Origin of the sequence: Pseudomonas lini, assembly GCF_001042905.1 — a bacterium.
Classification (GTDB): domain Bacteria; phylum Pseudomonadota; class Gammaproteobacteria; order Pseudomonadales; family Pseudomonadaceae; genus Aquipseudomonas; species Aquipseudomonas lini.
Genome location: NZ_JYLB01000001.1, coordinates 916,388 through 974,058, shown reverse-complemented (window position 1 = coordinate 974,058; position 57,671 = coordinate 916,388). Strand labels below are relative to the sequence as shown.

Sequence of the window (57,671 nt, the reverse complement as noted above, 5' to 3'; positions counted from 1 at the left end):
CGGCAGTGAGGGAGACGCCAAAGCATAGCGTCTGAACCCTCACAGGCCTACCGCCAAGTGCCGAATCAGAATCTTCTGTCAGTTCTGATAACTGCACGCGTCAGAAAATTTTAGGTAGGTGATTTCCGCAGGCTTGCCCGAGACGCTATCGACGTATTTCATGTTGGCCGTGACCACTTTGCAGTCCAGCGTCGACGGCTCGGTCATGGAAATGACCTTGCCCACATGCAGCGGCATGCCGTAGTGATAAGGCACGGCCTGGGAGGACGTCTCGTTGGCCTGAGCGAAACCTGCGAACGCGGTGCAGGCGAGGGTGGTGGTTATCAGTAGTGTTCGCATGTTCATGATGGGGCTCCAGTGCAGGGGGAAATCCAGTTCGACTGAAGAACGTCGAACCTGCCGCACTGGGCGTCAGACGGGGCTGAGGGCGTGCGGTCCAGTAAAGCTTTGGACCGTGGGGTTAAGCGATGGTTAACCGGGTTGCATGCCGCCTGTCGTGAGGAGGTTTCTGACAGAGGTTTCATGTAGGTAAAAAAACTGAGGGAGCTTCGGCTCGATCCTACAAGCTTGGGCGCCTTGTCGTCTTTCGGCGCTTGGCTTGTAGCGATTACTGTTTGGCATCGCTGCAAAATCAGCGAACAGGTTTGGTCACCTGATAACGTCGCACATATTTGTGCCCTCATTCGCACTGCGGACTTCTACGTCTCGTCTTGCGTTGTAATGGCGGCTGTGTGCGGGACGCCTTCGGGCGAGCCGATTTGGCGTTATCGGTTGACCAAGCCTGTGCACAGCCGCCACCCATCGTTTGGTCACGGTGCTGGCGATTACTAATTATGCCGAGTAATTACTATGCCAACGATAAATCCACTCCCCGAACGCTACCGTTCAATCAAAAGCAGCATTACCGACTCAACCCCCTTGGTGATCGACACAGAAGCCAATCCCCAAGACATTCTCGAAGCCGCATTACAGCGCATCCGCGCTTCCAGCCAGTTGCTTGAAACGCTCCACTGTCAATGCTTCAAGCATGGCGATGTTCAGGACATTCCGCACATTACCCATGCACTTTATCTGCTGACTCAGGATGGTTGCGATCTGTTGACGGTTGCTCAGCAGCGGATGATGGGGTGGAAGGCGCCGGTCTGAGGTCGAGCTGTAAGGAAGGGAAGTAGCGTTACGGTTTTGAATTGACTGAAATGATCAACTCGTCCTGTTCTACTACTTTGCTGTCACCTGGTTGATGCAGGCTCAATCAGGTGACCTTTCAATAGGCTTTCCTCGCTTCATAGTTTATCTGGGAAATATGAGAGCGGCGGGTGTGTTGCTTTCCATTCTTTCGACATTTGCTTTGCTTGTTCGATTTGTTCAGGAGTTAGTTTTGCTGCAATTTCAGGCAATAATTCTTTGGCATATTTTAACAAGCCGCCACCACCATCAAGTTCAAGCAGGGTGGAAATCAAGGCGTATGATTTTACAGGCTCATAAGAAAATCCGAGTTCTGAAGGGTTCTTAGATAGATACGAACCATATCCGAAAACAGCACTTGCGTATCCAGATTTGGCAGCCTTTTCGTACCAGAATCTGAGTGTTTCAAGATCGTTTTTTTTCGCAAGTGTCTCTACATACGCCATCATACCTGGAGGGTAGCCACCTTCAGCAGATGCTTTCATTAGGCGCTGAACTACATCTGCTCTGCTTGATGGAAGCAGGAAAAATCCCTTTCCATCACGGTACCCAGTTGCCAGGTAATACTGGGCGAAGGCGTACCCCTTCTCGGCCGATTGCTCAAGCCATTTGTCGTCACCAGTTAGGCGAAACATCAGGTACATGGCCTCGGCGTTTCCTTTGGTCGCTTCTTTTCCAGCGGCATCTAAGGCCATTTTCCTCCATTCAGTTGGTTCTTTTCGACCTTCGGGACAGTTTTTCATAACAACGCAAAGATCGTTGTTATTTTCGGAAAGCCGGATCATTGAATATATATCGCCTTGAAGTGCAGAAGCTTCATAAGCGCTCTGTGCCTCAGGTGTAATATACCTTTTCTTTTTTCGCAGCGCTTCGCCCAGATAATACTGGGCTTCATGATCCCCTGCTTGGGCTGCTAATTCCAGGAATGGCACTGCCGAGGCAGCTTTGAATTGATTATAAAGTGTGATGCCTTGCGCTTTGGCTGAATTCAAGTCCGAAGTAAACTGAGCGTAAACCTCGGAAGATATTCCGATCGCAAAAAGGGCTACGAAAAAATACACTCTCATTTGTTAACTCATAGCTTGTCGGGGAAGAAGGATAGTGGTGGGTGAGATTCTTTCCACTCCTTAGAGAGTATTTTTGCTTTCTCTATTTGAGCGGGAGTCATCTTGGCGGAAATATCAGGAAGTACATAGTTCACATAGTCGGGCATTCCGCCGCCACCATCTAACTCAAGCAGAAGGTGAAGTAATGCATAGGACTTGATCGGGTCGTAGGTGTATCCAAACTCAGATGATTCTTTTCCTAAGTTTGATGCATATCCAAAAATTGCAGTCGCGTATCCAGTTTCTGCCGCTTTTTTGTTCCAGAGTCTAAACCCTTGCATGTCTTTCTTTTCCGCTAGGATTGCTCCGTATTCCAACATGCCTTGAGGGTAACCTCCTTCTGCGGAAGATTTCATTAAGCGTTCAACAACCTCTTCCCGATTCGATGGTAGTAGAAAAAAGCCCCGCCCTTCACGATAGCTTACCCCTAAAAAGTATTGCGCAAATGCGTACCCGTTTTCGGCGGATTTTTCCAGCCATTTATCATCGCCGGTAACTATAAACATTAGGTACATGGCTTCTGCGTTTCCTTTCGCAGCTTCTACGCTAGCAGCATCTAAAGCCATTTTTCCCCAATCGCCTGGCTCCTTTCGACCTTTTGGACAGTTGGTCATCTCTACGCAGAGATCATTCTTCTCTCCTGCAAGCCTTATCATCGAGTATATGTCGCCTTGGAGGGCCGATGCTTCATAAGCGCTCTGCGCTTCAGAGGTCATATATTTTTTGTTTTTTCGAATGGCTTCGCCTAGATAATATTGTGCTTCGTGATCATCTACCTGGGCTGCTAACTCAAGGAATGGCACTGCCGAAATCGTTTTGAATTGATTGTAAAGCGTAATGCCCTGTATTTTGGCAGATTGCGGGTTGAAAGAAACCATCGCTTCTACTGATTTGGGTTTTTCCGTCAGTAGCGGCTTTTGTGGTTTGATCGTCTGTTGCTGAATAGTAAGTTGCCCAGCGCCGACTTGTGAGAAAGTACCGATTGCAAGGCAAGCGACAAATAGAGAGATTTTCATGACATTATTTTTATAGTTTGTCAGGGAAGAACGACAGCGGAGGGCGGGTTGCTTTCCATTCGGTCAGAGTTTTTTTCGATTTCTCGATCTGCTCATCTGTCATTTTAGCAGCGATTTCAGGAAGTTCGTCTTTTGCAAACTCTTGCATGCCGCCTCCACAAAGTGTAATGCCTTGCCTTTTAGCTTGCTGCAGATCTGTGAAAGTCTGTGCATGTGCTCCCACTGAAATTATCAAAATAATAGCAATGGCTAATGTTCGTTTCATGGATTAGCGGCTTAGTTTGAAAGGGAAAAATGAAAGAGCGGGGTGAGTTTTTTTCCAGTTGGCCGCAAAAGTATCTGCCTCGTCTAATTGAGCTTTATTTATTTTTTCTCTGATTTTCGATATGACATATTCTGCATCTTCTTTAGCGCCGCCGCCGCCATCAAGTTCCAGAAAAAGCGAAAGCAAGGCATACGACTTCACAAAATCTACCGGGAATCCGAAATCGGAGTTTTTTCCTGATAAATAGTAGCCGTAGTTAAAAATGGCCTCCACATATCCTGTGGCAGCAGCCCGTTCGGTCCAGTTTCTGGCGCCTTCAAGGTCTTTTTTTTCGAATAGGGCTGTTGCCAGTCCAGTCATTCCCCTAGGGTAACCACCTTCCGCAGATGCTTTCATCCAGCGTTCAACTGCATCTGCCCGACTTGAAGGCAATAGAAAAAATCCTCCTCCTTCACGATAATCGGTTGCCAATAAATATTGCGATAGTGCGAAACCATTTTCCGCTGATTGTTCAAGCCACTTTTTATCACCGGTAATCTCGTACATCAAATACATCGACTCTGCGTTGCCCTGTGCAGCTTCTTCAGTTGCCAATGATTTTGCGCTTGTCAGCCATTCCACAGGGGTTTTTTGGCTTTTTGGGCAGTTATTCATAGTTGCACAAAGATCACCTCCCATTTGGCCAAGTCTAATCATTGAGTAAATATTACCTTGCTCAGCAGAAGCCTCGTAGGCTTCTTTGGCTGCTGCATCGATATATCGTTTGTTTTTTCGTATTGCTTCGCCTAGATAGTATTGAGCTTCGCTGTCGCCGGCTGTGGCGGCGATTTGTAGGTAGGGAAGTGCGGAAGCCCCCTTGAGCTGATTGTAAAGCTCAGTGCCTTGACTCTTAGCAGACTGCTGCTCGCTCGTAAGCTGCGCGCAAACTGGTAAGGATATTCCTGCTAAGAGAAAGGCTATAAAGCAAAATGTTCTTGCTGATCGCTGCTTCATAGTTTATCTGGGAAATATGAGAGCGGCGGGTGTGTTGCTTTCCATTCTTTCGACATTTGCTTTGCTTGTTCGATTTGTTCAGGAGTTAGTTTTGCTGCAATTTCAGGGAGTATGTCGTTTGCGTAATCTTGCATGCCGCCACCACCGTCAAGTTCAAGCAGCATAAAAATCAACGCATATGACTTTACCGGATCATAAGGGAATCCGAACTCTGATGGGTTTTTAGATAAATATGAACCATATCCGAATACAGCACTTGCGTATCCAGCTTTGGCTGCCTTTTCGTTCCAGAACCTGAGTTCTTCAAAATCTTTTTTGTGCGCAAGAGCCTCTACATATCCCATCATGCCTAAGGGGTAGCCGCCTTCAGCAGATGATTTCATTAAGCGCTCAACGACTTCTGCTCTGCTTGATGGAAGCAGGAAAAATCCCTTTCCATCACGGTACCCAGTTGCAAGGTAATATTGTGCGAAGGCGTACCCTTTCTCGGCCGATTGCTCTAGCCATTTGTCGTCACCAGTTAGGCGAAACATCAGGTACATGGCCTCGGCGTTTCCTTTGGCTGCTTCTTTTTCAGCAGCATCTAAGGCCATTTTTCTCCATTCAGTTGGTTCTTTTCGACCTTCGGGACAGTTCTTCATAACAACGCAAAGATCGTTCTTGTTTCCAGAAAGTCTGATCATTGAATATATATCGCCTTGAAGTGCAGATGCTTCATAAGCGCTCTGTGCCTCAGGCGTGATGTATCTTTTGACTTTTCGCAACGCTTCGCCAAGATAATATTGTGCCTCATGATCTCCCGCTTCTGCGGCGACTTTTAGATGAGGGATCGCAGACATGGTCTTGAACTGGTTGTAAAGAATAATTCCTTTTTCTTTTTCTTCGAGTTGCTGCTGTGAAGGTGCGGCTAGCGCATTAGAACTAATGAAGAATGAGAATAATATTGTGTATAAAAATGACTTTAAATAAATCATGCTTGGTTTCTCGAGATTTATGAGCCGATGTATTTTATGGTGCTAATGGGGGTGTAGCTATTTTCATGAAGGTCGAGTTTACATAGGTCATCTAGGCGTTGACCCAGTTTTTTGCTCTCTCTCATATAAATCGCTCGAATCTGGTCGCTATCTTGTCTAGAGTATTTCAATACGGGGTCTTGCATAAAGTTGTCTAGTTTATGTTTGTTTTCGCAGTACGCTTGCCCTGGGCTTTCTGAGAGCTCGCCAAATTTATTCATGCTTTTGCATGCATCTTCAAACTGTTGCTGGGCCTCGATTAATGTGCCAGAAGCATTAGAGTTTTTTCCTATCCAGTTCACTATCTTGCTTATTGCTTATTGCTTGTTGTTGTAGTAGATATGCCTCGTCTCTTTTGTATTCGTGCTTCTCATCACTTGGATCGCCTTCCCCCGCCTTGATCGAAGTTACGGCAAATGCTTTCGGCTCAGATGTCAACGTCATGAATATAGGACCTAAAGCTGCGGGCGTCGCTTGAACGAACCATTTTTCCAATTCCTCTGGGTTGTGATATTCAATAATTGTATGAGCAATAGGTCCTCCCTTTCCGCTACTGGTCATTGCTTCATAGAGGTTCATGATGACGTTAATCCCCATCATATAAACCATTGCAACATCCAACCCAACTGCGCCGAGTACGTTCAGCGCAGAAGCTTGCTCTGCGGCCTCCGGAGTAATCCAACTAATAGAAGCCCCCTTGGCCTTATACAACTCACGCCGATAAATATTGATGAGTTCTACAACCGCCTCGTAACCCACCTCAAACTTGAAACTACCATTCACACCCGGCCCAAGGACAACAGCTGCTTTAAGATTGAGGATGAATTTGCCTTTATCTACTGATATTTGAGCGTTGCCTTGCAATCCCGCGCCGTAGGCGGCACCTAACGACCCACTAAGGTTGGCAAGCGTTAGCCATTGGCTAGCGCTTGTAGCCTCCTTGCTGTTGTTGATTCCTGTTGCGGGTCCTGCACGCAACGCAGCCAATGCTTTAGGCGGAGCCCAATTCAAAGCCCCTGTCAGTTCGATTCCTGCTTGAACGCCGGCGAACAGATTGAAGTTGGCCATGCCATTTTCAATTTGTACGTTGGCGGCCTTGCCGGACATGACTTGGCCAGTTGATTTGGTGTCAACAGCCGTCAGAGCCTTGGATTTGTGTTCAAGGTCTGGGGTAGGGCTGGTATCACCATTGTCGGCTTTGGTTTTGATCGTTTCTTCGTGGGTCTTCCGCTCAGCCTTTGCTTCGGCATCTTCGCGCTGTGCCGGTTTGACAGGGCTGAGTGTCGCGCCATATTTGGCGTTGCCGTTTATAGGTGACAGCTCAATACTGCCGGCGAGCATGAGCGACGCACCGGCGTATCCCCACGCACGGGCACCGAAATGGAAGGACATACGGCCGAGGTTCAAGGTCTGAAGTTGAGGATTACCTTCGAGATAGTAATCGACCGTCACATCCTTGGCTTTTTCGCGAGTCGGCATGTCGATTTTAAGCAGTTCCACTTCACCTCGAGCCAAGTCAAAGCTCAGTGACGCACTGGCCGACGTCTTGAAGCCTTCAGCGGCAGAGAAGGAGGGACCTTCCAGCTTCACTTCGCCATGCAGTTTTTTCTGCGGCGGCGCAAGGCAGCGGACAAATTGCGCCTGCTGGCTCTTGTCGAAAAGCCTCACTTCACCACGAACACTCTTTTTGAATACGACCTGTTTAAGGTGCTCGCCCCATTCTTTTCGCGCACCGGCATCCTCAAGCTGAGTCACTTTATAGCCGTTGGTTTGCAAGAAGCTGTAAAACTTGTCGATATTGAACCAACCATTGGTATCAAACCAGTCACCGGCTTGATCTCCAATTTTTAGTGCGCCCTGGCTTGCCAGCCACTGGCCAAATACCTTCTGCGCGCTGTTTTTACTTGCACCACCGTTACCGTTCTTTGGGATGCCTTCAAGAATTTTTTTCGCGCTCTTGCCGACCTTTTTCAGGTCTTCCTCAAGAAGCTTTGGCGCACCCTTGAGGTTGAGCAAACTGAACCACTTCAACGGCGTGCCGCTAGCTGCCAGTGTGCTGACTTCCCTTAGCGGAAAGCCATCCTTGACAAGCCGATCAACCGGCTGAGGCTCAAACTGTTCAGGCTCCCATAACAAGTGACGTCGAATAGGGTCAGCGGCGACTTTTTGTTGAGCCTTTTCGTGTAAGCCCTGTTTTACAACTTGCAAACGGTCCCATTCGGCACGTTCGGCTTCGACCAGTCCGGCAGGGGCCTGGGCATTTTGACCCGTCGCTTCGATCCAGTTTTTGTACTTTTCGCGCAAGCGGTTATTGATTTCCGATTGCTGTTTTTCCGTATCGAGATATAACTTGAACTGCTCGATACCTGTAGTGATGTCATCGCCACTGATCAGTGCGTACTCAGGTAAGGCGATCCCGTATTCCGCTACTTTGATAATCGCGTCGGTGTATTCGTGATAGGCAAACGACTTGGCTTCGCCATGCTTCCACGCCAGGTAGGCGTATGTATCACCTTCGCAGGTGTATAAACACTTCTGCAGTTCATCACGCTTTTTCTTGTCTGTTTCAAGGAGCTTGGCGACATCTTCCTGAGCCTGTGGCTTGATGCCACCCTCACTGATCAGCGCCTTGCGTTTCTCCAGGTAATTTTGGACGCGAGCGCGAGCCTCGATTGCCCCGGCAGCGAACAACGTACCGTTCTCGTACGTATGACCCTTCTTTTCGGCGGCGGCAATAGCTATTTTTTTTAGCGCCAACCACTCGCTGCGTAACTTACGTAGCTCGCTGTAATCATCCTGGATACGGTTCTGAGTATCGATATCCGACTGAAGCTGATCTATACGTGAGCGCTGAGGATCGGTTTTCGGCGTTTCGGCCTTTGGTGCGTCCTTTTCTTTTGCGCGTTTTACTTCTTGTCGGCTGCGAAGGACCATTCCTGGGTCCATTTCGATATTCGGTTCCTGAGCTTCAATTTCCTCCATTCTCTGGCGCTGTTCGCCTTCGAGAAAATTACTCAGTTTTGGCTCAAGGAAGTAATTCAGTAATCCGCTGTCATCTAATCCCTTGAGGCGCTCATCACGGGATTTACTCGGGGCAATTTGATTCTCCAGAGCGTGCATCGCCTCCTTCATCGAGGAGGCGGCGCGCTCGGGCAGTAACCAAAACTCTTCTTCATCGGTTGCATAGATTGCGGTGCCGTACGTGTTCGAACAAGGCTTGGGCTGATCCTTGAAGCTGGGGGCGCACGTTTCTGTAAAGTCTTTTTTCGGCCCCAAGTCAATGGGCTTAGGGCCAGGCGCACTTGCACTTTCGGCCGCTGGAGCAGGTTGGGAAGCTGCCGTTGAAGGGGCAGCTGGTTTTGCAACCGCTTCAGCCTGAGCACTCTTGGGAACACTAAGATTCCAACCCGGCTTGATGGCATTCGGGTCAGTAATAAAGGGATTCATCTGGCGCAGTTGCGCAACATCGGTATTGTAGCGAGTGGCAATCTGGCCGAGCGTTTCACCAGGATTGACTGAATGATTGGTAATTTCCATGGTGCTTCCGTTCTGTTGTTGCGTCGGGTTCATTGGGGGGTGGCGGATGCTGTTTGCATCAGCTGTTCAACCTTGATGAACGACTCTTCCCTGGATTGCAGGATGGCCATGGCTTCTGGCCGGGTTTCAAACAGCGGTCCATCGACGATAGAGGCGAGCTTGAGTAAATGATCACCTTCGTAGATGTTGTTTTTGAGCAAAAGGTCCAGGTTCTCGGTAATTTCATTGATGCGATCGTCGCCCGGTTCACCGAACGCTACATATTGCTCATCGACCCAATACAACCATCCCAGTCGCGCTTGAATCTTTGCTGTGTTGTCGGGAAGGTTGTAAGCCGGGCCATCGCCACGCCACTTCAGTTCCGATGTAGCCGTCCATGACAGCCACGCACCGCGCTCTTTTCCGAAGTGGCTGGGGGCAGGGCTGTACACCGCTTGCCAAGGACCGAACAATTGAATGGCCGCGTCACCAGCGGTGTAGGCCAGCGCAGCCCAGAGGCTGGGTTTGTGGTAGCTCAACAGACTTTGGCCACCGGAACCGTCATTGGCTCGCAGTAACCAGCGCGCGTGCGCGAGGGCCTGATTGGCATCTTCTGCGACCAGCGCAATACCCGAGTAGTTTTCTTCGCACAGACGCGTGGCTTCGCTTGCCAATCGGCTACCCCAAGGCGTCGTGAGCCAGAGCGGACCTTCGTCAGCGATTTCGGCAAAGTCAGTACTGCTGAACAAGGCCTGAGCATTCATCGGTTCGCCGATGCGATAGAGACGAGACATCGCCTCGGGCTGGCGTCCGCGATCGATGATGAAACACAGGACCTGACTGGACTGTTCCCTGGGTAGCGACTCGAATCCATAACGAGGTGCGGCCAGCAGGGAATTCATGGTGTTTACATGCATGTGCAATCCTTACGGCTGCAAGCGCCGTTGCTCTGTTTGCCGCACAACGGCGTGATACCCGACTCGTTGAGACGGCTGGGGAGAGGGGCCTTGCCTGCTGTATCCGCATCCGCCACCTTCATCGGCCCCGGTAACAACGGCGCAGCAGGCGTACCCGCACCCGGCCCACCCCCGGAATTCACCTTCACCTCAGCCCCACTAATCGTCACGCCACCCGCATCAATCTTCACAAAACTCCCGCCAGCCTTGGCCGTGAGCTCCATGCCTCCCTCAACCACCACCTTCTCTCCAGCGTGGTAGTGAATCTCTTGCCCGGCCTCGACAAACTGCGCCGTGCCGATCTTCACATGCTGAGTCACGCCGACGGTGAGGTGATCGTCCGCCCGCGCTTCGGTCTTGCGATCCAGATGGGTAACGCGGTGCTCTTCGACCTTGAACTCGCTGAACACGTTGGCTTCGACCGTGTCATGCCGTTCATTGCCGACGCGAATTTTCTGGTCGTGCTCGATGTTTTCATCCCAGTCGCGCTGGGCGTGCAGGTAGATCTGTTCCGCGCCTTTTTTGTCTTCGATGCGAAACTCGTTGTAGCCCTTGCCGCCCGGGGAACTGAGGGTTTTGAAGGTGCTGCGGGTTTTGTTCGCCGGCAGGTCGTAGGGGACGACGTTTTCCTTGTGGTAAAGGCAGCCGGTGATCAGCGGTTGGTCGGGGTCGCCTTCGAGGAAGGTGACGAGCACTTCCATGCCGACTCGCGGGATGGCGATGCCGCCGTAGGCGTTGCCGGCCCAGCCGGTGGCGACGCGCAGCCAGCAGCTGGTTTTGTCATCGGACTGACCGTCGCGGTCCCAGAAAAACTGCACCTTGACCCGGCCATATTCGTCGCAGTGGATTTCTTCGCCCGGCGGGCCGGTGACGATGGCGGTCTGGCTGCCCAGCACTTTCGGTTTCGGGTGTTCCAGGGCAGGGCGGTAATGCGCGGCCCACGGGGTGGCGAGGAAACGGTTGCGGTAGCCCTGGTGGAAGTCGTCTTTGTTATGGGTGACGTCGCTGGTGATGTTTTCGCCGAGCACTTGTGGCTGTTTGCCTTCGTGGACGATTTCCAGCAGCAGCCAGAGGTCGTTCCATTCGGCGCGCGGGTGTTCGCTGAGGGCCATGAAGTGGCCGCTGACCAGGGTCGGTTCGTCGCCTTTGCCTTCGGCCAGTTGGTAGTCGCTGCGATGACGCTCGAGGGCGCGGGTCGCCAGTTGCTTGCCGCGCGCGCGGTCGGTGAAACGGCCAGGATAGTCGTAGTCTTCGAGGTCCGGGGCGAACTCGGTCTTGGCCGCACTTTCAGGCAGCAGTCGCGGTTTCTCGAAGTCGTAGTCGCGGCGGCTGACGCGGGTAGTGCGGGTTTCCAGACGCAGGTTGAAGCGCTTGATCACCGGTTTCTTGGCGGCCATGCCGGAGTCTTGCTGGTAGCTCACCGGCGCGAGTTTGCGGAACACCGTCTGGTCATCGCCGAACACCAGTTTGTGGCCGCTGGTCGAGTGCTGGAAGTGGAAGTGAATGCCTTCCTCTTCGCACAGGCGCTGGATGAAGTGCAGGTCGGATTCGTCGTACTGCACGCAGTACACGCGCTCGGGGTAGATCGCGCCGAGCTGGAAGCTGTAGGCGTCGGCCAGAATGCCCCGCGCTTCGAGCACCTGGGCGATGATCTTCGGCACGCTTAACTGCTGGAAAATCTGCTGGTCATGGTTGTGCCGCAGGTAGGCGAGTTGCGGCACCAGGCTGATGCTGTAGCGGGTCAGGCTTTTGCCGGAATCGCCTTGCTCGATGCGGTACACCAGACCATGGATCTTGCCTTGGCCGGTGGCGCCGAAGGTCAGGCAACCGGGCTTGTGCAGCAACTCTTCGAGTTTCAGGTCGGGGCGGGCGCTGACCAGTTCGATGTCGAAACAGAAAGGCTGGTTGAGGGCTTCGCGGCCGACGAAGCTGAGGACCTGCAGGTCGACGGAAACGCCTTCGAGCGAGAGGGATATATGGGTTGCGTTTGCGTCCAGCATGCCTTGAGTTCCGTCCTTTGAAAAAGCAGGCGCGGATGGTGCAGCATTAAAGTGCCATGTTCAAGGCGCAAATGCCGTAGGTGCAGGGGGGCGAAGTATAGGGAAAACCCCTAGTTACAGGGTTTCGGCCAATGAATATGGGCTTGTGCAACTGACTGCACCCTCATTGAAAGCCGCAGGCTCTTGTAGGAGCTGCCGCAGGCTGCGATCTTTGGCGACGGTGAGTCCGACGAAAATCAAGATCAAAAGATCGCAGCCTGCGGCAGCTCCTACGGGTGCCGTGTCAGGTCGGGACTGTCAGGTGAGTTGATGCCGATACGGCAAATCCGGCCCGGTCTTGCTGCAGGTCAGGGCAGCGGCGCTGACGGCGAACCTGAGCATGGCATCGATCTGCTCCTTCCTCAGCTGTTGCAGACCCTCGACCGAATCCAGTTGCTGCTCGGTCAGCCAGGTAATCAACGCTGCCTGAAACGTATCGCCAGCCCCCACGGTGTCGGCGATTTTCACCGAACTGGCCGGTACCGACCACGAACCGTGGGCACGGCTGAACACCGTCGCGCCTTCGCCGCCTCGGGTCAGGAACACCAACTGACAGCGATGCTCCAGCCAGCCTTCGATGACGCGCTGAGGGTCCTGCTCGGGGTACAACAGGCTCAAGTCTTCGTCGCTGACCTTGATCAGGTCGGCAAGCTCCACCAGCGTGGCAATCCGCGAACGCCACAACTCGATGTTCGGCTCGGGATTCAGGCGCACGTTCGGGTCGAGGCTGATCAGGCGCTTGCCGCTTTCCCGTTGCACCAATGCCAGCAAGGTATCGGCAATCGGTTGCACCACCAGCGAGAACGAGCCGACGTGCAAACCACGCACTTCAGGCCCCAACTCTGGCAGATGCGCCAGGCTTAACTGGCGATCAGCGCAGCCTTCGCCACGGAAGCTGTAGTGAGGTGAGCCATTGGCACCGACCGCGACCATCGCCAACGTGGTCGGCGCGGTAAAGTCTACGAGGTAGTCCGGGCGAACACCTTCATCCTGCAGCACTTGCTGCAAACGTCGGCCGAGGTAATCGGTCGACAGCCCGCCAAACAGCGCGGCGTCCACGCCCAAGCGGCGTAAACCCACCGCCACGTTGAACGGCGAGCCGCCGGCAATCGCCTTGAAATTCACTTTGGATGCCAGACCGCTGGCATCGTCTTCGCTGAAGAAATCGAACAGCGCTTCGCCACACACCAAATACATAATTGTTCACTCTTTAAAGGGTTGCGACATGCTGTTGATAGCGTTCGTAGGCCTGCTGACAGGCCGCCACATTTGCTGCAATCGGTAAGGTTTCACTGGCCAGATCGAGCTTCACACAGCGCTCACAAAGGACCGCCAGGCTGTCTTCGTGACCGTTTGCCCATGACTTGCACCATGCCGCCTGAATCGCTGCGCCGAGGGCCGCGGCTTCACTTTGTTCGGTACAAATCACTGGCGTATTCATGATGTCAGCGACTATCTGTCGCCACACCGGGCTTTTCGAGCCGCCGCCGATCAGGCAGATGCTGCGGCTTTGTAAGCCATTCTGGCGCAGCAAGTCCAGCCCATAACGCAAACCGAAGGTGGTGCCTTCCACCACGGCGCGGCACAGGTTGGCCCGGGTCAGGTTGGTCATGGTCAGCCCCAGCAGGCTGCCGCTGGCATGGGGCAGGGCGGGGACGCGTTCGCCATTGAGGAACGGCAGCATGCACATGCCGTCGGCACCGATCGGTGCTTGCGCGACCAAGGCGTTGAACGCCTCGATATCCAATTCGAACAACTCGCGAATCGCGCCGGTCGCGTTGGTCAGATTCATGGTGCAGATCAACGGCAACCAGCCGCCGCTGGAGGAGCAGAACGTCGCGACCGAGGCATCGGGGCTGACGTTCGCTTGTTCGGCGTAGGCGTAAACCGTTCCCGAGGAACCGAGGCTCATGGTGATCGCGCCGGGCTTTATATTACCGGTGCCGATCGCGCCCATCATGTTGTCGCCGCCGCCGCTGGAGACCAGCGCCTTGGGGTTGATGCCGAGGTGTTCGGCGATACCCGGCAGGATTGTGCCAACCGGTTGGTGGGCATCGATCAGCTCCGGGAGTGCGGCTTGCAGGCGCCCGGTGGGGTCGATGTCGCGCAGCAGTTGCAAGTCCCACTGGCGGGTTCGCACGTTGAAATAACCGGTGCCCGAGGCATCGCCGTACTCGCTGCAACTACGGCCGGTGAGCCAGTAGTTGAGGTAGTCATGGGGCAGCAAAATGCGCGCGATCCGGGCGAATACCTCCGGGTGCTGTTCTTTGGTCCAGAGTAGTTTGGACACGGTGTAACCCGGCGCGATGACGATGCCGAGGCGTTCCAGGGAGCCTTTTTCGCCACCCAGATGGGCGAGCAAGCGGTCGTTCTCCGGCGTGGACTCGGTGTCGCACCAGAGCTTGGCCGGGCGCAGCACCTGGCCGCGATCGTCGAGCAGCACCAGGCCATGTTGCTGGCCGGAAACACCGATGCCGAGGATCGTCCGACCGTCTACATTCGCTGCGAGCAAGGCGCGGTGGGTGGCCAGGGTAAATGCTTCCAGCCATTGGGCAGTGTCTTGTTCGCGACGGCCGTTGGCACCGCTGATCAGGCTATGGGCGGCGGCGCCCTGACCGAGGACCTGGCCGCTGCGCGCATCGAGGATGACGGCTTTGGTGCCTTGGGTGCCGCAGTCGATGCCGAGGAATAATTGTTGGTTTGCCATGGAAACACCCTACCGAAGATCGTTCCCACGCTCTGCGTGGGAATGCCTCAATGGACGCTCTGCGTCCGCTTCTGAATGGGACGCGGAGCGTCCCGGGCTGCATTCCCACGCAGAGCGTGGGAACGATCAGGCGGCGAGCACTCTTTCGAGGGTTCGGGTCACCCCAACCTCCCGCAAGCTGTTACAGCACCACTCGAACGCTGCCACAAACTCGGCTGAACGCGGAATCGCCGTCCCGAAAATCTCCTCAGCTTCCAACAATCGTTGAGTGATCAACACATCATCGGCCACCAGCGCCTGACAGAACGCCGCCCGCGGATCAGGAATTGCATAGGTCTGGCCATTCTCATCCACGCCTTTGAGGTACAGCGCCCACGCCGCCACCACCAGCGCCGCACGCTTGGTCTCCTGCCCATCAGCAATCAAGCGGTTGATGGTCGGCACGGTGAACTTCGGAAACTTTGACGAGCCATCCGAACACACCCGCTCCAGCTGATCGGCAATCGCCTGGTTGGAGAAGCGCGCCACCAGGGTGTTTTTGTACTCGGTCAGGTCGATCCCGGGCACCGGCGCCAGTTGCGGCGTCACGTCCAGGTCCATGTAGGTGCGCATGTAGCGCACGAACAGCGGGTCGTTCATGGTTTCGTGAACGAAGCGGTAACCCTTCAAAAAGCCCAGATAGGTCAGGGCCAGATGGCTGCCATTGAGCAGTTTGATCTTCATCTCTTCGTAAGGCGTGACGTCGTCGGTGAACTGCACGCCGACCTTTTCCCAGGCCGGGCGACCGTTGACGAATTTGTCTTCCAGCACCCACTGCACAAACGGTTCGCAGACCACCGGCCAAGCGTCGTCGATGCTGTGTTTATCGTGCAGTTGCAGACGATGCTCGGTGCTGGTCATCGGCGTGATGCGGTCGACCATCGCGTTAGGGAAGCTGACATGGCGCTCGATCCAGTCGCGCAGATCGGCATCGCGCAGGGCGGCGAATGCCAGCAGGGCTTTACGGGTCACGGCGCCGTTGTGCGGCAGGTTATCGCAAGACATCAGCGTGAACGCGGGCGTACCGGCTGCACGACGTTTGGCCAAAGCGGCGCAGAGGAAACCGAACACGGTTTTCGGTGCGTTCGGGTGAGCCAGGTCATGCTGGATCTGCGGCAGGTGCGCCATGAACTCGCCGTTGCTGTCATCGATGCAATAGCCGCCTTCGGTGATGGTCAGCGAGACGATGCGGATGTCTGGATCGGCGAGTTTGTCGATCAGCACTTCGGCGCTGTCTTCGGCCAGCAGCATGTCGCGGATGGCCCCGATGACCCGCACTTCGGCGTCATCGGCGTCGCCCAGTTCGAACAGGGTAAACAGATAATCCTGCTCTTTGAGATCGTCCCGGGCGCGGCGGTCTTCGGCGCGCAGGCCGACCCCGCAAATGGCCCAGTCCAGTGCTTCGCCGGTATTCATCAAGGCATCGGTGTAATACGCCTGATGCGCGCGGTGGAAACCGCCGACGCCAATGTGCGCGATGCCTTGGCGGGTATCGCTCAGGCTGTAGGCGGGCAGGGCCACCTCGGGGGCGAGGCGGTTGAGGTTTTGTTTATTCAGTTTCATTGCATGCTCTCGGATCAGGCTGCGGCGCGCAGTGGGCGGGTCAGCGCCACGCCGTCGGCATCGAATAAATGGCAGTGTTCAGCGTCCAGGTGCAGGCTCAGGGTTTCACCGTAACGGCTGGCCAGATCGCCGCGAACGCGCATGGTCAGCGCTTCGCCGGAAGACGTCAGGACGTGGCAGAAGGTGTCGCTGCCCAAGCGTTCGCTGACATCGGCAGTGACTTGCAGGGTGCAGTCGCCGGGTTGCGCCAGTTCAAGATGTTCCGGACGAATCCCTAAGGTCACCGCACCGCCGACACTCAGATTCGCCCCGCTCAGGGGCAAGGTGATGCGGGTGCCGGCGTCCAGCAGTACTTCACAGCTTTGGCCGTTGACGCGGGTGACTTTGCCCTTGAGGAAGCCCATTTTCGGCGTGCCGAGGAAGCCTGCGACAAACAGGTTGGCCGGCTGGTGATACAGGTCCAGTGGCGAACCGACTTGCTCGATCTTGCCGCCATTGAGTACGACGACTTTGTCGGCCATGGTCATCGCTTCGACCTGATCGTGGGTCACGTAGATCATCGTGGCTTGCAGTTCTTTGTGCAGGCGCAACAGTTCCAGGCGCATCTGCACCCGCAGGGCGGCGTCGAGGTTGGACAGCGGTTCGTCGAACAGGAAGATTTTCGGGTTGCGCACGATCGCCCGGCCGATCGCCACGCGTTGACGCTGACCGCCAGACAGTTGCTTGGGCTTGCGCTCCAGCATCGGCCCGAGTTCAAGGATGCGCGCCGCTTCGCCGACTTTCTTCTCGACTTCGGCTTTCGCTACACCGGCCAGGTCGAGAGCGAACGACATGTTTTTGCGCACGCTCATGTGCGGGTACAGGGCGTAGGTCTGGAACACCATCGCCAGGTCGCGCTTGGCCGGGCTGACTTCGGTAATGTCGCGGCCATCCAGTTCGATGGTGCCGCCACTGACTTCTTCCAGGCCGGCGATCAATCGTAGGAGGGTGGATTTGCCGCAGCCCGACGGGCCGACGAACACCACGAATTCCTTGTCATTCACTTCGAGGTCGATGCCTTTGATGATGGAAAAACCTTCGAAGCCTTTTTGCAGATTTTTGATTTTCAGGTTGGCCATGGGGGCCTCCGCTTGAGTTAATTCAATTGCGCCTGGTGAGCTTTTTGTGGGAGCGGGCTTGCCCGCGATGGCGATTTAGCAGCCGACATCCAGGTTGAATTTGCCGACGTCATCGCGGGCGAGCCCGCTCCCACAGGGTTTTGTGTCAGATCAGGGATCCGGGGACATTCATTTCACGGCACCGAACGACAGACCGCGGACCAATTGTTTCTGGCTGATCCAGCCGAAGATCAGAATCGGCGCACAGGCCAGGGTCGACACTGCCGACAACTTGGCCCAGAACAGACCTTCGGGGCTTGAGTACGAGGCGATCAACGCGGTCAGTGGCGCGGCTTGCGACGAGGTCAGATTCAGCGACCAGAACGCTTCGTTCCAGCACAGGATCAGCGACAGCAAAACCGTGGAAGCCAGGCCGCCCTTGGCGATCGGCAGCAGTACCCGGACCATTTCCTGCCACAGCGTTGCGCCGTCCAGGCGTGCGGCTTCGAGGATGTCTTTGGGGATGTCTTTGAAGTAGGTGTAAATCATCCAGACCACGATCGGCAGGTTGATCAGCGTGTAAATCACGATCAGCGCGATTCGCGTGTCCAGCAGACCGAAACTCTTGGCCAGCAGGTAGATCGGCATCAGCACGCCCACCGGCGGCAGCATTTTGGTGGAGAGCATCCACAGCAGCGTGCCTTTGGTGCGCTGGGTTTCGTAGAACGCCATCGAGTAGGCCGCCGGCACCGCGATCAGCAGGCACAGGGCCGTGGCGCTAAAGGAAATTACCACCGAGTTCCAGGCGAAGCTGAAGTAGTCGCTGCGCTCGTTGATGTGCAGGTAGTTCTCCAGCGTCGGCATGAAGATGAACTGCGGCGGCGTGGCGAACGCGTCGATTTCGGTTTTGAAACTGGTCAGCACCATCCAGAAGATCGGGAAGAAAATCAGGATCGCGATGGCCCAGGCCAGAGTGCCGAGCAGCAGACTTTGCAGACGGCGGGATTGTTGAAGAGTCATGGCGCAGGCCTCAGGCTTTATCTGTCAGGTTTTTGCCGATCATTCGCACCAGCACGATGGCCGCGACGTTGGCAATCAACACCGCGATCAAACCACCGGCGGACGCCATGCCGACGTCGAACTGCACCAGCGCCTGGTTGTAGATCAGGTAGGCGAGGTTGGTCGAGGCGTAACCGGGGCCACCGTTGGTGGTGGTGAAGATTTCGGCGAACACCGACAGCAGGAAGATGGTTTCAATCATCACCACCACCGCAATAGGCCGCGCCAGGTGCGGCAGGGTCAGGTGCCAGAAGATCGCGATGGGGCCGGCACCGTCCAGGCGTGCGGCTTCTTTCTGTTCCTGATCGAGGGACTGCATAGCGGTCATCAGGATCAGGATCGCGAAGGGCAGCCACTGCCACGAGACAATGATGATGATCGACAGCAGCGGGTAGTGCGCGAGCCAGTCCACCGGCTGCGCGCCGAACAGTTTCCAGATGTAGGCGAGAATCCCCGAGACCGGGTGAAAGATCAGGTTTTTCCAGATCAGCGCACCGACGGTGGGCATGATGAAGAACGGCGAGATCAACATCACCCGCACGATGCCGCGACCGAGAAACTCACTGGCCTCCAGCAACGCGCTGATCAACACGCCGAACACCACGCTGATCAGCAGCACGCTGCCCACCAGTAACAGGGTGTTGGTGGCGCCAGGCAGGAAGCCCGAGTCGCTCAGAAAGTAGCTGAAGTTCTCCAGCCCCACGAACTGGTTTTCACCGGGGTAGAGCAGGTTGTAGCGAATCATTGAAAAGTAAACGGTCATGCCCAACGGCACGATCATCCATAGCAACAGCAATGCTACCGAGGGGCTGACCAGAAACCAGCCGGGGTTGGTCAACCGGCTTTTGCGCACCGGTTGGGGGATGTCCATGTGAGCTTTGACAGTTGAAATATTCATGGCGATAGAACCGATTAGGAACAGGCGAATGAAGATCAAATGTGGGAACGGGCTTGTGTGGTGAGGGGGCTTGCCCCCGTTCGGCTGCGAAGCAGTCGCAAAGCCTTGGGGCCGCTTCGCGACCCAACGGGGGCAAGCCCCCTCGCCACACAAGCCCGCTCCCACATGGGTTGCGTGGTTATTTGGGATAACCGGCGCGCTTCATCTCTCGTTCGGTGGTTGACTGGGCGGCGGTCAGGGCCTGGTCGACCGTGGTCTGGCCGATCAGCGCTGCCGAAAACAGCTTGCCGACCTGGGTGCCCACGGCCTGGAATTCAGGAATGGTCACCAACTGGATGCCGATGTAGGGCACGGGCTTTGCGCTTGGCTTGCTCGGGTCCGCGGCCTTCAGCGATTCCAGCGTCACCTTGGCGAACGGCGCGGCATTCATGTAAGCATCGGTGTAGGTCGAGGCGCGAGTGCCTGGCGGCACGTTGGCAATGCCGTCTTTTTCCGCGACCAGAGCACCGTATTCCTTGGAGGTGGCCCAGGTGCTGAACGTTTTCGCCGCGTCCTTGGCTTTGGAACTGGTCGGGACGGCCAGTGCCCAGGAATACATCCAGGCCGAACCTTTGTCGGTGGTTTCATGCGGTGCGTAGGTGAAGCCGACGTGATCGCTGACCTTGCTTTGGGTCTTGTCGGTGACGAACGAGCCGGCCACGCTGGCATCGACCCAGATTGCGCATTTACCGCTGTTGAACAGCGCCAGGTTCTCGTTGAAACCGTTGCTCGACGCACCCGGCGGGCCGGATTTCTTCATGGTGTCGACGTAGAAATTCAGCGCGTTCTTCCACTCGGGGCCGATGAATTCCGGTTTCCACTGCTCATCGAACCAGCGTGCGCCGTAAGCATTGGCGACAGTGGTGATCAGCGCCATGTTCTCGCCCCAGCCAGCCTTGCCGCGCAGGCAGATACCGTACTGTTCTTTGTCTTTATGGGTGAGTTTGCCAGCAAATTCGCTGATCTGAGTCCAGGTCGGGCGTTCGGGCATGGTCAGCCCGGCATCCTTGAACAGGTCGGTGCGGTAATAGGTGATGGAGCTTTCAGCGTAGAACGGCAGGGCATAGAGCGTGCCCTTGACCGAAAGGCCTTCACGTACCGAAGGGAACACGTCGTCGAGGGCGTAGCTGGCCGGCAAGTCTTTCATCGGTTCCAGCCAACCCTTGGCACCCCAGAGCGCGGCTTCGTACATGCCGATGGTCAACACATCGAACTGCCCGCCCTGTGTGGCGATGTCGGTGGTCAGGCGTTGGCGCAGGACGTTTTCTTCAAGCACCACCCAATTGAGCTTGATGTCCGGATGCTCGGCCTCGAAGGTTTTCGAGAGCTTTTGCATGCGGATCATGTCGCTGTTGTTGACGGTGGCAATGGTCAGGGTCTGGGCGCCGAGGCTGACGCTACTGAGGGTCATGCAGGTGAGAGCAAGCAGAGCTTTTACAGAAGGTTGCATCGTGCACTCCTTTTCTGCACCCGGCGGGTTACAGAAGGACAGTTATTGTTTTTGTGTCTTCCGAGGCAGGAAGAATGTGCACTGATTACAGCCTTCAATCGATGGACTGACAAATCATCCATCGCACTGTGACCGATACTTTTTTGCACTGGGGTTCAATGCGGGAAGCGCAGAGGACGGTGTTTTAGCAGTTAATCCCGATTGAATCCGTACAGGTTTATACGGCCGAAATCAAAAGATCGCAGCCTTCGGCAGCTCCTACAGGGATCGCGTGATTCTGTAGGAGCTGCCGAAGGCTGCGATCTTTTGATCCTGCTTTTAACCGTGGTTTTGCTCAGTCAAACGTTGCACCGCCAACCGCCGGTAGTGCGACGGCGTCATGCCCTTGAGCTGTTGGAAACGTCGGTTGAAGTTGGAAATATTATTGAAGCCTGACTCGAAACACACATCGGTCACCGTTTTATCGCCATCGGCCAGCAGTTCGCAAGATTTGCTGATGCGCAGGCGATTGACGAACTCGATAAAGCAGCGCCCGGTGGCTTGTTTGAACACTCGGCTGAAGTAGGTTGGCGTCAGCCCCAAGTGCTCGGCGACTTCTTCCAGCGGCAGGTCCCGAGCGTAATGGGCAAAGATGTAATCCACCGCCCGGTTGGTACGGTCGATATTGTGTTCATCGGCCAGTTGCGGCGTCGTGGCACCGGACAGCAACTGATAGTCATCGGACGCCGCCAGCAACTCCAGCAGAATGAAAAAGTACCCGAGCCGGGTCATGCCTTGGGTGTCGGCAATGCGCTGCATCAAGGTCATGGCCTGGCGGATCGTGCGCTTGCAGCGAAACTCGATGCCGTACTGCGCGCGCTCCAGCAAGGGTGCAAGCGTCTTGAGCTCGGCGAAAACCTGATGGCCGCTTTCAAACAGTTCGTCAGTGAAATTGACCAGCATGTCGCGCTTGGGCACCACTTCGTCTTCGGCCACCTGGCTGATCCAGTTGTGGGGCAGGTTGGGGCCGGTCAGGAACAGCGTTTCCGGGTAGAAATTACCGATGTAGTCACCGATGAACACCTTGCCGGAGCTGGCGACGATCAGGTGCAGTTCGTATTCCTTGTGGAAATGCCAGCGCACCAAAGGGCAGGGGAAGCCGTGTTGACGATAGATGATGGACAACCCGTTATGGTCGTCCATCAATTCGTAGGAAGGATCGGTAACTCTGGCTGGTCGGCTCATGTCAGGACACTTTTATTGTTATCGCCCGTTGATCATGCCTCTTTCCAGGCTCACTGTGCCAGCCTGCGACGCTGATCGTTCAGGGCCGTTCATGCAACGAACGGCCATACACGGCTTTCATGCTGGAGGCGCTCCAGCAGTAACGGACAATCTCGCACTCGTCGAAAAAGTCGATGTTAATGATGCTGCAACGGGTTACCCAGTCGCGCGTTGTACTGAACCAGTCATTGATTTGGCTTTTTATGTGCTGCGGGCCGCCCAATAGCGAATAGGTGGTCGCCGACAGCGACCAGAGAAATGTTTCGTAAGGCGCATCTTCAAGGGTCGTAGCGATATGGCTACGCAGCTCGCTGGTATCAGTGAATGTCTGGTCGAGCCACTTGTGCGGTATGCGCGGCCAGAAGTATTGTCTGTCCAGCCCCGACGCACCTTGGGCTGCCATGACGATGCGGCGCAGTGAACTGGTGCGCTTGAGTTCACCCACGGTTTTCAACGCGTCGCTGTGCGGGATGATTCGCAGCCCAAGGCGACGCACCAGCACATCGTTGAATTTTCGATAGTCGAAGGGTTTCCCCGCTATTCCAAGTTGATGAAAGTCCAGAACGATGAATTCATCCGGATTTCGATCCAGGAAGTTCGATACCGCATCGATCAGTTCATCGAGGATCCGATGGGATTGAAACCCATTGTGATGAAAGTAAAACACCGGCTCTACGGGGCCGAATGTGTAACCAAGCCGTAGATCGAAAGCCCGCGCGCCATTGGCCAGTTGCCAGGCAAATGAATCGTTCTGGCAGATTGTCCAGTTGCCGACCACCACTTCATAGTTGGGCGCTTTTTTGTCCATGCCGGCATTGTGCGTACCGGGCCAGACAATGTCGGTCAGCTTCAATAGATCAATATCCAGAACATTGCCCATCCACCGCTGTTTATCAAGTGTTCCTATTGCACTGTGAGTCATGGTTCATCCTTGTGCGTTGACTTCGCCCCGTCCGTAGGGCGAAGTGGTTCGTGAACCAGAGGCGGCGAAGGGCCGCTTCTGGATTGTCAGGCTGTCATAAAGACAAGTTCATAAACCAGCATAGGAGTGCTTGGCAATATTGCCAGCGATAGAAATATCTCCTCAAATATAGCTAACTGATGGCGCGGTTGCGTGAGGGGTTATTTGATTCGATTGCTCGCTTTTTTAAGATTTACGGTTCGGCAATAAGAAACTATCTTCGTTTCTTCAAAGAAGTCGACGTTGATAATGTTGCACTTTTCCGCCCAGTCGGATTTTGCCGGATCAAACCATGAGTCAAGTTGAGCATGAATGTCTACGGGGCCGCCGAGAGCGCCGTAGCTGGTTGCGGAAAGCGACCACGGCGCCCATTTGCCTGGAGGGCTTTTCAGTACTTCGATGATGTGTTTTTCCAGTTCATCGACATTTGTATCACCGATGCCACTCCATTTGTGCTCGATTTTGCTGCAAAACCAGGTTCGATCAAGCGCCATGTCCCATGGGGCAGCGACCAATACTCTCTGATCACGACTGATTTTTTTGAGATCGCCAAGGGGCAGATGCATATTTCCAGCGGGAATAATCCTGTTGCCCAAATACCCTAGGAACAGGGTATTGAAGAGGCTGTAGTCAAACGGCTGCTTTCCGTTCTTAAGTTCGTGAAAGTCAAGAATCACAAACTCGTCGGGATTGTCTCGAAGGAAGAGATTTATATCGGCGATGAGAATTTGCAAATTGCGGGAAGAGCGGTAGCCGTTGTGCTGAAATCGGAACTTACCAAACGCTGTGGCCTCGAAGTCGAAATCCAGTCGAACATCGAGCGCACGTGCACCGTTGTTCAGTTGGGCATAAAACGAGTCATGCTGGCACGCCAGCCAATGGGCGCCGGGAATTATCGGGTAGGACGCTTTCCAGTCGCAGCCCGCGTTATGGGTGCCCGGCAGAGTCAGTTCACAGAGCGATAAAGTGTCAATGGTCGGTGTGGCGGTCATCCAGTTATTGAGTGCGTAGTTTTCTAAAGTGCTATTGCTCATTAAATGCATCCTTGCATCGATTGATAGAAAAACCGCCCTTTAATGTTGATGTATTTGAGGGGGCGGCTTGTTCGTATTTATAACGATGAAAGTGTAATTATCCAATCGCGGGATTAATGCAAGGTATGTGTTTTGACAGTGTTGGATTTCTGTTTGTTAGTTGCGGTAAAAGTTGGAGGCCTGGTTATTGATTTCGGTTCTTGGCCTCGATCCACTGCGCCATGTACTGAGTGCTTTTGTGATGGTGATGGCGCAACATGCTACCGGTAAAGTTATCCCGTCTAAGTTGTGCCAGGTGTTGCTGGCAATACAATAACTTCTCGATCAGTGCCGGGCCATGTATCGACGGCTGATAGCGATCGGCTAATAACATCTGCCCCTGGGATTGGGCGCTCATCCAGAGGTCTTTGTCTTTATAAAGACGAACCGCGCAATCGGCGAACTCACGCGCGGTTCGGGTCACGGCGCCCGGCCACGGCTGTTCGCGGTGCATCGCTTCTGCGCCAATCGGGGTGGTGACATTGGGTGTGCCGCACAGCATGGCGTCGACGATCTTGCCTTTGATACCCGCACCGAAGCGTAACGGCGCCAGGCACACCCGGGCCGCGGACATGACTTGCAAGGCATCTTCTGCCCAGTTCATCACATGAAACCCTTGGGCCGCATTGTGCAGGGCGGTGGCTTTGGGCGGCGTATAGGCGCCATAGATATGCAGTTTCGCCTCTGGCAACTGCGCACGGATCAGCGGCCAGATCGTGGTTTTCATCCAGAGCACGGCGTCCCAGTTGGGCGCGTGGCGGAAGTTACCGATACTGAGGAAATGCGCACGGTCTTCAAAGGCTGGCGGCGGCGCACTCGGCGGATCGACCATCAGCGGACACCAGTGCAGCAAATTGCGCGGCAGTTTGAACTGCTCGACCAGCAATTCAATCTCCACTTCGGAGATCATCAGATTCAAGTCGCAGCGATACAGCGCAGCGATCTCCCGTTTTGCCAGATCGGTATCGGCCATGAGCTCGAACTCTTCCTGCAATGCCGGGGCGAACAACTCACTGAAATCATCGGCGTCGTCGCTGGCCTTCAAGCGCTCCTTGAGTCGCTGATGCCGGGCATGTCGCAGGCTTTGCAGATCGGAGGTCTCCAGCACGCGCAAGGCGTCGGGGCAGTGTTTCTCTACTCGCCAGCCGAACTGTTCCTCAATCATGAACTGGTCGAACAGCACGATATCCGGTGCAAGTTCACTGACAAAGGTGTCGAAACTGCTGTTATTCAACTCGATCGGCACTTCGCGAATGCCCAACGCGGTCAGGTCCGCACGGTGTTCACCGGTGCCGGCCGGGCTGCTGAAGGTAATGTCCCAGCCCTGCTGCAGGAACGTATCGAGAATTTGCATGACATGCCCACTGGCCGCAGAAGAGCGGGGCTCGGGCCAGACGTAACCAATCACCAGGACTTTGGTTGCGCGGGGCTGACTCATTGACGGGTATTCCTTGAAGCGGGTAGAGAGTGGAGAGAATCGTGGCGCGAGAAAAGTCAGGCCTGGACGAGTATGTCTTTGACCTTGTCCCGCAACTGATCAATGGAAAACGGCTTGCCAATGAGATGCATGCCGTCAGGCACCTCGATACTTTCGGCATAGCCGCTGGCGAACAGAATGGGCAATTCTGGACGCAGCATGCGTGCCTGTTTGGCCAATTCCCGACCGTCCATTACCGGCAATCCCACATCCGTCATCAACAAATCGATGTCCTGGTCTTCATCGTTGATGAACTCCAGCGCCATTTCACAGCCATCCGCCGCAAGTACCCGGAATTCCAGTTCCTCCAGTACATCGACGATCAGCGTGCGCACGATGGCATCGTCTTCTACGACTAGAATGGTGGAGGTGTCAGCGGGCATAGTGGGGCTCTCAAAGGTTGAATTCGCGGTTGCCGGACGATCGAAACCGCCGGGTTCTTGCATGAGTCAGTGACGAATCACGGCAAGCTCCCGACGCGCTACAAAAACAATAGCCGCACAAGAGCCGCAGAGAATAACCGCTCCTTTGTCCCAGAGCAGCTAAATGCAGGTTTTTGCCGCAAAACATGTCAGAAAAATGGATGAGCCCGACCGTTTTGGGGCAGACTCGATGGTTTTCAACAGTACGACAAGGCTTCCCCATGACCTCTGCGTCCTCGGTTGATGAGCAACGATTCCGTAAACTCCTGAGCCGCAACGTCAGCCTGCCATTGGGGGTTGGCGTCATCAGCGCGGTGTTCTTCGTTTCGCTGATCACCTACTTGTTGTCGGTGATCCAGTGGGTCCAGCACACCGACCGGGTGATCAATAATGCCAATGAGGCGATAAAGCTGACCGTCGATCTGGAAACCGGCATGCGCGGGTTCCTGCTCAGCGGAGATGAACATTTCCTTGATCCCTACGAGACAGCCAAGCCGAGAATCGCCGTCGCTCTCACTACCTTGCTCGAATTGACAGCCGACAATCCGGTCCAGACTGATCGTCTGCGTCGGCTCCAGGCCTTGCAGACAGAATGGGCCCATTACGCGCAATCGATGATCGATTTGCAGCGCGCCAGCGGTGACTACCGTGGCGCCGTCAAGGCCGGACGCGGCAAGCGGCTGACCGATGAGATCCGCAAGCAATTCGAAGATGTGATCGATTTGGAACAGCAGTTGCGCGCCACTCGCAACGAGGAAGTGCGCCAAACCACGATTTGGAGCATCGCCCTTTATCTGCTGTTCGTGGCCGGTATCAGCGGGTTGCTGGCCTATATTGGCCGTCGGGACTTGCTCAAACTGTCGCAAAGTTACAGCGCCAATCTCGCCGGACAACAGGCCAGTGCCCGGCGCCTTGAACAGCAAGCCTGGTTACGCAATGGCCAGACCGAACTGGCCGAGCAAGTCTTGGGGCAGCTATCCCTCAATCTGTTGGGGCGCAACATTCTGCAGTTCTGCGCGCAATATCTGGGCACCGCCGTCGCGGCCATCTATGTCCGTGAGGACCATGGTGGCCTGAAGCGCATCGCGTCTTACGGTTTCTCCCGGGAGCAGGAAGCGCTTGAGCAGCAGATCTACAGTGGCGAAGGGATTGTCGGCCAGGTGGCGCAACAGGCGCGCTTGATCCGTCTCGACGACGTCCCGAGTGATTACTTCAAAATCAGCTCCGGTCTTGGCGAAGGCCTGCCGCATAGCGTGCTGGTGGTGCCGACCAGTGACGACGATCGGGTCAACGGCGTGATCGAACTGGGCTTCTTGCGCCCCTTGGCCGACCGCGACATCGAACTGCTCGAGCTGATTGCCGGCAACATCGGCACCTCTATCGAGGCCGCTCGTTATCGCCAGCGCTTGCAGGAAGTGCTGGCCGAAGCCCAGCAACTCAACGAAGAGCTGCAAGTTCAGCAAGAAGAACTCAAGACCGCCAACGAAGAGTTGGAAGAGCAGTCGCGGATTCTCAAGGAATCCCAGGGCCACCTGGAAACCCAGCAGGTAGCGCTGGAGCAAACCAACGAACAACTCGCCGAGCAGGGGCAGATCCTGGCCGCGCAACGCGATGCCATGGACCTGAAGAACACCGAACTGAATCTGGCTCAAGTTGAGCTCGAAGCGCGCGCCGAAGAATTGCAGCGCTCAAGCAAGTACAAGTCCGAGTTCCTCGCCAACATGTCCCACGAGCTGCGCACGCCGCTGAACAGTTCGTTGATTCTGGCCAAACTGCTGGCGGAAAACCCGCAGGAAAACCTCAGCGCCGAGCAGGTCAAGTTCGCCGACTCGATTTATTCCGCCGGCAATGACTTGCTTAACCTGATCAACGACATTCTCGATATTTCCAAGGTCGAGGCCGGCAAGCTTGAGGTGCGTCCGGAGAACACCAATGTTGCGCGTCTGGTGGAAGGCCTGCGAGGCATGTTCCAGCCGATGGCTGCGGACAAAAAACTGGATTTTCAGGTGCAGTTGCAGGCCGATGCACCGCTGATGCTGTTCACTGACCGTCAGCGACTGGAGCAAGTGATCAAGAACCTGCTGTCCAACGCGGTGAAGTTCACCGAAAAGGGCACGGTCAACCTGAGCGTCGCTGCTCAGCCAGACAATGGCATCGCCTTTATCGTCCGCGATTCCGGCATCGGTATTGCGCCGGACCAGCAGGAAAGCATTTTCGAAGCCTTCCGTCAGGCCGATGGCACCACCAATCGTCGTTACGGCGGCACCGGCCTGGGCTTGTCGATTTCTCGTGATCTGGCCACCTTGTTGGGCGGCTCGATCAGTGTGACCAGTACGCCTGGGCAAGGCAGTGTGTTCACCCTGGTGTTGCCGCAGCAGTACGTCGAACCGGGCGATGCGCCTGTCGAGACCATGAAAGCCACGCCGGTTGTCATGCCGAAAAGCGCCATGGTTGCTGCGCCAATGCCGCTGATTGCCGCCGTCGATATTCCGCGTTTCGACGATGATCGCAACAAGGCGCCATTCGCCACTCGCTGCATTCTGGTGGTGGAAGATGAGCCGAATTTTGCGCACATCCTCTACGACCTGGCCCATGAACTGGGTTATCAGTGCCTGGTAGCCCACGGCGCCGACGAAGGCTACGACCTGGCCAGGCAGTTCATCCCCGATGCGATTCTGTTGGACATGCGCCTGCCGGATCATTCCGGGCTGACGGTATTGCAGCGTTTGAAAGAGCATGCCGAAACCCGGCACATCCCGGTGCACGTGATTTCGGTCGAAGACCGCGTCGAAGCCGCCATGCACATGGGCGCCATCGGTTATGCGGTCAAGCCCACCACGCGTGAGGAACTCAAGGCCGTGTTTGCCCGCCTCGAAGCCAAACTGACGCAGAAGGTCAAACGTGTATTGCTGGTCGAAGACGACGATGTGCAACGCGACAGCATTGCCCGACTGATCGGCGACGAGGACATCGAAATCACCGCCGTCGGCTTGGCGCAGGACGCACTCGACTTGCTGCGCAGCACGATTTTCGACTGCATGATTATCGACCTGAAGCTGCCGGACATGCTCGGCAACGACTTGCTCAAGCGCATGTCCACCGAGGATATCTGCTCGTTCCCGCCGGTGATCGTCTATACCGGACGTAATCTGACTCGGGACGAAGAGGCCGAGCTGCGCAAGTATTCGCGCTCGATCATCATCAAGGGCGCACGCTCGCCCGAGCGGTTGCTGGACGAAGTGACGCTCTTTCTGCACAAAGTCGAATCCCGTTTGTCCCATGAGCGCCAGGCGATGCTCAAGACCGCCCGCAGCCGCGACAAGGTTTTCGAGGGCCGTAAAGTGCTGCTGGTGGACGACGATGTACGCAACATCTTCGCCCTCACCAGCGCGCTGGAGCAAAAAGGCGCAATCGTGGTCATTGGTCGCAACGGCCGTGAAGCGATCGGGAAATTGAATGAAGTCGAGGACATTGACCTGGTGCTGATGGACGTGATGATGCCGCAGATGGATGGTTTCGAAGCCACCCTCGAAATCCGCAAGGACCCGCGCTGGCGCAAGTTGCCGATCATTGCGGTGACGGCCAAGGCCATGAAGGACGATCAGGAGCGCTGCTTGCACGCCGGCGCCAACGACTACCTGGCCAAGCCCATCGACCTGGATCGCCTGTTTTCGTTGATCCGTGTGTGGCTACCCAAGATGGAACGCATTTAGTGGAACGCAATGCCGACGTCGAATTGCGCCTGTTGATTGAGGCGATCTACCTCAAGTACAGCTACGATTTTCGCGATTACTCGGTCGCGTCGATCAAGCGCCGGGTCAATCACGCGTTGAGTCAGTTCGAGTGCAGTACCATCTCGGCGCTGCAAGAGAAGGTTCTGCACGATCCGACCGCGTTCATGCAACTGCTGCAATTGCTGACGATTCCGGTCAGTGAAATGTTCCGCGATCCTTCGCATTTCCTGGCGCTACGTCGGGAAGTGGTGCCCCTGCTCAAGACTTATCCGTCGATCAAGGTCTGGATCGCTGGTTGCAGCACCGGCGAAGAGGTCTATTCGATGGCGATTCTGCTGCGCGAAGAAGGGCTGCTGGATCGCACCATTCTCTATGCCACCGACATCAACCCGCGCTCGCTGGATAAAGCCAGGCAGGGGATTTTTTCACTGGAGAATGTTCGGGCCTACACTCACAACTACCAGCAGGCTGGTGGTCAGCGTTCATTCGCCGACTACTACACGGCGGCCTATGGCTACGCCATTTTCGACAAGAGCCTGTGCGACAACGTGACTTTCGCCGATCACAGCCTGGCCACCGACAGCGTGTTCTCGGAAACTCAATTGATTTCGTGCCGTAATGTATTGATTTATTTCAATAAAAAACTACAGGGTCGTGCATTTGGCTTGTTTCACGAATCTCTGTGTCATCGGGGCTTTCTGGCACTGGGCAGTAAGGAAACCCTGGATTTTTCGGCCTATGGCAATCAGTTTGAAGCATTGGTCAAATCAGAACGGATATATCGCAAATCATGAATAGGGCAGTGCTGGATACTCATCGGCTGGATCTTCACGGCATCGGCCGCCTGCTTGTCGAGCTGCAAGGAGTCGCATGTTAAGTACCGTCCAGGCCAAACTGCTGATCGTCGACGATCTGCCGGAGAACCTTCTGGCGCTCGAAGCATTGATCAGGCGTGAAGATCGTATCGTCTACAAGGCCCTGTCCGCCGACGAAGCCCTGTCGCTGTTGTTGCAGCATGAATTCGCCTTGGCCATTCTCGATGTGCAGATGCCCGGCATGAACGGCTTCGAGCTGGCAGAGTTGATGCGCGGCACGGAAAAAACCAAAAACATCCCGATTGTGTTCGTCAGTGCCGCCGGCCGCGAGCTTAATTACGCGTTCAAGGGCTACGAAAGCGGTGCGGTAGACTTCCTGCACAAGCCGCTGGATGTTCACGCGGTCAAGAGCAAGGTCAATGTCTTCGTCGACCTGTATCGCCAGAGCAAAGCGATGAAGCATCAGGTCGAAGCCTTGGAGCAAAGTCGCCGGGAGCAAGAGGCGCTGCTCAAGCAGTTGCAGAACACCCAGAATGAGCTGGAGCAAGCGGTGCGCATGCGTGATGACTTCATGTCCATCGTGGCGCACGAAGTCCGTACGCCGCTCAACGGCCTGATTCTCGAAACCCAGTTGCGCAGAATGCACCTGGCTCGGGATAACGCCGCGGCCTTCACCCTGGACAAGATGCACGCCATGGTCGACCGCGATGAGCGGCAGATCAAAAGCCTGATTCGCCTGATCGAAGACATGCTCGATGTGTCGCGGATCCGTACTGGCAAGCTGTCGATTCGCCCCAGTCGGTTTGACCTGGTGCAACTGGTGAACAACCTTCTGCAAAACTTTGCACCACAGGTCGAGGCTGCGGAGTCGTCGGTTACCTTGACGGCCGAGCAGCCCGTGGTGGGCAATTGGGACGAGTTCCGTATTGAACAGGTGATTTCCAACCTGTTGACCAATGCGCTGCGTTATGGCGCCAAGAGCCAGATCGACGTACGCGTGTACAATCAGCACGGGCAAGCGTGGGTTGAGGTTCAGGATTGCGGTATCGGGATCAGTGAAGAGAATCAGCAGCGCATTTTTCAGCAGTTCGAACGGGTCAGCGCCAAGGCCGTCGTAGCGGGGCTGGGCCTGGGGCTGTTTATTTCGGAGCAGATTGTCGCCGCCCATGGTGGCTCCATCACCGTCGAGAGCCGGATTGGCGAAGGCGCCTTGTTTCGCGTTTGTCTGCCGCTGCAGGAAAACAGCCCGATAAACGCAACCTCTGAGTGACCGCACGGTCGTATCAGCAGCTATTGACCGAACAAAGGCTATCCATGAGTGAAGATGCACAAGATGTGGTACTGATCGTCGAGGATGACCCTTCGATCTTGATGGTGCTGTCTGCTTATTTGTCGGGCGAGGGTTACCGGGTGCTGCAAGCCGAAAACGGCGAACAGGCCTTTGAAATTCTGGCGAGCAAACCGCATCTGGACATGATGATCACCGACTTCCGCTTGCCGGGGGGAATCTCTGGCGTGCAGATCGCCGAACCCGCCGTGAAGTTGCGACCGGAGCTCAAGGTCATCTTCATCAGCGGCTATCCGCAGGAAATTCGCGAGACCGACAGCCCGATCACCCGCAAAGCACCGATCCTGGCCAAGCCGTTCGATCTGGATGTGTTGCAACAGATCATGCAGGACATGTTGTCCTGATCGTACCTCGGTGTCAGGGAACGATTTGATCAGCCGGATAGTAGGCGAACAGCGCCTCTTCGCTGGGAGAGGCGGGTAGTACCATTTGCACGATCGGAACCACCATCCCCCCACTTTTATTGTAGAAGTCCCTCTGGTCATGTTGTGCACCGGCCAACCCGCCCGGGGTGTAGAGATAGAAGAACGCCTGGATGGGCAATTCTCGAGGGATATTCTGCGACCAAGTCGCCAGGATCAGTTCGTTTTGCTGAGGGAACCAACTTGCGCCGAGCATGTTCCTCGTGCGTATGGATTGGTAAAAGGAGTCGGCCGCCAGGTGGTTCATGCTGTCGCGCACATCAAAACTGCATTGATAAGCCGGGGCATTCGACGGAGCAGGGGCGCGTTGCCAATGTGCCATCCATTGTTCGGCCGTCGAGATGCCCAAAGTTTGGCAACGCCGGCTTTCCAAAGGGTAGTAGGGGTGCCCCCCGCACCCCGGCTTGTCTCGAAGCTGACTCCAGCCGTCGATGGGGTAGCTGCATAGAACCTCGATCTGCCGAATGCCAGGCGGGGTAGCAAGAACCGGATAGAAAATAAACCCGTTGATCTGGCCGAACACCAGATCCCTGAATTTCGAATCCTTGCGCAGAAACGAGAACGACACACCGCCACTCTGTTGTGAATGCGGGCTGGGATTCCAGCTTGAGTATTGCGTGGATGGCACCGTCGAGCGCAGCACGATGCCTGAGCACAGAAACGCCGGCATCGTGGCCTGGCCGCAGTCGACACGGGTGTCTTGATAGCGTCTGGTCAGTTCACCCGCAACCATCGCGCCATTGGCCGTAGCGCCGCGGGTTGGCGAAGCGCCTCCTGTTCCTCTTTGTTCCTCGCGAACCTGACAGCCGGCCAAAACAACCATCAGCACCAGTGCGAAGATATTTCTCATTGGCTGCTCATCCCTTGAAGTTGACCTGCACACAATGTGTGGCGTTCTGATCATTATTTGACCTGGTCCGCCGCGCTGTAGATGAACTGCGCGTCTTCCGAAGCGGTACGTGGCAAGGTGATCTTGATAATGGGCATCACCCGACCTCCGGTCTTGTTGAAGAAGTCCCGCTGGTCGTGCTGCGCTCCGGCCAGGCCGCCGTCGAGGTAGAAGAACGCTTGGATGGGGAGTTCGTTGGGAATATTTTGTGGCCAAGTTTTCAAGATCAGCTCGATGTAGGCATGTTGTTGGGCAAAGAAATTGCCTAACCGATGTGCTCGAATGGTTTGGTAGAAAGAGTCCGCCCCCAAATGGTTCATTGAATCGCGAACGTCGAAGCTGCACATGTCCAAACTAGAGATGCGGTTTGTGAGCCATTGTTCGGCGGTCGTCACACCGATGGTCTGGCAGCGTCGGCTACGGTCGGGAGAATAGGGGTGCGCACCGCAGCCGGGCGCCAGCCTCAGTTGGGTTGCACCATCCACTGGGTATGAGCACAGCACTTCGATTTGCCGCGTACCCGCCGGTTTTGCCAGCACTGGGTAGAAGATGAAGCCGTTTTTTTGCCCGAACACCAGGCCAGTGAATTTGGCATCTTTGCTCAAATACGAAAAAGATACCCCTCCACTGGTTTGCGAGTGAGGGCTGGGGTTCCAACTGGAGTAGTCGTTCGACGCCACCGTAGACCTCATCGTCACGCCCCGGCAGAGGAAGGCCGGCATTGAGGGTTTGCCGCAATCGGGGCGAGTGTCGTTGTATTGCGTGGTCAGATTGGCTGCGACAGCTGCACCACTTATCGCCGTGCTGTTGGCTGTGCTGGCGATACCGGACTCAGCTTGCACCGCCATGGGTGCCTGTTCCGTTGGGGCCGGTTGTTGTTGTTGTTGTTGTTGTTGTTGTTGTTGTTGTTGTTCGCGAACCTGACAGCCCGTCAAAACAACCATCAACATTAATGCGATGACTTCCTTCATTGCCTGTCCATCCCTTGAATGTGATCTGCACACAATGCGTGGTGTTCTGATCTTTACTTGACCTGATCCGCCGCGCTGTAGATGAACTGCGCGTCTTCCGAAGCGTTACGTGGCAAGGTGATTCTGATGATGGGCATTACCCGACCACCGGTCTTGTTGAAGAAGTCTCGCTGGTCGTGCTGCGCTCCGGCCAGGCCGCCGTCGAGGTAGAAGAACGCTTGGATGGGGAGTTCGTTGGGAATGTTTTGTGGCCATGTTGCCAGGATCAATTCGATGTAGTCATGTTGTCCGGCAAAGAAATTGCCTAACTGATGCGCTCGAATGGTTTGGTAGAAAGAGTCTGCCCCCAAATGGTTCATTGAATCGCGAACGTCGAAGCTGCACATGTCCGAAATAGAGATGCGGTTTGTGAGCCATTGTTCGGCGGTCGTCACTCCGATGGTCTGGCAGCGTCGGCTACGGTCGGGAGAGTAGGGGTGCGCACCGCAGCCGGGCGCCAGTCTCAGTGTAGTTGCGCCATCCATCGGGTATGAACACAGCACTTCGATCTGCCGCGTACCCGTCGGTTTTGCCAGCACCGGGTAGAAGATGAAGCCGTTTTTTTGCCCGAACACCAGGCCAGTGAATTTGGCATCTTTGCTCAAATACGAAAAAGATACCCCTCCACTGGTTTGCGAGTGGGGGCTGGGGTTCCAGCTTGAGTAGGCGTTCGACGGCACCGTAGACCTCATCGTCACGCCCCGGCAGAGGAAGGCCGGCATTGAGGGTTTGCCGCAATCGGGGCGAGTGTCGTTGTATTGCGTGGTCAGATTGGCCGCGACCGTTGCGCCACTCTGCGTTGCGCTGTTGGTTGTGCTGGCGATACCGGACTCAGCTTGCACCGCCATGGGTGCCTGTTCCGTTGGGGCCGGTTGTTGTTGTTGTTGTTGTTGTTGTTGTTGTTGTTGTTGTTGTTGTTGTTGTTGTTGTTGTTGTTGTTGTTCGCGAACCTGACAGCCCGCCAGAACAACCAAAAACATCAGTGCGATGATTTCCTTCATTGCCTGTCCATCCCTTGATGTGACCTGCGCGTGGCAGGCGAGCGCAGAGCAACCCACCAGAGGTCGTGCTGCGGACTTCAGAGGAGAGTTAATCAAGGAGGAACGGCACTGAATAGCTATCAGAGTTGACAGCTGACAGGCTTCAAATCGGGGTCTAAGCTGAGCGGCTGTGCCGTGCGATCAAGGTGTGATTGTCCGGATAGCGTCTTAGACCCGAATCATCTCCCGCACCTTCGCCGTCAATAAATCGAAGGTGAACGGCTTGGTGATCATCTGCATGCCGGGATCAAGAAAGCCACCGCGCACGGCGGCGTGTTCAGCATACCCGGTGATGAACAACACTTTGAGATCAGGCCGGTACTGCCGACCGATTTCCGCCAGTTGCCGGCCGTTCATGCCCGGCAGTCCCACGTCGCTGATCAACAGGTCGATTCGCTGACCGGAGTCGAGAATCGGCACGGCGCTGTCGGCATCGCCCGCTTCAACTAAGGCGTAGCCCAATTCACTCAAAACGGCGCTGACCAGGACTCGCACGGCGGGATCGTCTTCGACGATCAGCACGGTTTCGCCGTCCCGGGCGTAAGGAGCGTGTTGGGCATCGACTTGGGTGTCCTGGAGCAGTTCGCCGCTGAAACGCGGCAAAAACAGACTGACCGTGGTGCCTTTTCCGACTTCACTTTGAATGCTGACGTGGCCGCCAGACTGTTTGCTGAAACCGTAAATCATCGACAAGCCCAGGCCCGTGCCCTGGCCGATGGGTTTGGTCGTGAAGAACGGATCAAAGGCCCGGTTGATGGTGCTTTGCGGCATGCCGCAACCGGTATCGGTGACACTCAGGACGATGTAATCGCCCGGTTGCAGATTGTTGTGTGCCTCGGTAAAGCCCGTATCCAGATGTTGATTGGAGGTTTTGACCAGCAGCTTTCCGCCGTCGGGCATGGCATCCCGGGCGTTGAGCACCAGGTTGAGCAGGGCGCTTTCGAGTTGGTTGGGGTCCGCCTCGGCCACCCACAGTTGCTCATCCAGCTGCATTTCCAGGTGAATGCTTTCGTTGATGCTGCGCTGTAACAGTTCATCCATGGACACCACCAGCGTGTTCATCTGCACGGGTTTTGAATCCAGCGACTGGCGTCGGGAGAATGCCAGCAAACGATGCGTCAGGCCCGCCGCGCGGTTGGCTGAGGTCACCCCAAGATCGATCAGACTGTCCAGATCCTCGGTGCGTCCCCGGGCCAGGCGTCGACGCAGCAGCTCCAGGCTGCCGATGATGCCGGTCAGCATGTTGTTGAAGTCGTGGGCAATACCGCCGGTGAGTTGGCCGACCGCTTCCATTTTCTGCGACTGCCTGAGCACCTCTTCATTGTGGCGCAGTTGCGCGGTGCGTTCCTCGACCTGTTGCTCGAGGGTTTCCAGGGTGTTTTGCAGACGCAGTTCGCTTTGGCTCAGATCAATCAACCGGTCCCTGGCTTCATACTGCCGTCGTCGCCCGCGCAATGCCGTGGTGACCAGGCTGATCAGCGTGACCGGATGAAACGGCCGCTCGAGAAAGGTCACGTTGCCCAACTGCGAACCGAGTCGCGACGCAGGGTTCTGCTCCGGGCCACCGTGGTGGGTCAGCAGTACGATCGGCAGATCCGACCACGCCGGTTGCTGCTCGATCAGACCCAGCAGTGGTTCAAGGTCAGCGCCCAATAAGGCCTCGGAAGCAATCACCAACAGGCCGGCACCCAGCGACAGTTCATTGCACAACGCGCCCAGATCCCGGGTGATGACCCCGTCGAACCCTGCCTCGTTGAGCATCATCAGTGCGATCTGACTGTCACGTCCCAACGGTGCAAGAATGATCGCACGCTCGGACATTGCCTCCATGGCCGTCACTGGGCATCTTCCTCAAGCAGCGGCTTGCTCGCGCCCAGGTAAGTGGGCACGCCACGCAATACACCCTGGAATGCATCCAGTGGTTCACCGATGGTCATGCCCTGGCTGCTGATGCGGTACTCGCGGATGGTCGATTCGTGGCTGCCGGTGCGTTTCTTGATGATCGAGATCGCCCGGCGAACCTTGCCCAGGGCTTCGAAGTAGCGCAATAGAATGACCGTGTCGGCCAGATAGGTAATGTCGACGGGGGCCTGCATGTCACCCACCAGCCCATGTTGAGCGACAGTCATGAACGTCGCGGCGCCTTGGCGATTGAGGTACAGCAGCAACTCATGCATGTGCAGCACCAGGGCATTTTCTTCGGGCATTGCCGCCTGATAGCCGTTGATACTGTCGATCACCACGGTTTTGATATTGCCCTCATCGACACAACGACGAACCCGGTAGGAAAATTCGCCGGGGGACAATTCGGCGGCGTCCACTTGCTCGATCATCAGGTTGCCGGTTTCTTCCAGGGCCTTCAGGTCGATGCCGATGTTTTTCATCCGCTCGAACAGCAGCCCCAGCTCTTCATCGAAGATGAACAATGCAGCCTTTTCGCCACGGGCCACCGCCGCAGCGGCGAAGACCATCGAGATTAGTGATTTGCCGGTACCCGCCGGGCCGAGGATCAGGGTGCTGGAGCCCGTCTCGATACCGCCACCGAGCAGCGCATCCATTTCCGGGATGCCACTGGTCAACTGCTGGCGGATATAACGCCCGCGATGTTCGGCCGCCACCAGGCGCGGGAAGACATGCACGCCGTCACCCATGAGGGTGAAGTCATGGAAACCGCCACGATACTTCTGACCGCGATACTTCACCACGCGGATGCGCCGGCGTTCGGCGCCGTAGTTGGGCGTCAATTCTTCGAGACGAATCACCCCGTGGGCTACACTGTGCACGGTTTTGTCGAGGGCTTCGGTGGTCAGGTCATCCAGCAGCAGCACCGTGGCTTCGTAGCGTACGAAGTAATGCTTGATGGCCAGAATCTGCCGGCGGTAGCGTAAAGAGCTTTGGGCCAACAGGCGGATTTCGGACAGGCTGTCGACCACGACGCGGGTCGGCTTGACCCGTTCGACCGCTTCGAAAATCTGTTTGGTGGCTTCGCCCAGCTCCAGGTCCGAGGAATACAGCAGGCTCTGTTGATGCTCGGCATTGAGCAGGCTTTCTGGTGGCGTCAGCTCGAAGATGTGGATGTTCTCATCCAGCTCCCAGCCGTGGGACAACGCCCCCTGACGCAGCTCGCGCTCGGTTTCAGACAAGGTGATGTACAACGAGCGCTCGCCGGCACGGGCGCCAGCCAACAGAAAATGCAAAGCGACGGTGGTTTTGCCGGTTCCGGGTTCACCCTCCAGCAAGAACACATGGCCGCGAGACAATCCACCGGCCAGGATGTCATCCAGACCTTCAATACCGGTGGCAGCTTTTGCACTGATCAACTCGTTAGATATAGACAAGAAATGCCCTCTCATGACTAGGGGAAACGAGGCAGCAGGCTGGAAGCGCCGAAATAGACTGCCTGATCACTTGACCTTTCGCCGAGACGGCGGTTCAACCTTTTGTGTTTGTGTGTGGTTCTTGTACAAAAAAGCAAAGATCGCAGCCTGTAGGAGCTGCCGAAGGCTGCGATCTTTTGATCTTGATTAAAGCCCTTGCTGCAACGCCGGATCGTCGGGATTGAGCTGCTCCAGCTGTGCCAACAGGATCTGCACGTTCTGCAACTGTCCGCTTTCCTTCCAGTAGTTGATCAGCAGCACGCGCGCCTTGCGATCGGCCGGGTGGCGCTGGACGATTTCCTGTAGCTGGTTCTGCGCAGCTTCCAATTCTTGCTCACTGTGCAGCGTGGTGGCCAGGTCGTAGCGGTAATCCTTGTTGTCCGGCTCAAGCTCCACGGCTTTGGACAGCCCGAGCAGGGCGAACTCACTTTGCCCGTGATGCAGCAACCAGAGCCCCAGCGCATGTTGCAGGTAGGCCGAGTCAGGCTGGGCCTTTAACTGTTTCGCCAACAATTGCCTGGCGGCATCGCTTTGGCCCTGTTTATCCAGCACTTCGATCTGCATCACCAGTGCCGGCAGGTTGCCGGGCGCCAGTTGCAACGTGCGCTCCAAGGCCTGCTGCGCATCCTTCAGCTCGGCATTGTGCAAGTGTAGGCGCGCCAGTTGGTACTGGGTGTCAGCGCTTTCCGGCTGACGCTTTAGGCGCTGCTCCCAGGCATCGATGGCTTGCTCCAAGGGGCCGAAGTACAACCCCAGTTCATCCGGCGTCAGACCCAATAAGGCATTGACCGCCGCAAACCGGACGCTTGGGTCGCTGTCATCGAGCAAAGGTCCCAGCAACAGACTGCGCTGCCCACTGGGTACCAGCCCGCTGATGCTTTTGATCGCTGCGATGCGCACATCCGCCGAGGGATGTTGCAGGTCCGCATCCGCCAGTTTCAGGGCTTGCGGGCTTGGGTAGTTGGGCAGTTCGGCATGCAGCCAGACACGGCGCTTGGCCGACAGGTCAGGGCGGCCCAATTGCTGATAAAGCACCCGCGCCGCGCCCGGTTGACCCGCGCGTGCCTGGGCCAGTGCTTCGCTGTAGCCATGCTTGATCGCCGCCGGCACCACAGGCGTCGTGCTACGCAGGAAAAACCAGGCGAGGGCGAGGGCAAGCAATACGCAGAGGCTGATGAGCAAGTAGCGGCGGGACTGAGGCATGCAGGAATCCGGGAGCTGGGCTTTTGCAAAGCCACCAGCTTCGGTCAGGCCGGGCCGTGAGTCAAACCCAAGCTTGATTCAGCAGGTAGTCGTCGGCGAATTTGCCTACAGGTTTTGTCGACACCGAAACCTGCCGAGGCACTGAAGCAATGACTACGCTTGCTGGAGATGACTCAATGAGCGCTCCCATGCAACCACTGCTTCAATATTTCAAGGCGATACTCAACCCCGGACGAGAGGTACTGCTGTTCGCCCTGAGGACCATTGTGGCCGGGCTGCTGACATTGTATCTGGCCTTCCTGTTCGACCTTGAACAGCCCAAGTGGTCGATCATGGCGGTGGTCATCGTCAGCCAGCCATTGGGCGGCATGGCCCTGGCCCGAAGTTTCGGCCAGGTCATCGGCACCACGTTCGGAGCAGTCGTGGCGGTGTTGATCATGGCGATCTTTCCCCAGGCGCCCCTGCCTTTCATCCTCACCCTGGCCTTGTGGTTGGCATTCTGTACCGCCGGCGGCACGTTGTTGCGCTACACCAGTTCCCAGGCATTTGTTCTGAGCGGGTATACGGCGGTGGTCGTGGCGCTGCTGGCGGTGCCCGATCAGGAAGGCACGTTCCTGCTGGCCGTCACTCGTGTGACCGAGACGCTTTTGGCCGTGGCTTGCGTGTGCGTGGTCAGCCTTCTCACGGCGCGGCCGGAAGCTGTGGCGCGGGATTACTTCGCCAAGATCGATCAGGTCATCAAGCTGCTCGCGACCCACGCTGCTTCCGTTATCCGAACCGAAGAAAGCGAGGCCGATTTCCATCGGCGGCAAATGCAACTGCTCGGCGCAATCAGTGCTCTGGAGGGGGTACGTCGGCATTTATATTACGATGCGCCACGGTTGCGCAGCGCCAATAGTCTGGTGCAGTTGCTTGGCAATCAGCTGGTGCTGCTGACTTCGCGGTTGACGGCCCTGCGTCACCAGCGACTACTGCTCACCGAACGGTGGGAAGGAGCATTGCCGGAAGAGATACAGCGTTTGCGCGCCGAAGAACTGGCGTTTCTCGATGAACTGGCCCTGCAAGGTCGTTCACTGTCGACCGAGGAGCGGCACCATTTCGCCGCGCTGCAACAGCGTTTCGAGGACCAGGCCTACAAGGCCGAACAACTCACCGAGACGATGCCTGCCACGCTGCGTTCATTGGCCTGGGCACTGCGCTGGGAGCAGGCACGGATGCTGGAGCAACTGGGGCAGATTCTGGAACTGAGCGACGCGATTCAGGAAGGGCGTGAAGCCAGTTGCGTGTTCCGTGGCCAGGAAAATCCGCTGCATCTGGACTTCACCTTGGCGGCAATGAATGCAATCCGGGCTTTTACCGCGCTGGTTGTGGCCGGCCTGATCTGGATCGAGACCGCTTGGGACGGAGCCCGTGGCGGGATGATTGTGGTGGGGATTCTCTGTTCGCTGATGGCGACTTTTCCGCGGCCGTTGCTAGCCGCGCAAAGCTTTGCCAGGGGGCAGGGGCTGGCTTTGGTGGTGTCGGCGCTCTATCTGTTCATGCTGATACCGATGATCAGTGACTTCGAGTTACTCGCCTTGTTGCTTGCCCCATTGCTGTATGCCGTCGCGGTGGGGCTGGCCAGTCCGTCAACCACTGGTACAGGCATTGGTCTTGGACTGACGACCATTCTGCTGCTGGGTCCGCAAAACACAGAAATCGGCCAAAACAGTGCCGTTCAGTGGTTCGAGTTTGCCGGTGCATACATCAGCGCCTCCGCGCTGGCGCTCAGTGTCTACGCCTTGATCTTCCCGTTCAGACCCGTTTTGCGGATACGCCGGTTGTTCAATGAAAACTGCGAGCAGGTCTACGCTTTGCTGAAGACGCCGGCCACCGATGAACAACAATTTGCGTTTGAAAGCCGTATGGTCGATCGCCTGACCATGATGTTGGGATTATTGCCGGCTACCAACGACAAGCACTCCAGCGAGCTGTTCGAAGTCAGCCTTGGGTGCATGGCGCTGGGTGTGGCCTTGAACCAGCTCAGGCAACAGGGGCAAAGCAACACGTTGCTGAGTACAGACCAGCAAAACCGTTTGCTGGCTGCCGTGCGTGAGACAGGCCGATTGATCGCCGGGCGGCCCGGAATTGACCTTGAGCAGCTGCTCGGAAACTTGCGTGTCTTGGGCGATGAAATGGACGACTTGCATTTAGACGTTCATGAACACCTGTGGTCGGTGTTCAGAATGCGCGTGGCGTTGTTGATCGTGGTGTCGTTTCTGGAGCGACATCGCCAATACTTTCAACCCGTCCAAACGGAAGGAGAGCCAGCCCTTGCCCATTGATTTTGAATTGGGTGGTGTCTACTTGCCGCCGATTGCCCAGGCGTTACTGCTGGCCCTGCCGATTTTCCTGCTGCTGGACTGGATCTTGCGCCGCTTTGGCGTGCTGCGTTTTGTCTGGCATGAGGCCTTGTTCGAAGGCGCGCTGTATGCCTGCGTTTGCGCGGCGCTGATTCTGGTGATGGGAGCTTGATGCCTTGAAGAAGATCCTTGCCCGACTCGTGACTGTGGCGGTGGTATTGCTGGCCTTCGTGCTTGGCTGGTTCGCCTGGGAACATTACACCCGCGCGCCCTGGACTCGGGACGCGCGGGTTCGCGCCGATGTGGTGACGTTGTCCGCCGATGTCTCGGGGCGCATCGTCAGCCTGAGTGTTCAAGACAACCAGCATGTTACGAAAGGCCAGTTGCTGCTGGAGATCGACCCGGCTCGTTATACGCTGGCAGTGGAGCATGCCAAGCGCGCGGTGGAAGTCGCAAAAGCCACACTGGGCCAATCTGAAGCGACGATTGTCTCCAGTGAAGCGCTGCTCAGGCAGCGCCAGAGCGAAGAGCGTCGCCGTCGAACCCTCAAACAGGGTTTCGCGATCTCCGGCGAAGAATGGGAGAAATCCAGTACCGAAGTGGCTGTGGCGCAGGCGGAACTGTTGCGCAATCAGGCCAATCTGGGCCTGGCCCAAGCCAACGTGCAACTGGCGATCGCGGCATTGACCCAAGCCGAACTGGACTTGCAGCGCACGCGGGTCGCAGCGCCAGTCAGCGGTTACGTGACCAACCTGCTGACTCGTCAGGGCGATTACGCCACTGCCGGAGGGGCGTTGCTGGCGCTGGTGGACAGCGACTCGTTTTATGTCAGCGGCTACTTTGAAGAAACAAAGCTGCCACGAATCGAGGAGGGCGACCGGGTCAGGGTCGAGTTGATGAGTGGCGAGACCTTCGGCGGCACCGTGCAAAGCATCGCTTTTGCTATCGCCGATCGCGAGAACTCCCCCGGCAGTCGCCTGCTGGCCAACATCAACCCCAGTTACACCTGGGTGAAGCTGGCGCAACGGGTGCCTGTGCGGATTCAGATCGATGCTGACTATGTCGCTAAAAACCGCCTGCGTGCCGGGACCACGGCTACCGTGACCATCATGGAAAACGGCGATAGCAAAGCAACCCACTAACCCCCTGTGGGAGCGGGCTTGCTCGCGAATGCGGTGTGTCAGCCGCAGAATATCTATTGGATGTACCGGCCTCTTCGCGAGCAAGCCCGCTCCCACAGGTTCTGCGAATGCCTCCAGCACGGTGTGCAGCCAAAAAAAAGCCCCGCGACCGAATGAGGCGCGGGGCAAAAGAATTGGTTGGTTGCGGCCAACCAAAGGAGCTCTTTAAAACGTTACTTGCTAGCGACCGTCTCTGGTTGCCAACCGCCGCCAAGGGCTTTGTAGATTGCGACAATGCCGCGATACAAATCGACTTCGGCCTGGGCCTGGGTGTCTTCCGCCGCCAGGCGCTCACGCTGAGCATCGAGCAACACGAGGAAGTCCTCGGTACCTTCGCGGTAGCGAATCTCGGCCAGGTCCGCGGCGGCGCGGCTGGATTCGCTTTGACGAATCAGCGAGATCAGGCGCTGCTGACGTTTGCCGTAATCGCTGAAGGCGTTTTCCGACTCTTCCAACGCCAGCAGTACTTGCTGCTCGTAGGTCGCCAGGGCGCCTTCGGCTTCAGCATCGGCACCGCGCAAACGGGCGCGCACGCTGCCCAGGTCGAACGCCGCCCAGGTAATGCTTGGGCCCAGTGCCCAGGCGTTGGCTGCCGAGGAGCCGATCTGCGAACCGCGCCCGGCGGTGAAGCCGAGGAAGCCGCTGAGGCTGACCCGTGGGAACAAGTCAGCCTTGGCTACGCCGATACGAGCGGTGGCGGCCGCCAGTTGGCGTTCGGCGCTGCGGATGTCCGGGCGCCGTTGCAGCAGTTCGCCCGGATCACCGATCGGCAGGGCCTTGGCGATTGCCGGCAAGTCTTTTGGACTCAGGTCGACAGTCAGCTTGTCCGGACGCTCACCCAGCAGGGTGGCGATGCGGTTGCGCTGACGCACCTGTTCGGCCTGCAGTTGCGGCACGCTGGCTTCGACAGACGCCAGGCGAGCATCGGCGCGAACCACGTCCAGCTGATCGCCGACACCGGCATCACGCAGGCTTTCGGTGATCTTGCGCGATTCCTGCTGGTTGTTCAGGTTCGCCAGAGCGATCTTTTCCCGCAGTTGCGCGCCGCGCAGTTGGCCATAGGCGTCCACCAGTTCGGCAATCATAGTGACTTGCAGTTGGTAAAGATCGGCTTCGGCCGCCTGCTGTTCAGCGTCGCTGGATTCCAGGTTGCGCTGGATGCGACCGAACAAGTCCAGTTCCCAAGCCATGTCCAGGCCCAGGTCATAGCGTTCACTGCTGACGCGTTTAGTGGTCTGGCCGGGAATCTGTCCTTTGGCCAGATCACTGCTCGCGCGGCTGGTGATGGTCGGCATGGCGTCATTGCTGGCGTCGTCGCGAATTGCCCGGGCCGCTTTCCAGCGAGCGAAGGCCACGCGCAAATCACGGTTGCCTTGCAAGGATTGCGTCACCAACTGGTTGAGGGTTGGATCGTCGAACTGCTGCCACCAGATGCCTTCGAAACGTGCACGGTCGAAATTCTTCTGACCGGCGCTGCCATCGGTGGCGGCCGTGATGTTGGCCGCCTCCGTAGCTGGGGTTTTGTAGTCCGGGCCGACGGCGCAGGCACTCAGGGCCAGTACCAGAAGGCTCGGCAGGAAGGCTTTCAGGCTCATTGTTGCGCCTCCAGTTGCTTTTCCAATTTCAGCGCCTTGGCGGCTTTGCGCGCTTCACCGCGCTCCACAAAGTTGCGAATCAGTACGTAGAACACCGGCGTCAGCAACAGGCCGAAGAAGGTCACCCCGAGCATCCCGGAGAACACCGCCACACCCATGGCATGACGCATTTCGGCACCGGCACCGCTGGAGAAAACCAGAGGCACAACACCCATGATGAATGCGAAGGAGGTCATCAGGATCGGCCGCAGACGCAGACGGCAAGCTTCCAGCACTGCTGCCAGCGGGCCGAGGCCTTCTTCCTGTTTATCCTTGGCAAACTCGACGATCAGAATCGCGTTCTTACACGCAAGTCCCACCAGTACGATCAAGCCGATCTGGGTGAAGATGTTGTTATCGCCACCCGAGGCAATCACACCAGTAATGGCCGACAGTAGGGTCATCGGAACGATCAGGATCACCGCCAGTGGCAGGCTCCAGCTTTCGTACTGAGCCGCGAGTACCAGGAACGCCAGCAGTACGCAGAGCGGGAACACGAACAGCGCCGTGTTGCCGGACAGAATCTGCTGGTAGGTCAGGTCGGTCCACTCGTAGGTCATGCCGTTGGGCAATTCGTCCTTGAGCAGTTTCTCGATGGCTTTCTCGGCCTGGCCGGAGCTGTAGCCGGGGGCTGCCGCACCGTTGATTTCAGCGGTGATGAAGCCGTTGTAGTGCATCACACGGTCCGGCCCCGAGGTGTCGCTGACCTTGATGAAGGTCGCCAACGGGATCATCTCGCCACGGTTGTTACGCACTTTCAGCTGACCGATCTGGTCCGATTCGAGGCGGAACTGCTGCTCAGCCTGAACGTTGACCTGATAGGTGCGACCGAAGCGGTTGAAGTCGTTGGCATACAGCGAGCCCAGATAAATCTGCAGGGTGTCGAAGATGTCGCTGACGGCCACGCCGTGGGTCTTGGCTTTTTCCCGGTCGATGGCGGCATCGACCTGCGGCACGTTCACGGTGTAACTGGTGAACAGGCCAGCCAGTTCCGGCACGCTGTGGCTTTTGGTGATGATGTTCATGGTTTCTTTGTACAGCTCGTCATAGCCCAGGTTGCCCCGGTCTTCGATCTGCAGACGGAAACCACCAATGGTCCCCAGGCCTTGTACCGGCGGCGGCGGGAAGATCGCCATGTAGGCTTCCTGAATCCCGGCGTACTGACCGTTCAATGCACCGGCAATCGCACCGGCGGACATGCTCGGATCCTTGCGCTCGTCGAAAGGCTTCAGGGTGACGAACACGATGCCGGCGTTCGGGCTGTTGGTGAAACCGTTGATCGACAGACCCGGGAAGGCCACGGCACTTTCCACGCCAGGCTGTTTCAGGGCCAGGTCGGACATGCGCTTGATCACGTCTTCGGTACGGTCCAGGCTCGCGGCGTCCGGCAGTTGCGCGAAGGCCACCAGGTATTGCTTGTCCTGGCCGGGTACGAAACCGGTCGGGGTATTGGAGAACCCGAAGAAGGTCAGCACCATCAAGCCGGCGTACACCAGCAGGGCGATACCGCTGCTGCGGATAACCCGGCCCACGGTGCCAACATAACCATGGCTGGCCTTGTCAAAGAAGCGGTTGAACGGACGGAACAACCAGCCACCGAAGATCTTGTCCAGAACCTTGGAGAAACGGTCTTTCGGTGCGTCATGGCTCTTGAGCAATACGGCGGCCAGCGCCGGCGACAAGGTCAGCGAGTTGAAGGCCGAGATCACGGTCGAAATCGCAATCGTCAGGGCGAACTGTTTATAGAACTGCCCGGTCAACCCGGAGATAAACGCAGCCGGGATAAACACCGCACACAGCACCAGCGCCGTCGCAATGATCGGGCCGGTCACTTCGCGCATCGCACGTTTGGTGGCTTCTATAGGGGTTAATCCGAGCCCGATGTTTCGCTCGACGTTTTCCACCACCACAATCGCATCGTCGACCACGATACCGATGGCCAGTACCAGCCCGAACAGCGACAGGGCGTTCAATGAGAAGCCAAACAGGTGCATCACGGCAAACGTACCGATCAGCGAAACCGGCACCGCCACCAACGGGATGATCGATGCGCGCCAGGTTTGCAGGAACAGGATCACCACCAGCACAACCAGGATCAGTGCTTCGAAGAGGGTGTGAACCACCGCCTCGATGGAGCCGCGCACGAAGATCGTCGGGTCATAGACGATGCTGAAGTCCATGCCTTCCGGGAAGTTCTTCTTCAGCTCGGCCATTTTCTCCCGAACGTCGTTGGAGATCTGGATCGCGTTGGAACCAGGGCGCTGGAAGATCGGGATCGCCACCGCCGGCTGGTTGTTCAGCAAGGAACGCAGGGCGTACTGGCTGGAGCCGAGTTCGACGCGAGCGATGTCTTTGAGGCGAGTGATTTCACCGTTCTCGCCGGAGCGAATGATGATGTTCTCGAACTCTTCCTCGGAAACCAGACGGCCTTGGGTGTTGACCGACAACTGGAACGCGGTGGCATTCGGCGCAGGCGGAGCGCCCAGGGCACCGGCCGCCACTTGACGGTTTTGTTCACGAATCGCGGTGACCACATCGGTGGCGGTCAGGTTGCGCGAAGCGGTCTTGTTCGGATCGAGCCACACCCGCAGCGAGTAATCGCCCATACCGAACAGCTGCACATCACCGACACCGCCCAGACGCGCCAGCTCATCCTTGATGTTGAGCAAGGCGTAGTTGGACAGGTAGAGCATGTCGTAGCGTTTGTCCGGCGAGGTCAAGTGCACAACCATGGTCAGGTCGGGCGAAGCCTTGTCCACGGTGATACCGATGCGCGTCACTTCCTCGGGAAGTTTGGGTTCGGTCCGGGTCACGCGGTTCTGAACCTGTACCTGCGCGTTGTCCAGGTCAGTGCCCAAAGCGAAGGTGATGGTCAGGGTGATCTTGCCGTCGGCGGTGGACTGCGAAGACATGTACAGCATGTTCTCGACGCCGGTGATGGCTTGCTCCAACGGAGCGGCCACGGTTTCACCGATGACTTTAGGGTTGGCACCCGGGAAGTTGGCACGCACCACAACGGTCGGTGGCACGACTTCCGGGTATTCGCTGATCGGCAACTGGAACAGCGAGATGGCGCCGGCGATCAGGATCAGCAGCGACAGTACCGCTGCGAAGATCGGCCGTGAAATGAAGAATTGGGAAAAATTCATCGGAGTAATTGTCCCTTAACCGCGTGGAGTCGCAGCAGCCACTTTCACAACCGCACCCGGCGCGACCTTGGCAGGTGCGATTTGGGGCAGGTTGCTGGCTTCCAGCGCTTTTCGTTGTTGTGCGAGAGCCGCGAGAGTTTGTTCGCTGGCCATCGGGATCACCTCAGGGGTGACCGGTGAGCCAGGGCGAACCCGCTGCAAGCCCTTGACGATGATGGTGTCGTCCTTGTTCAGGCCGCTGCGCACGATGCGCAGACCTTCGATCTTCGGACCCAGCTCGACAGGGCGGTAAGCGGTTTTGTTGTCGGCATCCATCACCAGCACGAACTTTTTACCCAGGTCGGTACCGACTGCTTCGTCGTTGATCAACACCGCGGAGTAAGTGCCGCTACCCACCAGTTTCAGGCGTGCATAAAGCCCCGGGGTGTAGGTGCCGTCGCTATTGTCGAACACCGCACGACCGCGGATGGTGCCTGTCTTCGGGTTGACCTGGTTGTCGACGAAGTTCATCTGGCCCTGGTGCGGGTTGCCGTCTTCATTGGACAGGCCGAGGTAAACCGGCGTGGTTGCACCGCGTTGGCCTTGGCGGGCGAGCTGGGTGTATTTAAGGAAGACACGCTCGTCGGCGTCAAAGTAGGCGTAGACCTTGTCGGTGGACACCACGCTGGTCAGCGCGGTGGTATCGGCGGTCACCAGGTTGCCAGCGGTGATTTCCGCACGGCTTACGCGGCCGCTGATGGGCGCCGTGACGCGGGTGAAACTCAGGTTCAGTTTGGCCAGGTCCAGTTGGGCCTGGAGGGCACCGACGGCGGCGCGAGCTTCTTGAGCCGCGCTGGTGCGCGAGTCGGCGAGTTCAGCGGAAATCGCGTTGCTGGTGCGCAGGCGTTCGCCGCGCTGGGATTCGTTTTCGCTGCGGGTGGCGGTGGCGCGAGCCTGGGCAACCAGGGCTTCGAGGCGGCGGACCTCAGCCTGGAAGGGGCGCGGGTCGATCTGGAACAACAAATCGCCTTTCTTGACCAGCGCGCCTTCGGTGAAGGCCACATCATCGATCTGGCCGGAAACCCGTGGACGAATCTCTACCGTTTCCGGCGCTTCAAGGCGCCCGGTGAATTCGTCCCACTCGTTGACCGGTTGTTCCAGCACCTTGGCCACGCTGACTTTGGCCGCGGGCATGGTGGCGGCAGCGTCCGGAGTCTTGCCGCAAGCGCTCATCACCAGCACGGCCAACAGGGCCAAGGGGAAGCGCAAATGTTTGAGTGAATGTTCCATGGATTCATCCGCCAATGTATTGAGATGGACGGATGATGCTTGGCGGGGTTGTATGGCACGAATCGAATGAACCGAAGGTAACTATCATTCGGAATGATATAAGCTCAAAGCGAGCCCTCTAGCATGCACCTTCCGTTAGTGGGCTATCAAATGAAATGATGACAATTCAGTGTTGCAGGGAGTGTAAGGGATTGGCTTGAAACCGTGTCGCGGCTCAAAAATCAAACCAGCGTAGTCAATGATGCAATTGGCCTTCGTCCCTTGTTTTTCTGCCATGGACCTGTCCCATTTCCTGAATGTTCAGGACTAAAGTTCGCGCACTTTACCCACAAAAGACCTGATGGCAGCAGAACCGACTATCCTTTCGGATAGTGAACGCTGCACTCTTGGCAAAAAGGGACGCCATGCCAGACTATGATCGCGCCATCGGCTCCAGACCCGGCATCACATGCGGTGATCGAACCTGTCTGATCAGGCTCTGGTTATTCAGGCCCTGGCTACTCTGGATGGCTTCAATTACGGTTTTCTGTCTTCTCACGGCAGCTCCCGGATACGCTGTCGAAAACGCCACGGTTACGGTGATTCAAGCGCAGGAAATCGTTTCCAGGGCCACCCTCGAAGCCGTTCGCTGGAGCGGCCCTGAATCCGGCCCGCAAGCCCCGCGGGGCAAGAGCATCGCCCTTGTCGCAGAAGATTTGCGTAACGGAGGAATTGTCGGTGTCGCGCAGGGCGCTCGCGAGGCAGCCAAGGCGATGGGCTGGACGCTGAAGATATTCGATGGCGCTGGATCATCGGCCGGGCGCGCAAAGGCCTTTTCCGATGCCCTGGCAGCGAAACCCGACGGCCTCATTCTGTGCGGCTCCGATGCCCTTGAGAACAATGCGGCGCTGATCCTCTTCGCCAACAGGGAGGTGCCGGTGGTTGGCTGGCACGCCGGGGCACGCCCCGGTCCGATTGACGGCACGCCGGTGGCCATGAACGTCACGACCGACCCGCTCGAAGTGGCTCGCCTCACGGCCATGGCGGCAGTGGCACAGTCAAACGGACGCGCCGGCGTGGTCATCCTGACCGACTCCAAGTACAGCATCGCCATGGCGAAAGCCAAGGCCATGGAAAACGTCATTCGGGCCTGTCGGGAATGTACGTTGCTGGAAGTGCGCGATGTCGCGATCTCCGAAAGTGGCGAGAAGATGCCGGCGGTCACCAAGGAACTGCTTCAGCGCTATGGCAAGCGCTGGACCCACACGCTGGCCATCAACGATATCTATTTCGACTACTCGATTGCCTCATTGACTAGCGCCGCAATACCCAGTGACGGCATCAGTCTGTTGTCTGCCGGTGATGGCAGCGCTTCGGCTTTCTTGCGCATACAGGCAAAAACCTACCAGACCGTTACCGTGGCCGAGCCGCTCAACCTGCATGGCTGGCAAGTGATGGATGAATTGAACCGGCTGTTTGCAGGTCAGCCGGTGAGCGGCTTCGTAGCGCCGATTCACTTGGTCAATGCCGACAATATCGCCTTCGACGGCGGGAAGAAATTCCAGTACGACCCTGACAATGGCTATCGAGACATCTATCGCCACCAATGGAATCCCTGACATTGGACGTTACTTCCCGGCTCGGACGCCAGCTATTGCCGCAATCGCTGCGCGCACAGTTCACCCTGGCGTTTCTGACGCTGGCGCTGCTGATCCTGGCGAGTGGTGCAACTGCGGTCTACGCCTTGCGCACGTCAAACAGCGCCACCCGCCAGCTGGCGGATGAACGACTGGTCCGCATGCAAGATGGGCAAGACATGCTGCAGCGTACCTTGCTGATCGAACGCCAGACCGATCAGCTTCTGACAACCCGATCCCCCGATACCCTGCGTTCAAGCTATGCGGCGACCGTCGAACAGCTTGAGGCCCTTGATCAATTGGTGCAGCAGCTGACTGCCGCGAACAGTGGCGTGGCGATACTCGACATGCATCAGTCGAGTCAGATGTTCCGCAATACCGCCAACATCGTTGCGCAGCTGCGAGAAAGCCTGCTGCAGACCGAGGTCACCTTCGAGCAAACCATGGAGGATCACACCGCCCGGTTAACCGCGACGCAGACCCGGGCCAGCCTGGAACTGGCGGTATTGCTTTTCGATCTGCCGCAGGCTGTTGACAGTGATGCCGTGCAACGGCTGCGGATCCGCTATGAGCGCCTGTCACGCACCGCTGGCAAGTTAACCGACGCTGATGTGCAGACGCCCGATCTCTTCTCCCTGCGCCTGAGGCTCATCAATCAGCACAACGTCATACAGCGTTTCAATGAGGAACTGAAGAATGAGGCCGGGGTTCTGGTCGCGGTGGCCCGTGCGCAATCCAGTGCTTACACCGAAGACTATCGCGAAGCCCTGCAGCGCCTGGTCGAGGCCTCAAATCGTAGCCAGCAATGGGTGCTGATCATGTTGGGCGCCAGCCTGGTGTTCGCCTGGTTCGTGACCCGGGTCTTCATGGGGCGTCATGTGCTCGTGCGCCTGAATGAAATAAGCCGGCAATTGCGTCAGGAACACACTGACAAAACGCATTTGATGATGGCGGAACATGGGAAGGACGAGATCGGCAACATGGCTCGCGCGGTGAATCAATTCCTCAAGGACCGACTTCAACTGGAAAAAAGAACGGTCCAATTGAGTATCGCCACAGAGCGGCTCGCCCTGCAAAACACCCGATTAGAGCAAGAAGCCGTCATCCGTACCGGACAAGGTCATGTCCTGGAGCTGATCGCCAGGAGCACCGAGCTTGCGGAAGTCCTCGAAAGCCTGGCTCACCTGGTCGAGTCCCAACTGGAGGGGATGATGGTGTCCATCCTGGTGTTGGATGAGGATGGCAAACACCTGCTGCACGGGGCTGCGCCCAGTTTGCCGAAAGCCTATAACCAGCTCATTGACGGGATTGCGATCGGTCCGAACGTCGGTTCGTGCGGCACCGCGGTGTATCGGCGAGAGCCGGTCATCGTCACGGATATCGAGCTGGATCCGCTGTGGGAGGAGTACCGTTCAGTCGCTGCGCCCTATGGATTTCGCGCCTGCTGGTCGACGCCGATTCTGTCCCACGAGCGAAAGGTATTGGGCACGTTTGCCTTGTATTCCAACACCGTACGCAGTCCGAGCTCGGCAGAGACGCGACTGATCAACATGGCGACACCTCTTGCCGGCATTGCGATAGAACGCCAGCTCACCGAAAAGCGCATTCGCTATATGGGCGACCATGACGCACTGACCGGGCTGCCGAATCGCACGCTGCTCGAAGACCGTCTCAAGCAGGCAATACTTTATGCTCAGCGTTACAAGCGGCTGGTGACGGTGGTGTTTCTCGATCTGGACAAATTCAAACTGGTGAATGACAGCCTTGGGCACAGTGCTGGAGATGAACTGCTGAAAACCGTCGCCCAGCGCATGCTGGAATGCGTACGCCGCACCGACACCGTCGTGCGACTGGGTGGCGACGAGTTTGTGATCATCCTGTTCGACCAGCTCTCAGACATCGACGGTGTTACTCCAGCCCTGCACAAAATCCAGGAAGCCATCCTGCGGCCGATTCAGCTCAGCGGACATACACTTCATGTCACCTGCAGCATGGGGTTGGCCACCTATCCTGCCGACGGCAGCGATACTGATACGTTACTCAGCAATGCGGACGCCGCCATGTACCGGGCCAAGGAGCTGGGTCGCAACAGTTACCAGTTCTATACGAGCGAGATGAATAACAAGGATCAGGGCAAGCTCGCCATGCAAGACGGGCTTCGAAACGCACTCAACCATGACGAGTTCCTGCTGCTGTACCAACCACAGGTGGATTTGCAGTCAGGTCAGATTATCGGCGTAGAGGCACTGATCCGCTGGCAGCACCCCGAGCTCGGCATGGTGTCTCCAGTCAAGTTCATTCCGCAGGCCGAAGAGACCGGGTTGATCGTGCCTATCGGCGACTGGGTGATTCATACCGCGTGCAGACAGAACAAGGCCTGGCAGGATGCGGGCTGTCCGCCGATCACCATGTCGGTGAATATTTCAGCACGCCAGTTCATCGAAAGGGACCTGATCGACCGGGTGAGGCATGCCTTGCAAGAAACCGGACTGGAACCGATGTACCTTGAGCTGGAGCTGACCGAAAGTCTGATCATGCAAGACCTTCAGCAAGCCATCAGCAAAATGAAGGAACTGCAATCAATGGGAATCAGTCTCTCGATCGACGACTTCGGCACCGGCTACTCCAGCCTCGCAGCATTGAAAAGTTTCCCGATCGCGAGACTCAAGATCGACCAGTCTTTCGTGCGCGATCTGCCCGACAACGAGAACGACAAAGCCATCGCCACCGCAGTGATTTCGCTGGGGCACAAACTGAACCTGAAGGTCATTGCCGAAGGTGTCGAAACCGAAGAGCAGCAAACCTTCCTGCGTGAAAACGGCTGCGATGAAATTCAGGGCCACTTTTTCAGCCGCGCGGTCAGCTGCGATGAAATCAGTCTGTTACTGCGTAAGCCCCGGTTGCCTCAACCGAGCCGCATTGCGAGCCCTGACTCGCTAAGGCGAAAACGCGTTGTAAAACGCCCAGGCAGTCCAATACCCGGGCGTTAATGACTCTGCGTACGGTAAAACGCTCGGCGTGGCTTATGACAGGCTATCCGGATCCCCGAAAAACATCTGAATGAGGCTCTAGGCGGTTGGCCAGGGTATACGGAATTCCTTGAAGTGATGGCAGATCCCAACCACCCAGAGCATGAAGCTATGTTGGAGTGGCATGGCGATAGCTTCGATCCAACGGTTTTTGAGTGTGAGCGCGTCAATCGGCGGTTGAAGGGGATTAAGGTCTGAGATGCAAGGCGGTGTAGTTCGGACGCTTACGCTTCACGAAGGGACTAGGGCCGTCCTTGTAAACGTGAGTATTAGGGCGAGCCTTAGGGCCATGACAGCGTACGACTTCAGAGCGTCGCTCGGCGATTGAAAGGTCGGGCCAGCCATAGCTAGCCGTTTTGGTTTGCAGGCCCAAAATTCACAACCCCGCAGCCAATCCCATCAAGAATGGCGTCGGCTATTCCGCCAACGGCGATCCCAGGAGGGCCGGCAATGAGTCCGATGACTGCGCCAACCTCGGCACCCATGGCGCCCATGACCCCTTGGGCGGCACCACCAACGGTGCCGATAAGGGCGCCGACTTTCCTAGCTAAATCTTTGGTGATGACAACGGTGGAGTGACAACGTGGGCATTGAGTGGTTATGTATAGGGTTCCTTGAGGTTATTACACGGGCATAGAGCCCATTCAAGCAGGTCGCCTATGCGGACCTGCTTGAATGGTGAGCTGTCGAGTCTGGAGGGATGCTTAATGCGGAGAGATGCAAAATCGTGATGTGTGACTACGAATTTGTTGAGTGTAATTAGATGTCGCCGAGTCTCATGGCGTAATAAGCGGAAAGGGCTGAACCCTCGGTGGTTTTGTAGACCGGTCAATGACCATGTTGAGTCGATACCGATCATTCAATACAGGTCACAGCAGACCCAGGCCAACCTCTGTCGCGAACGGTAGAGAACGGCCCGGGCTGTGTGAAAACGTTTTAGAGCAGGTTTGAAGGTCTGAATCAGAACGAAAACCGAGCTTCTACGAAAGTTTCAGTACCTCTGACCTGCCAATCACAGTGAGATTTCACGTAGAGACGCGGACTTAAAAACAGGGCCTACGTTCTTACACAAGCCTGGACCAAAAACTGCCCGTCAGATGCGTCTATAAAATCAGGGGCTATTCACTACGCGATGAACTGCGACTTTGGTAGGCCACAGAAGTCACTGAAATCTCTTCGAGCGGACTCTATGACAGCAGGGGCACCACAAGCGTAGATGTGGCAATTATGCATATCAGGAAAGTCGGCCATGACTGCTTGATGCACTTTCCCGCTACGCCCGGTCCACTGGTCTTCTGGCTGAGGGGCGCTCAGCACGGGAATGAACGACAGGTTAGGCATCACCTTCATAACCTGCTCAACCCACGACCTCAGGTAGAGATCGGCACCACAGCGACCGCCCCAGTAAAGGTGTACCGGATGCGGCGATCCGGTCTTAATCAATGCTTCCATGATAGCTTTGATTGAGCTGAACCCGGTCCCCGAGGCTATCAGAATGATCTCCGAGCCCGGCGCCTCGGGTGCGCCGCGGTAGTAGAGTTCCCCAAAAGGGCCGGCAATGGCCAAACAGCCCTGTCTGCCACGAGTCTCCAGCACATTGGCAATGAACTGACTACTCATGACTTCCCGGACGTGCAAGTCAATCGTGCCTGAAGTGCAGGTGCCGCTGGCGATGGAAAAACTTCGCCGCGCCCCATCAGCCAGAACCAGATCAATATGCTGGCCTGGACGATAGAAAAAGCTGTCGGCATCCAGTACCAGGGTGATAGCAAGGATGTCGGCAGCCAGCCGATTGACGTCCTGAATCTGGCACGCAATGAGTCTATTCAAGTGAAGCTCCGTTCTATAAATCCTGGTTATTTCATCGGCGGAGGTTCATTCGTCCAGCGCCGGAGGGATGACGATCTGTTGGCCTGAAACGGTTGCCCCCGGCAACGCGGACAGCACCTTCCGTACCTAATCCGTGATGATGTCTATCAGACCGCCCTCGCCCTAGCTGTGGAAAATGACGCTGAGCGACACGTCGGGGTGGGCAAATATCGAACTGACTTTGGCCAGCAATCCAACTTTTTCTTCGACGACCTTCATCCAGAAGTAAACGCCGCTCTGCCTGGTGTTGGCAGAAGGGGGCGGCCTGTCCTCGATTGAGTTCCGTTTTAAGCCCATGTTCGGCAGATACACGTAGTTATTAATTTGCGGGCTTTAAGCAAGATCGACCAAGTGGGCGAAAATCGCACTCACGATCTATACATCACCGGCACCTCAGAAGAGGGTTGAGCCGAATCGTCGGTGACATGATGTCGTTTATCGAACCGATAACAGGTGCCAGCCTAGATGTATTCAGCACCAGCGTCGGAGCTATCGACACCCAGTACCGAGCCTAGCCGGCGCACCTATATCGACCGTTGCAAAATTAACCGGCCCACCAGAAGTCAGTGAACTGAACAAAGTATGTTTTTGCGCTGCGTTTTCTCTATTCACATTGAGGGCAGGATCCGCTTCGGCATAACCTTTCTGCTGAGCCTCATCGAACTGCGCGTCGTACGGACTTATTTGCGACAAGATGTCGCTTGAGGTGCCATTGTGGTTGCCGATAAGCGAGGTTATTGGAAGCCATCGACCGAAGGACGCGCAGAAATTTATGATTCCATAAGGACTCATACCTTGACATTGCGCCCAGCCGGCAACGCCACGACCAATTCAATCAGTAAAATGCCCGCCAGCATTTGCACCGGGAGGTTCCAGTCTCCTGTGCGCTGATAGATCGCCCCCACCACAAGAGGCCCCGCGACGGCAATTAGATAGCCCACGGTCTGCGCCATGGCCGAAATACGCGTTGCTGTGTCAATGCTACTGGCCTTTCCCACAAACAGGAAAGCTCCCAGCGAAAGGCCAGCTCCTTGTCCGAAACCGAGCAGGCAAGCCCATAACACTGAACTACCCAGCGGTGCATACATCAGTCCAAGTGTCCCAGCCAGACACAGTAGTATGATTGAGGCAATGTAAAGGCGATGGTCCTGGGTACGCGCAGCCAACAGCGGAGTAACAAAACTTGCGACCATCAGGCTCAGTTGCGAGAGCGAGAAGATCAGTGCCGCAGTGGTCAAGCTAGTGCCACGATCCTTGAGCAGCGTGGGCATCCATGGCAGGAACACGAATAGGTTGAGCACCTGCAGTCCGAAGAACAGCGTGATTGCCCAGGCCGTGGGATTGCGATACACATTCACACTCAACCCTGTGTACCCACCGCTAGGCCTATGCGGCCCGGCGTGACGCAACTGCGGCAACCACAGTAGCAACGCCAACGAGGCCGGAACGGCCCACAGGCCAAGCGAGTGGAAAGCAGAGGCCTGATCAGTCCCCAGCAATTGAAACAGCGGCAGCGACGCACTAGCGCCCAGCACAGCGCCGGCCCCCAGCATCAGCGCATAGACACCCATGACCATACCCATGCGCTGTGGTCCGAAGCGCTTGCG

Annotated in this window: 44 protein-coding genes (1 of these 44 cut by a window edge); 11 read left to right on the top strand and 33 right to left on the bottom strand. The window is 56.6% G+C overall.

Features of this window, described 5'->3' with window-relative positions:
* Window positions 1-78: 78 nt before the first annotated feature.
* A complete protein-coding gene (locus TU81_RS04215; protein ID WP_048393535.1) occupies window positions 79-345 on the bottom strand; it encodes a DUF2790 domain-containing protein in 267 nt (88 codons plus the stop codon).
* Between the two features lie 504 nt (window positions 346-849).
* Between TU81_RS04215 and TU81_RS04210 the strand changes: the two genes are divergently transcribed.
* On the top strand, window positions 850-1,146 hold the full coding sequence (locus TU81_RS04210; protein WP_038983411.1) for a hypothetical protein: 297 nt from the start codon (window positions 850-852) through the stop codon (window positions 1,144-1,146).
* Between the two features lie 137 nt (window positions 1,147-1,283).
* Here the strand turns inward: TU81_RS04210 and TU81_RS04205 are convergent, their stop codons facing one another.
* The 20 genes from TU81_RS04205 to TU81_RS04115 all read right to left on the bottom strand — a co-directional run bounded on the left by TU81_RS04205 (window position 1,284) and on the right by TU81_RS04115 (window position 26,098).
* A complete protein-coding gene (locus tag TU81_RS04205; protein WP_038983410.1) occupies window positions 1,284-2,252 on the bottom strand; it encodes a tetratricopeptide repeat protein in 969 nt (322 codons plus the stop codon).
* A gap of 8 nt (window positions 2,253-2,260) precedes the next feature.
* Window positions 2,261-3,307, bottom strand: a complete 1,047-nt coding sequence (locus TU81_RS04200) for a tetratricopeptide repeat protein (protein ID WP_088500319.1) — start codon at window positions 3,305-3,307, stop codon at window positions 2,261-2,263.
* A gap of 10 nt (window positions 3,308-3,317) precedes the next feature.
* On the bottom strand, window positions 3,318-3,572 hold the full coding sequence (locus TU81_RS30650; RefSeq protein WP_231669778.1) for a hypothetical protein: 255 nt from the start codon (window positions 3,570-3,572) through the stop codon (window positions 3,318-3,320).
* A gap of 3 nt (window positions 3,573-3,575) precedes the next feature.
* Window positions 3,576-4,565: a tetratricopeptide repeat protein gene (locus TU81_RS04195; protein WP_053078274.1), complete on the bottom strand. Its 990-nt coding sequence runs from the start codon at window positions 4,563-4,565 to the stop codon at window positions 3,576-3,578.
* A complete protein-coding gene (locus TU81_RS04190) occupies window positions 4,562-5,539 on the bottom strand; it encodes a tetratricopeptide repeat protein (protein WP_038983409.1) in 978 nt (325 codons plus the stop codon). Before TU81_RS04190 ends, TU81_RS04195 begins: the two co-directional genes overlap by 4 nt.
* A 315-nt stretch (window positions 5,540-5,854) precedes the next feature.
* A complete protein-coding gene (locus TU81_RS04185) occupies window positions 5,855-9,115 on the bottom strand; it encodes a LysM peptidoglycan-binding domain-containing protein (protein WP_231983793.1) in 3,261 nt (1,086 codons plus the stop codon).
* Between the two features lie 29 nt (window positions 9,116-9,144).
* Window positions 9,145-10,011 carry a DUF4123 domain-containing protein gene (locus TU81_RS04180; protein ID WP_038983407.1) on the bottom strand — a complete coding sequence of 289 codons (867 nt, stop codon included), beginning with the start codon at window positions 10,009-10,011 and terminating at the stop codon, window positions 9,145-9,147.
* Window positions 10,002-12,050 carry a type VI secretion system Vgr family protein gene (locus tag TU81_RS04175; protein WP_048393533.1) on the bottom strand — a complete coding sequence of 683 codons (2,049 nt, stop codon included), beginning with the start codon at window positions 12,048-12,050 and terminating at the stop codon, window positions 10,002-10,004. Before TU81_RS04175 ends, TU81_RS04180 begins: the two co-directional genes overlap by 10 nt.
* Window positions 12,051-12,347: 297 nt before the next feature.
* The gene (locus tag TU81_RS04170; RefSeq protein ID WP_048393530.1) at window positions 12,348-13,286 is read right to left on the bottom strand and encodes a carbohydrate kinase family protein; all 939 of its coding nucleotides are present in this window, start codon (window positions 13,284-13,286) and stop codon (window positions 12,348-12,350) included.
* 13 nt (window positions 13,287-13,299) lie between these two features.
* Window positions 13,300-14,796, bottom strand: coding sequence for a xylulokinase (gene xylB / locus TU81_RS04165; protein ID WP_048393528.1), 1,497 nt, complete (start codon window positions 14,794-14,796; stop codon window positions 13,300-13,302).
* A gap of 126 nt (window positions 14,797-14,922) precedes the next feature.
* Complete coding sequence (locus TU81_RS04160; protein ID WP_048393526.1) at window positions 14,923-16,398, bottom strand: mannitol dehydrogenase family protein; 1,476 nt, start codon at window positions 16,396-16,398, stop codon at window positions 14,923-14,925.
* Between the two features lie 14 nt (window positions 16,399-16,412).
* Complete coding sequence (locus TU81_RS04155) at window positions 16,413-17,516, bottom strand: ABC transporter ATP-binding protein (RefSeq protein ID WP_030130272.1); 1,104 nt, start codon at window positions 17,514-17,516, stop codon at window positions 16,413-16,415.
* Window positions 17,517-17,684: 168 nt separating this feature from the next.
* On the bottom strand, window positions 17,685-18,515 hold the full coding sequence (locus tag TU81_RS04150; RefSeq protein ID WP_038983399.1) for a carbohydrate ABC transporter permease: 831 nt from the start codon (window positions 18,513-18,515) through the stop codon (window positions 17,685-17,687).
* Between the two features lie 10 nt (window positions 18,516-18,525).
* On the bottom strand, window positions 18,526-19,425 hold the full coding sequence (locus TU81_RS04145) for a carbohydrate ABC transporter permease (RefSeq protein ID WP_223569648.1): 900 nt from the start codon (window positions 19,423-19,425) through the stop codon (window positions 18,526-18,528).
* A gap of 205 nt (window positions 19,426-19,630) precedes the next feature.
* Window positions 19,631-20,941 carry an ABC transporter substrate-binding protein gene (locus TU81_RS04140; protein WP_048393523.1) on the bottom strand — a complete coding sequence of 437 codons (1,311 nt, stop codon included), beginning with the start codon at window positions 20,939-20,941 and terminating at the stop codon, window positions 19,631-19,633.
* 318 nt (window positions 20,942-21,259) lie between these two features.
* Window positions 21,260-22,165, bottom strand: coding sequence for an AraC family transcriptional regulator (locus TU81_RS04135; protein WP_038983396.1), 906 nt, complete (start codon window positions 22,163-22,165; stop codon window positions 21,260-21,262).
* A 79-nt stretch (window positions 22,166-22,244) separates the two neighbouring features.
* Window positions 22,245-23,126 (bottom strand): PI-PLC domain-containing protein, encoded by an 882-nt coding sequence (locus TU81_RS04130; protein WP_048393521.1) that lies wholly within the window; start codon window positions 23,124-23,126, stop codon window positions 22,245-22,247.
* Between the two features lie 200 nt (window positions 23,127-23,326).
* A complete protein-coding gene (locus TU81_RS04125; protein ID WP_038983394.1) occupies window positions 23,327-24,199 on the bottom strand; it encodes a PI-PLC domain-containing protein in 873 nt (290 codons plus the stop codon).
* A gap of 184 nt (window positions 24,200-24,383) precedes the next feature.
* Window positions 24,384-25,676 (bottom strand): glycosyltransferase, encoded by a 1,293-nt coding sequence (locus tag TU81_RS04120; RefSeq protein WP_048393518.1) that lies wholly within the window; start codon window positions 25,674-25,676, stop codon window positions 24,384-24,386.
* A gap of 56 nt (window positions 25,677-25,732) precedes the next feature.
* Complete coding sequence (locus TU81_RS04115) at window positions 25,733-26,098, bottom strand: response regulator (RefSeq protein WP_048393673.1); 366 nt, start codon at window positions 26,096-26,098, stop codon at window positions 25,733-25,735.
* A 260-nt stretch (window positions 26,099-26,358) separates the two neighbouring features.
* On the opposite strand from TU81_RS04115, the gene TU81_RS04110 reads away from it, so the two are divergent.
* The 4 genes from TU81_RS04110 to TU81_RS04095 all read left to right on the top strand — a co-directional run bounded on the left by TU81_RS04110 (window position 26,359) and on the right by TU81_RS04095 (window position 32,378).
* On the top strand, window positions 26,359-29,850 hold the full coding sequence (locus tag TU81_RS04110; protein ID WP_048393516.1) for a response regulator: 3,492 nt from the start codon (window positions 26,359-26,361) through the stop codon (window positions 29,848-29,850).
* Window positions 29,850-30,665, top strand: a complete 816-nt coding sequence (locus tag TU81_RS04105) for a CheR family methyltransferase (RefSeq protein ID WP_038983390.1) — start codon at window positions 29,850-29,852, stop codon at window positions 30,663-30,665. Before TU81_RS04110 ends, TU81_RS04105 begins: the two co-directional genes overlap by 1 nt.
* 76 nt (window positions 30,666-30,741) lie before the next feature.
* Window positions 30,742-31,956 carry a hybrid sensor histidine kinase/response regulator gene (locus TU81_RS04100; RefSeq protein WP_048393514.1) on the top strand — a complete coding sequence of 405 codons (1,215 nt, stop codon included), beginning with the start codon at window positions 30,742-30,744 and terminating at the stop codon, window positions 31,954-31,956.
* A gap of 44 nt (window positions 31,957-32,000) precedes the next feature.
* Entirely contained in the window at window positions 32,001-32,378 is a 378-nt protein-coding gene (locus tag TU81_RS04095; protein WP_038983388.1) for a response regulator, read from the top strand.
* 13 nt (window positions 32,379-32,391) lie between these two features.
* Here TU81_RS04095 and TU81_RS04090 read toward each other — a convergent pair whose 3' ends face one another.
* The 6 genes from TU81_RS04090 to TU81_RS04065 all read right to left on the bottom strand — a co-directional run bounded on the left by TU81_RS04090 (window position 32,392) and on the right by TU81_RS04065 (window position 39,975).
* Window positions 32,392-33,306 (bottom strand): hypothetical protein, encoded by a 915-nt coding sequence (locus TU81_RS04090; protein ID WP_038983387.1) that lies wholly within the window; start codon window positions 33,304-33,306, stop codon window positions 32,392-32,394.
* Between the two features lie 53 nt (window positions 33,307-33,359).
* Complete coding sequence (locus TU81_RS04085) at window positions 33,360-34,316, bottom strand: hypothetical protein (RefSeq protein WP_053078273.1); 957 nt, start codon at window positions 34,314-34,316, stop codon at window positions 33,360-33,362.
* Window positions 34,317-34,369: 53 nt separating this feature from the next.
* Complete coding sequence (locus TU81_RS29295) at window positions 34,370-35,356, bottom strand: hypothetical protein (protein ID WP_053078272.1); 987 nt, start codon at window positions 35,354-35,356, stop codon at window positions 34,370-34,372.
* Window positions 35,357-35,563: 207 nt separating this feature from the next.
* Entirely contained in the window at window positions 35,564-37,234 is a 1,671-nt protein-coding gene (locus TU81_RS04075) for an ATP-binding protein (RefSeq protein WP_048393512.1), read from the bottom strand.
* Complete coding sequence (locus tag TU81_RS04070) at window positions 37,231-38,733, bottom strand: ATPase domain-containing protein (protein WP_048393510.1); 1,503 nt, start codon at window positions 38,731-38,733, stop codon at window positions 37,231-37,233. The genes TU81_RS04075 and TU81_RS04070 overlap by 4 nt, the downstream gene beginning before the upstream one ends.
* A gap of 186 nt (window positions 38,734-38,919) precedes the next feature.
* Entirely contained in the window at window positions 38,920-39,975 is a 1,056-nt protein-coding gene (locus TU81_RS04065; protein WP_048393509.1) for a tetratricopeptide repeat protein, read from the bottom strand.
* Window positions 39,976-40,151: 176 nt separating this feature from the next.
* Here TU81_RS04065 and TU81_RS04060 point away from each other — a divergent pair, with 176 nt between their 5' ends.
* Genes TU81_RS04060 through TU81_RS04050 form a run of 3 tightly spaced genes read left to right on the top strand, consistent with a single transcriptional unit; the run spans window position 40,152 to window position 43,459 of the window.
* Complete coding sequence (locus TU81_RS04060) at window positions 40,152-42,299, top strand: FUSC family protein (RefSeq protein WP_048393504.1); 2,148 nt, start codon at window positions 40,152-40,154, stop codon at window positions 42,297-42,299.
* Complete coding sequence (locus tag TU81_RS04055) at window positions 42,289-42,489, top strand: DUF1656 domain-containing protein (protein ID WP_048393502.1); 201 nt, start codon at window positions 42,289-42,291, stop codon at window positions 42,487-42,489. Before TU81_RS04060 ends, TU81_RS04055 begins: the two co-directional genes overlap by 11 nt.
* A 4-nt stretch (window positions 42,490-42,493) precedes the next feature.
* On the top strand, window positions 42,494-43,459 hold the full coding sequence (locus TU81_RS04050; RefSeq protein WP_048393500.1) for an HlyD family efflux transporter periplasmic adaptor subunit: 966 nt from the start codon (window positions 42,494-42,496) through the stop codon (window positions 43,457-43,459).
* A 212-nt stretch (window positions 43,460-43,671) separates the two neighbouring features.
* Here the strand turns inward: TU81_RS04050 and TU81_RS04045 are convergent, their stop codons facing one another.
* Genes TU81_RS04045 through mexE form a run of 3 tightly spaced genes read right to left on the bottom strand, consistent with a single transcriptional unit; the run spans window position 43,672 to window position 49,550 of the window.
* Window positions 43,672-45,093 (bottom strand): efflux transporter outer membrane subunit, encoded by a 1,422-nt coding sequence (locus TU81_RS04045; protein ID WP_048393498.1) that lies wholly within the window; start codon window positions 45,091-45,093, stop codon window positions 43,672-43,674.
* Window positions 45,090-48,281, bottom strand: a complete 3,192-nt coding sequence (locus TU81_RS04040) for an efflux RND transporter permease subunit (protein WP_048393496.1) — start codon at window positions 48,279-48,281, stop codon at window positions 45,090-45,092. Before TU81_RS04040 ends, TU81_RS04045 begins: the two co-directional genes overlap by 4 nt.
* A gap of 15 nt (window positions 48,282-48,296) precedes the next feature.
* The gene (gene mexE, locus TU81_RS04035; protein ID WP_038983377.1) at window positions 48,297-49,550 is read right to left on the bottom strand and encodes a multidrug efflux RND transporter periplasmic adaptor subunit MexE; all 1,254 of its coding nucleotides are present in this window, start codon (window positions 49,548-49,550) and stop codon (window positions 48,297-48,299) included.
* A gap of 578 nt (window positions 49,551-50,128) precedes the next feature.
* On the opposite strand from mexE, the gene TU81_RS04030 reads away from it, so the two are divergent.
* From TU81_RS04030 to TU81_RS30645, 3 genes are read left to right on the top strand one after another with little or no spacing between them, the layout of a single operon-like run.
* Window positions 50,129-51,148 (top strand): substrate-binding domain-containing protein, encoded by a 1,020-nt coding sequence (locus tag TU81_RS04030; RefSeq protein WP_038983376.1) that lies wholly within the window; start codon window positions 50,129-50,131, stop codon window positions 51,146-51,148.
* Window positions 51,136-54,156 carry an EAL domain-containing protein gene (locus tag TU81_RS04025; RefSeq protein WP_038983375.1) on the top strand — a complete coding sequence of 1,007 codons (3,021 nt, stop codon included), beginning with the start codon at window positions 51,136-51,138 and terminating at the stop codon, window positions 54,154-54,156. The genes TU81_RS04030 and TU81_RS04025 overlap by 13 nt, the downstream gene beginning before the upstream one ends.
* Before the next feature lie 45 nt (window positions 54,157-54,201).
* On the top strand, window positions 54,202-54,393 hold the full coding sequence (locus TU81_RS30645) for an IS1096 element passenger TnpR family protein (protein WP_082157800.1): 192 nt from the start codon (window positions 54,202-54,204) through the stop codon (window positions 54,391-54,393).
* A gap of 927 nt (window positions 54,394-55,320) precedes the next feature.
* Here TU81_RS30645 and TU81_RS04015 read toward each other — a convergent pair.
* The 3 genes from TU81_RS04015 to TU81_RS04010 form a co-directional block, all read right to left on the bottom strand.
* Entirely contained in the window at window positions 55,321-56,025 is a 705-nt protein-coding gene (locus TU81_RS04015; RefSeq protein ID WP_050682524.1) for an FAD-binding oxidoreductase, read from the bottom strand.
* Between the two features lie 528 nt (window positions 56,026-56,553).
* Window positions 56,554-56,856, bottom strand: coding sequence for a hypothetical protein (locus TU81_RS31075; protein ID WP_080772145.1), 303 nt, complete (start codon window positions 56,854-56,856; stop codon window positions 56,554-56,556).
* Window positions 56,853-57,671, bottom strand: partial view of an MFS transporter gene (locus tag TU81_RS04010; RefSeq protein ID WP_050682525.1) — the 3' portion only. It continues 378 nt past the right edge of the window; only the last 819 of its 1,197 coding nucleotides appear in the window; the start codon falls outside the window, past its right edge; its stop codon occupies window positions 56,853-56,855. Before TU81_RS04010 ends, TU81_RS31075 begins: the two co-directional genes overlap by 4 nt.

Excerpts from the sequence above, each read along its gene's own strand:
- mexE (WP_038983377.1), bottom strand. The coding sequence starts at position 49,550 with ATGGAACATTCACTCAAACATTTGCGCTTCCCCTTGGCCCTGTTGGCC.
- TU81_RS04150 (WP_038983399.1), bottom strand. The coding sequence starts at position 18,515 with ATGACTCTTCAACAATCCCGCCGTCTGCAAAGTCTGCTGCTCGGCACT.
- TU81_RS30650 (WP_231669778.1), bottom strand. The coding sequence starts at position 3,572 with ATGAAACGAACATTAGCCATTGCTATTATTTTGATAATTTCAGTGGGA.
- TU81_RS04215 (WP_048393535.1), bottom strand. The coding sequence starts at position 345 with ATGAACATGCGAACACTACTGATAACCACCACCCTCGCCTGCACCGCG.
- TU81_RS04170 (WP_048393530.1), bottom strand. The coding sequence starts at position 13,286 with ATGTATTTGGTGTGTGGCGAAGCGCTGTTCGATTTCTTCAGCGAAGAC.
- TU81_RS04130 (WP_048393521.1), bottom strand. The coding sequence starts at position 23,126 with ATGACTCACAGTGCAATAGGAACACTTGATAAACAGCGGTGGATGGGC.
- TU81_RS04090 (WP_038983387.1), bottom strand. The coding sequence starts at position 33,306 with ATGAGAAATATCTTCGCACTGGTGCTGATGGTTGTTTTGGCCGGCTGT.
- TU81_RS04025 (WP_038983375.1), top strand. The coding sequence starts at position 51,136 with ATGGAATCCCTGACATTGGACGTTACTTCCCGGCTCGGACGCCAGCTA.
- TU81_RS04200 (WP_088500319.1), bottom strand. The coding sequence starts at position 3,307 with ATGAAAATCTCTCTATTTGTCGCTTGCCTTGCAATCGGTACTTTCTCA.
- TU81_RS04210 (WP_038983411.1), top strand. The coding sequence starts at position 850 with ATGCCAACGATAAATCCACTCCCCGAACGCTACCGTTCAATCAAAAGC.
- TU81_RS04100 (WP_048393514.1), top strand. The coding sequence starts at position 30,742 with ATGTTAAGTACCGTCCAGGCCAAACTGCTGATCGTCGACGATCTGCCG.
- TU81_RS29295 (WP_053078272.1), bottom strand. The coding sequence starts at position 35,356 with ATGAAGGAAATCATCGCACTGATGTTTTTGGTTGTTCTGGCGGGCTGT.
- TU81_RS04120 (WP_048393518.1), bottom strand. The coding sequence starts at position 25,676 with ATGAGTCAGCCCCGCGCAACCAAAGTCCTGGTGATTGGTTACGTCTGG.
- TU81_RS04060 (WP_048393504.1), top strand. The coding sequence starts at position 40,152 with ATGAGCGCTCCCATGCAACCACTGCTTCAATATTTCAAGGCGATACTC.
- TU81_RS04155 (WP_030130272.1), bottom strand. The coding sequence starts at position 17,516 with ATGGCCAACCTGAAAATCAAAAATCTGCAAAAAGGCTTCGAAGGTTTT.
- TU81_RS04095 (WP_038983388.1), top strand. The coding sequence starts at position 32,001 with ATGAGTGAAGATGCACAAGATGTGGTACTGATCGTCGAGGATGACCCT.
- TU81_RS04185 (WP_231983793.1), bottom strand. The coding sequence starts at position 9,115 with ATGGAAATTACCAATCATTCAGTCAATCCTGGTGAAACGCTCGGCCAG.
- TU81_RS04205 (WP_038983410.1), bottom strand. The coding sequence starts at position 2,252 with ATGAGAGTGTATTTTTTCGTAGCCCTTTTTGCGATCGGAATATCTTCC.
- TU81_RS04045 (WP_048393498.1), bottom strand. The coding sequence starts at position 45,093 with ATGAGCCTGAAAGCCTTCCTGCCGAGCCTTCTGGTACTGGCCCTGAGT.
- TU81_RS04065 (WP_048393509.1), bottom strand. The coding sequence starts at position 39,975 with ATGCCTCAGTCCCGCCGCTACTTGCTCATCAGCCTCTGCGTATTGCTT.
- TU81_RS04115 (WP_048393673.1), bottom strand. The coding sequence starts at position 26,098 with ATGCCCGCTGACACCTCCACCATTCTAGTCGTAGAAGACGATGCCATC.
- TU81_RS04135 (WP_038983396.1), bottom strand. The coding sequence starts at position 22,165 with ATGAGCCGACCAGCCAGAGTTACCGATCCTTCCTACGAATTGATGGAC.
- TU81_RS31075 (WP_080772145.1), bottom strand. The coding sequence starts at position 56,856 with ATGAGTCCTTATGGAATCATAAATTTCTGCGCGTCCTTCGGTCGATGG.
- TU81_RS04085 (WP_053078273.1), bottom strand. The coding sequence starts at position 34,316 with ATGAAGGAAGTCATCGCATTAATGTTGATGGTTGTTTTGACGGGCTGT.
- xylB (WP_048393528.1), bottom strand. The coding sequence starts at position 14,796 with ATGGCAAACCAACAATTATTCCTCGGCATCGACTGCGGCACCCAAGGC.
- TU81_RS04140 (WP_048393523.1), bottom strand. The coding sequence starts at position 20,941 with ATGCAACCTTCTGTAAAAGCTCTGCTTGCTCTCACCTGCATGACCCTC.
- TU81_RS04190 (WP_038983409.1), bottom strand. The coding sequence starts at position 5,539 with ATGATTTATTTAAAGTCATTTTTATACACAATATTATTCTCATTCTTC.
- TU81_RS04145 (WP_223569648.1), bottom strand. The coding sequence starts at position 19,425 with ATGGACATCCCCCAACCGGTGCGCAAAAGCCGGTTGACCAACCCCGGC.
- TU81_RS04160 (WP_048393526.1), bottom strand. The coding sequence starts at position 16,398 with ATGAAACTGAATAAACAAAACCTCAACCGCCTCGCCCCCGAGGTGGCC.
- TU81_RS04175 (WP_048393533.1), bottom strand. The coding sequence starts at position 12,050 with ATGCTGGACGCAAACGCAACCCATATATCCCTCTCGCTCGAAGGCGTT.
- TU81_RS04180 (WP_038983407.1), bottom strand. The coding sequence starts at position 10,011 with ATGCATGTAAACACCATGAATTCCCTGCTGGCCGCACCTCGTTATGGA.
- TU81_RS04040 (WP_048393496.1), bottom strand. The coding sequence starts at position 48,281 with ATGAATTTTTCCCAATTCTTCATTTCACGGCCGATCTTCGCAGCGGTA.
- TU81_RS04195 (WP_053078274.1), bottom strand. The coding sequence starts at position 4,565 with ATGAAGCAGCGATCAGCAAGAACATTTTGCTTTATAGCCTTTCTCTTA.
- TU81_RS04125 (WP_038983394.1), bottom strand. The coding sequence starts at position 24,199 with ATGAGCAATAGCACTTTAGAAAACTACGCACTCAATAACTGGATGACC.
- TU81_RS04110 (WP_048393516.1), top strand. The coding sequence starts at position 26,359 with ATGACCTCTGCGTCCTCGGTTGATGAGCAACGATTCCGTAAACTCCTG.